Raw genomic sequence first — 57,671 nt, forward strand, 5'->3', positions numbered from 1 at the left:
TCTTGTGATCGGCAGGTGCGCTGGTGACGCGTGACTACCCTGCAGGCGGTATAACAGGGCTGAAACTATCGAAGGTCCCTGTAGGAGGAGCAAGCTTGCTCGCGATCGCGGACTGACATTCAGCATTGATGTGGACGGACACACCGTCATCGCGAGCAAGCTTGCTCCTACAGAGGAGCGGGGTGGTTTCGAGTCTTGTGATCGGCAGGTGCGCCGGTGACGCGTGACTACCCTGCAGGCGGTACAACAGGGCTGAAACTATCGAAGGTCCCTGTAGGAGCAAGCTTGCTCGCGATCGCGGACTTACATTCGGCGGGGATGTCGACTGATACACCGCTATCGCGAGCAAGCTTGCTCCTACGGAGAGACGGGGTGGTTTCGAGTTTTGGCGTCGGTGACGCGTGCCTACTCGTCCTGTCGACGGGTGTAATGCAGCAGCCGGTCGGTTTCGGTCTTGACCACCAGGTAGCACTCGCAGCTGAGCCGTTCCAGACGCGCCCTGTCCAGAACCGTGATCTGACCACGGCTGTACTCGATGACGCCTTGGCGTTGCAGTTTGCCGGCGGCTTCGGTGACGCCTTCGCGGCGTACGCCGAGCATGTTGGCGATCAGTTCCTGGATCATGGTCAGGTGATTGCCGTGCAGGCGATCCAGGGACAACAGCAGCCATCGACACAATTGTTGGTCGATCGAATGATGGCGGTTGCACAGGGCGGTCTGTGACATCTGTGTGATCAGCGCCTGGGTGTAACGCAGCATCAGCAAGAGCAAATCGCCATGGCGGTTGAACTCTTTCTTGAGTTTTTGCCCCGGCAGGCGAAAGGCACTGCCGGCACTCTGCACCACGGCCCGACTGGACGTGCTTTCGCCGCCCATGAACAACGCGATGCCGATCAAACCCTCGTTGCCCACCACGGCGATTTCTGCGGACGAGCCGTTCTCCGTGACATGCAGCAGGGAAACGATGGCGTCCGTCGGGAAGTAAACGTGGCGCAAGGTATCTCCCGGCTCGTACAGCACATCGCCCAGCCCCAGGCTGACCAGCTCCAGGTGCGGAACAAGGCGCTGAAGGTCGTTGGCCGGTAGCGCCGCAAGCAGATGATTGTGGTTTGGCACAGGTGTGGCATACATGGCAGAGCACCGAGGCGGAAGGGGGACTTGCCGACTCAGGGTACTCCCCTGCACGCCAGGGCTGGTGATCGATATCTATTTGTCGACGACGCGCTCGTACTCCAGCGCCTGAACACTGGCAGAGCGGGCGCGACAATCCACGCGAATCCAACGCTCTACGCCGTCATCCACCAGTGTCAGCCCAATGCCGCTCAATGGCTGCCCGTCAAGGATCATCGAGGTAGCGTTCGAACTGCCCTGATACACATCAAAGTGGTACAGGGTCCGTCCGAAGCGGTAGTGCAATTTGAAGCCCGGCCAGTCAACGGGTATCAGCGGTTCGATGCTGAGCGTGTGGCCTCTGCGTTGTACGCCCAAAAGAGACTCGACGATCAGCCGGTACATCCACCCCGCAGACCCGGTGTACCAGGTCCAGCCACCGCGCCCGGCATGGGGCGCGGCACCGTAGACATCGGCGGCCATGACATAGGGTTCGACCTTATAGGTGTCGATTCGAACGTTGTTGGCCGGGGCGGCGGGGTTGATCAGATTCAACACTTCCCAAGCTTTGCCGGCATCACCCAATTGCGCAAACGCCATGCCCGCCCACACGGCTGCGTGGGTGTACTGACCGCCGTTCTCGCGCACGCCAGGCACGTAGCCCTTGATGTAACCCGGGTCCAGGGCGCCCTTGTCGAACGGTGGATCAAGCAGCAGCACGGCGCGGATGTCACGTTTGATCAGATGTTCATTCAGCGATCGCATGGCCTGACTCTGGCGCACCGCCGAGCCGGCCCCTGACAACACCGACCAGCTCTGCGCAATGGAATCGATGCGACATTCTTCGTTGCTCGCCGAACCGAGCAGTTGCCCGTCATCGAACCAGGCCCGGCGATACCAGGCGCCGTCCCAGGCGCTTTGTTCAAGGTTGCGTTGCAGCGTCGCCGCGCTGTCGCTGCAGCGCTTGGCAACATCGTGATCACCGTGCAAGCGTGCGGTCACTGCAAATTGTTCCAGCACCTGATAGCTGAAGAAGCCCAGCCAGACACTTTCGCCGACACCCAGATGGCCGACGCGGTTCATGCCGTCGTTCCAGTCACCGGAGCCCATCAGTGGCAATCCGTGCTGACCGCGACGCAGGCTGTGTTCGATGGCACGCACGCAGTGTTGATACAGGGATTCGCGCAGGTTCGACGTGAGCGGAAGATCGTAGTAGGACTCTTCGCCAGCCGCCAGCAAACGTCCCTCCAGGTAGCCGACGGGCTCATCCAGCACACCCACGTCAGCAGTCATTTCGATATAGCGATTGGTCGCAGCCACCAGCCACAAAAAGTCATCGGAGCACGCGGTGCGAACTCCTCGATTCATCGGTGGGTGCCACCAGTGTTGCACGTCGCCTTCGGCATACTGATGGCCGGCGCACAGCAACAGATGCGCACGCACGGCCGCCGGATCGGCATGGATCATCGCCATGCTGTCCTGCAATTGATCGCGAAAACCAATGGCGCCACCGGACTGGTAGTAGCCGCTGCGGGCCTGGAAACGGCAGGCGATGACCTGATACATCAACCAACCGTTGACCATGACATCCACCGCCGGCGCGCCGCTTTCGATACGAATGGCGCCGAGCACCGAGCGCCAGTGATCCCGTACTTTCTCTAACTCCGCCGCCGCTGCGAGACTGCCCCGATAGCGTTGCACCAAGCGGGTGGCGGCGTTGGTTGAGGTTTCCGCCCCGAGTCGCAGGATCACTTCCTTGCTGTCGCCATCGGCGAGATCGACCGACACTTGCAGGGCGGCACACGGGTCCAGACCGCCGCCCATGCGCCCGGACAACCCGGCGTGCTGCATGGCTGCCGGGGCGGCCAGGGTGCCACTGCGACCCATAAATTCGGTGCGGTCAGCGCTGACACCGTGATCGATGGTGTCGGTGTCAAAGAACGCCACTCGCTCGGAAAACTCCACCGAGTAGGCATTGCGGGCGAAGAGGGCGCCGCTGACCGGGTCCGACTGGGTGGCCACGTGCATCGCCGACTTGCTGCGCAGATCGCCCAGGACCCATTCCACATACCCGGTGACTGACAGTGACCGACGGCGTCCCGAGCGGTTGCTTACCAGCAGTCGCGAGAATTTGATCGGCGCATCCAGCGCTACATAGATCCACAGCTCGCTGTAGATGCCGTCCTCTTCATGCTCGAACACGCTGTAGCCGAAACCGTGGCGCGTCTGGTACGGGCCTTTTCCGGGGCAGGGTTGAGGGGCCGCCGACCAGAAGTGCCCGGTCTCTTCATCACGCAGGTAAATGGCCTCGCCGCTGCGATCGGTGACCGGGTCGTTGTGCCACGGTGTCAGGCGAAATTCATGGGCGTTTTCCGCCCAGGTATAGGCGCTGCCGGCCTCCGAGAGCACTGTGCCGAGGTGGGCATTGGCGATCACGTTGACCCAGGGCGCCGGTGGCGGGTTGCTCGCCAGCCCGCTGATGATGTACTCGCTGCCATCGGCGCTGAAGCCGCCGTAGGCGTTGCTCAGCAGCAGTGCGCCAGGCGTGGGCCGTGCCAATGCCGGTCCGGCCTGATAATGCCGGGACGCCACGAATGGCGCGTGCTCCGGCGAGACCCGGCGCCGATGAATCTGTTCGGCAAGCGTGCCCAAACCTTCGCTCAGTACCAGCCTGGCTACCGCGAGGACCAAACCACGATCTTCGCTCGACATCTGTTGCACCGGCCGCACGAAAATTCCGCCCGGACGATCCAGCAGCGTCGCTTCACTGCCGGAGGTGATCAGGCCCATGATCGCGTCCTGCAATTGCTGGCGATAACCCGCCTCATCTTCGTTCCAGATCAACAGATCGACCACCAGGCCTTTTTGTCGCCAGTAGGCGTGGGCCTGAATCATCTGTTGCACGAGGACGATGTTGTCCAGGCTGTGGATTTGCAGCAACACGATGGGCAGGTCGCCGGAAATCGCCTGGCCCCAGAGCCCCGGCTGATTGCGTCGGTTGGCAATCAACACCGCGTTGTCGGCGCGCATCGAGGCGTTCGCATACAGCACGGACGAGGCCATTTGTTCGAACAGACGAGCGTCGGCCAGCGAGGCGTTGAGTTGACGCAGCAATACCTGGCTATGGGTCCAGGACAGGTCGAACACCCGGTCCGCGAGATGCCGGTCGCGGTATTTGTTGATCAGATAGAGGCAGTCATCACGGCTGTCGGCGACGCCGGTGACCAGGTCAATGGTGCCTTGCTGGCCGGGTTGCAGGGTAATCCGGCAACGAATCGCGACCACCGGATCGAGCACCGGGCCGGCATTGCCGGACAAGCGCTGGCAATCGGCATCGAGGGCAGCAGGCGACACAAGGTTGCGACCCCGGCCGATGAAGCGGGCACGATCGGTTTCGTAGGAGATCGCATCGATGTCCACCCCGTGCGCCGCCAGCAGATGGCACATCCACGGCGTTGGCTCATCGCTGGCCCGGGGCCGACGACTGCACACAATGGCTTGAAGATCGGGCAGCAATTCGGTCTGCACGAACAGCTTGCTGAAGGCCGGGTGCATCGCGTCGCTAGCCGTGGACGTCAGCACCACTTCAGCGTAGGTGGTGATCTCCAGTGTCTTGGCCGATGAAGCGCGATTGGTGACATGCAGACGCCGCAGTTCGATGTCGTCTTCGGGTGAGACGACAATCTCCAGGTGCGTGTCGAAATCCAGATTGCGTGCGCGAAATTCCGCACGGGAGTCACTGAAGATTGCCTCGTGGCTCTCGGGTTTTTGCAACGTCGGTTGGTGTGCAGCCGACCAGACCGTATTGCTCTGGACATCACGCAGGTAACAGAACATCCCCCAGTTGTCCTGTGAGATGTCTTCCTGCCAGCGGGTGACGGCCATGTCGTGGCGGCGGCTGTAACCACCGCCGCCGCTGGTGAGCATGACGTGGTAGCGACCGTTGGAAAGCAACTGCACCGCAGGGCGTTTGCTTCCCGGATCGGCGAACACCCGAAGTCCGGGCTCTTGGGACTGTCCCACATCGCCGTGCACGGGCGACTGTGCGGCTTGCAGGTACGGCGCGGCGGATTTGGGGACCCGTTCCTGCAACAACAGCAGCGCCGATTGCAGCGCCGGGTCAGCTTCGAACCGCCGTTGCATGGGTTGATCGAGCAGTCGGCTGGTCAAGGCCAGCAGACTCATGCCTTGGTGGTGCGCCATGAACGAGCGGACGATGGCGTAAGACTGGCCGCGTGGTAAGCGCGCCTCGGTGTAATCCACCGCTTCATACAGACCAAATCGCCCGGAGGAACCTTGCTGGGCAAGGCGTTGCAGGTTTTTGCAGGCCGCATCGGCATCGACCATCAATGCCAGGGCACTGGCATAGGGCGCAATCACCACGTCATCGCTCAGCCCGCGCTTGAGCCCCAGGCCCTGGACGCCGAAAGCGCGATATTGATAGTTGAGGTGCGCGTCGACGGTGTAATAGCCCGACTCCGAAACACCCCAGGGAATGCCCAGCATGTTGCCGTGTTCGATTTGCACCGCCACGGCGGCGCGGCAGGTCTGATCCAGCAGGCTGCCGTCATAGTTGGGCATCACCAGCATGGGCATCAGGTATTCGAACATCGAGCCCGACCAGGACAATAACGTCGGTACCCCGGCGTTTTCACTCAGCAGCCTGCCCAAGGTGAACCAGGCCCTTTGCGGGATCTGACCTTGCGCGATGACCACGTAATTGGTCAGCCGCACCTCGGACGCCAGCAGGTCGTAGTAACCACTGTCGAGCCGCAGTTCTTCGGCGTTGTAGCCGATGACGAACAGGTCACGCTGATTGTCGTAAAGCAGCGAGAAGTCCATTTGTGCCAGCGACGTCGCCAACAACGCCAGACGCTCCAGGGTCTCCAGGCGCTGGCCGGCGATACGGCGGACCTGCTCGATTTGTGGATGATGCTCGGTTGCCCAATCGGCGGGATTCAGGGCTGCCAGCTGACGCAAGGTACAGGGCGACTGAAAGGACTCCGGGGGATCAGGGAGTAGAAAGCGCTGCAGTTCTTCGGTCCAGTCGATGCATTGACGCAGAAACATTTCCCGCCAGTAGCGGCATTCCTCGTCGATGTCCACCGGTGCATCGGTGATCATCGTTCGAGCCGATTGCAAAAGGTTTGCGAGCGCTTCGGTGGTCGCCGCTGACGCGGCTTGTTCAAGGCCTTTCTTCAGTTGACTCAAGGCTTGCTCATCCACGCCCGCCGCGCGCTGGGAATCTGCAAGGATGTCCAGAGTGTCACGCAGGCCTTTGATCACGGCTGGGCCGAACATTGGCGCGTCTGCAAGTTGCCTTATGCCGGTGCTCAAAGTCAGCAACAGGCCCGCCAGGTTACCGCTGTCGACGGTGGAGACGTAATGCGGACGCAGCGGTTCGAGGGTCTGCGTGTCGTACCAGTTGTAGAAGTGCTGCCGATAACGCTCCAGTCCATCCATGCTGTCCAGCGACGCCGAAAGTCGGGTTAGCAGCCGTTCGGTGCTCAAGTAGCCGAAATCGTGAGCGGCGAGGTGGGCGACCAGGGACATGCCCATGTTGGTCGGTGAGGTGCGATGGGCGATGGCAGGCTTGGGTTCTTCCTGCACGTTGTCCGGTGGCAGCCAGTGATCCTCAGGCCCGACGTATTGATCGAAGAACGCCCAGGTCTTGCGCGCCAGTAACCGCAGGAAACGCAACTGCTCTGTCGACGGTGCGAACGTCGACTGCTTATGTGGCGAGCTGAGTCGCCAGGCGATCCAGGGACCCGCCAGCCACGCCAGGAGCAGCGGAGTGGCGATGGCCAGCGGTTGCGGATTGTCCGCCAGCAGGGCCAGTGAAATCAGGGCCGTCACCGGCTGAATCCACATCTGACGGTAGAGTCCGGTGAGCCGGTTTTCGGTGGTGCGCTCCACCTCCCGCGAGGGCTGCCATTGCAGAAGCAGGCGCCGGCTGAAGCCAATTCGCCAGAGCGAGCGCAGGATCGCATCGGCGCTGTAGTACATCTCGTAAGGCAACCAGGCGAGGGTGAGACAAACCCGCGCCAGGTCCTGTCCCAGATCACCCGCCAGCGCCCTGACATATTGACCATAAGGTACGTCGGCAGGGGGCTGCATCAGATCGGTCACTGCGCGCAGCAACGGTTGAATCACCAGCAACCCGATGACCGTGAGGGTCCAGTTCAGGGGCTGACTGCTGGCAAACCAACCCCAGGCCAACATCAGCAACAACGCCAGCGGCTCCAGGCTGCGCCGCAGATTGTCGAGAATCTTCCAGCGCGCCATCACACTCAGGCGGTTTCGTACCCGGTTGCCTTCGGCGTTGCGCGCCCAGGGCAGGAGCCATGGCAGCAGTTGCCAGTCACCGCGCACCCAGCGATGCCGGCGTTTGACATCGGCACCATAGCGCGAGGGGTATTGCTCGTAGACTTGCACATCGCTGAGCAGGCCGGAGCGTGCATAACAGCCTTCGATCAGGTCGTGGCTGAGAATCTGGTTGTCCGGCAAGCATCCTTCCAGGGCGCAGGTGAACGCATCCACGTCGTAGATGCCTTTGCCGATGAACGAGCCTTGCTGGAACAGGTCCTGGTAAACATCCGACACGGCCCGGGTGTAGGGATCGACCCCGGCATCGCTGCCGAATAACCGCGCGTAAATCGAGCGTGTGGCGCTGGTCAGGCTGATGCCCACCCGCGGTTGCAGCACCGCGTAGCCGGAAATGACCTGCTCGCCCGCGCTGTCGAACAACGGACGATTCAGCGGGTGCATCATCGCCTCCACGCATTGGCGAGCGACATCGCGCGGCAGCAGGGTGTCGGTATCCAGGGTGATCACGTAACGCACCCCGCGTAGCGGCGTGATGTCGCCGACGATGGTGTCGAAACGCTCCAGTCCGTTGCCGCGCAATAGCGAGTTGAGTTCAATCAACTTGCCGCGTTTGCGCTCGTGGCCCATCCACACGCGTTCGCTGGCGTTCCAGCGACGTGGCCGATGCAGCAGAAAAAAGCGGTCACCGAGGCCGTCCGCGTATTTCTGATTGAGCAGGGTGACTGCACGGGAGGCCTGGGCGACCAGCTCGGCGTCTTGCGGTTGTGACTCTTCAGCCGCGTCGAGAAAATCGCTGAGCAAGGCGAAATACAGATTGTTGTCGCGGTTGGCGAGAAAGCGCACTTCCAGGCCTTCCACCAGTTCGTCCACATCGATCGGGCTAGCGATCAGCGTCGGGATCACCACCAGGCTTCGCGCTACATCGGGAATACCGTGGGCGTAATCCATTTTCGGCAAAACCGTCGGCAACATACTGAACGTCACCAACCAGTTGATCAGGCTGATTGCCAGCCGGCTGGTCATGATCAGGCAGGGAATCGCCAACAGCAGAAGCGCCGCATTGGGCATTCCGTCGCGCTGCGCCGAGGCCAGCAGAGGCCAGGCGAAAATCAGCGTGAGAAAAGCCACCGGCGCCAGGTAAAACATCAGTGGCGACTGCTGCAACAAGCGTTTCCAGCGCACATGAAACGGCACCCGGGCGTTGAGTCGTTGCTCCAAAGTCGGCAGGCCTGCGCTGATCAGGTAATAGCCGACGTGACGAGCCAGTAATTCGCAGGAGACGGAATCGGCGGCGGTAGCGGCCGTGGCGAGATTGACCGCGACGCGCGCGACCTGGATTTCCGAGTGTTGGGGGCAACTGCGGGCCAGGCGTTCGATGACATGGCGGTAGCTATCACGGGTACTGAAATCCATCGCCCGATAAATCGCCGCCGGGTCTTCACTGAGAATCTGTTCGACATGACTCATCGACTCGACGAACTCGCGCCAGTCAGTGGCGGACAGCAGGCGCAAGCTGCCGATACTGTTGCCAATCGACACTTGATCCGCGGCCTGTTGTTGCGCATCGAGCTGCACCTGGCGCTCGATGCTTGATCCCGTCTCGCTGAGCATCTGCTCGATCCAGGTCAGCGGCAGAGCCAGGGCGGCGCTTTGGCCTTGCAGGCGGCGCGTCAGTTCGGCGACGAAGGCCGGGGTCATCGGCGGGGCGGAGCGGGCCATGTCGGCCACGGTCAACACCACGCTTTTGATATCGCGTTCCGAGGTTTCGATCAGGCGTTCGGCCCAGTCATCGGCCAGGTTGCGATCATCGGCGTTGGCCATGACCCGCGAGGCCACGCGCCGCAGGTTTTCGATCAGCGCCAGACGCAACATGATCGGGATCGCCCACAGCTCCCCGAGCGCCAGCGGCATCACGGTCTGATAGGCAAAAATGAAGCGGCTCAGGCTTTGCTCATCGACCCGGCCGTCGCCATGGGAAATGGTCTCCAGTGCGATGTCATAGACCCGCGGTAACCCGGCAGACGGGCCGTTGATCAGGCGCGGCAGTTCACGGCTGTAGCCCTTGGGCAGGTGCGTTCGGGCAGTACGAATGTGGTCTTCGACCAGAAAGTAATTGTCCAGCAGCCATTCCGCTGCCGGCGTCACCCGTCGGCTGGACATCTGCGCGTTGGACAGCGCCGTGCAGCTGCGTTTGAGCAGCGCCTCGTTATCATCCAGCCTGCGCAACATCGAATCCCGCGCGGACAGGGCGGTCAGGCGATGCTGTCCGGCCAGGGCGATACCGTGGCTGGCCATCTGATCGGCGCTGAAAAGCTCCGAGCGCAATATCGGTTCGTATTCGAACCGGGGAGGGGAAAACGAACCGGTTCGCCAAAAGCCGGACGAGCGGGAAAACACCTCTTGGATGCGTGTCCATATGCTGTTCATAAAGTCCTGAGCCTGAAATGCATGAATACGATTGCGAGCATTTTGAGCCGTGCGCCAAACCATGGCGCCAGCACCCGGCAGCGCTGGGTGTACGTCGCTTTTCAGCTTTGAGTGTGAGGACTTGGCGGGTTGCTCGTCTGTTCGCTGGCGCACATAGCGGGCGTTCTTTGGGACATTGAGACATGTCCGTTGTCGAACACAATGACGAGCAACGTTGCAGGTTTCAGGGTTTGTAACACCCTCGTCCCGCAATCCTATTCAGGTTGAGAGGTGCTATATGAACAACATCATTTACATCGTCGGACTGGTTGTGGTTGTCGTGGTAATCCTGTCGTTCCTAGGATTTGCATAGGTTCACAGGCGGTCATCATTCCGGGATCGCTGAGGTATGCGGTGACGCATACCTCTCAGCGCTATGCGTGTTCGTCAGACCAGAACATCGGCAGGCGCTCCAGCATCCAGTCAAGCAACTCTTGAGCTGGGGCGGCCAGTGGTCGACCGGTCTTGACCAGCAACTTCGCCTCGACGCCCAGAAAGATCGGGTGGTCAATGGCTACAGCGGCCAGGCTGCCCTTGGCGATTTCCCGATAGGCCGCGAATTCTCCCAGCAACGACGCGAAATCCCCGGCAGCGATCAGGCGCTTGAGTGCGGCCAGCGAGTTGCTGACCAGCGCCGGGCGAATCTCGATTTTCTCCGCGTATTCCAGCATTTTTATCGCGTGGCCGATCCCGAACGTGGTGGGCGTCAACACCAGTTGGCAAGCGAGGATGTCTTCGACGGTGGCGGCTCGACCCGACAATGCAAGCGGATGATCCGGACGAACCAGCAGCATGACGGGCTGCGCGGAGGTGGCGCGAAAATCGATGTGCGCATGCGGCGGGGGATTGTAGGCAAGGCCGATATGCGCGCGGTTCTCGGCGACTTCGTTCATCACATCATCGACGGGCAATATGTCCAGCGTGACGTCAAGCTTCGGGTATTGCTTGCAGAACGGTGCGAGCACATTGTCGACCAGGGCGTCGACATACCCCTCACTGATCACCACTCGCACATGACCTTGCTGCAAGCCTTTAATCGCCTGTAGCTGGTCTTCGAGTTTCTCCTGGTGCGATCGGTAACCTCGCCAGAATTCCAGCAAGTGCGCTGCAGCCTCCGTCGGCTGAACACCCCGCGCCTGCCGTTCAAAAAGCTTCGCTCCCAGTTCTTCTTCCAGCAGTTTGATTTGCCGCGTAATCACCGAAGGCGAGGTATTGATGCTGTCGGCCGCGCCACGAATCGAGCCGTGGACAAGCACCTCGTGAAAATATCTGAGCCGTTGTTGGTTGATCTCGCGCATATCGGACATCCCTCCGGAGATTTGCGTTGCCTATAGAGCAACGGTACGCGAACTTAGTTGCTCTTGCTGGTCTTTTGTCGTCGGGGCAACATCCTTCTCCACTACCACTGGCCAAACAAGAACAATTGGAGACTCCTATGTCAGCCTGTGAATCGACGGCAACAAGTGGCGCTCTTTCGGCCCTTTACCGCAAGCTCAATTGGCGGCTGCTGCCGCTGCTGTTCATTTGTTATGTATTCGCCTATCTGGACCGGATCAATGTCGGCTTCGCCAAACTGCAGATGCAAAGTGACCTCGGGCTGTCCGATGCGGCTTATGGCGCGGGCGCCGGGATCTTTTTTCTGGGGTACATATTGTTTGAATTGCCCAGCAACCTGATGCTGCCACGGGTGGGCGCACGCAAGACGTTCAGTCGCATTCTGGTGCTATGGGGCATCACCTCGGCCTGCATGCTGTTTGTCCGCGACGTGCCGACCTTTTACCTGATGCGTTTTCTGCTGGGTGTGTTCGAAGCCGGTTTTGCGCCGGGCATGATCTATTACCTGTCTTGCTGGTACGGCCCGACGCGCATGGCCCGCGCCATTGCCATCGTGTTTATCGCCGGCCCCATTGGCGGCATTGTCGGTGGTCCGCTTTCCGCCTGGCTGATTACCACGCTTTCAGGCATCGGCGGCTTGGCCGGGTGGCAATGGATGTTTCTGATTGAAGGGCTTCCCTGCGTCTTCCTCGGCATTCTTACCTACTTCGTACTTTCGAATCGGCCCTCTGAAGCCAGTTGGCTCAGTGCTGAAGAAAAGAAATTGCTGGAGGCAGAACTGAGTACTTCGTCGGGCCATGTCCATTCGTTCAAGGCCGTTTTGCGCGACCCGAAAACCTACGTCCTGGCATCGGCGTATTTCTGCATCATCTTCTCGATCTACGCCATGAGCTTCTGGCTTCCGGCGGTCCTCAAGGCCCAAGGCGTTAACGACACCATGCAGTTGGGTTGGTATGCGGCTATTCCTTATGTCGGGGCGGCTATCGGCATGTACCTGATAGGGCGCCGGTCCGACCGTGTCGGCGAAAGGCGCTACCACTGCGCAGTACCGGCGGGACTCGGGGCGATTATGCTGTTGATGTTTCCCTTTGCCGAAGAGCACTTGATGGTCTCGCTGGGCCTGCTGACCGTGGCGACCACCACGATTTTCATGGCGTACACCGTGTTCTGGGCCATGCCGTCCGAACACATCAAGGGCGAAGCCGCAGCCGGTGGTATCGCGTTCATCAACACCATCGGCTTGTGCGGCGGCTTCTGGGGACCAGCGGTGATCGGCTGGGCAAAAACCGCAACCGGAAGTATGAACCTGGGCATTGTTGTCGTGGGGTGTGCATCCCTTTGTGCGGCACTTGTCATCATTCTGAGCAGATCGTTATCGAGTGAACGCGCTGCGCCTGAATACAGCGCTGTGTGATCAGCTCAACTTAATCGTCATGTTCCGGAAGGAACGTTCCATTGGAGAAATCTCAAATGCTTCTACATCTGTCGACCTGGGCCGAAATCGGCGAATTCCTGAACCGTAGTCGTACCATCGTGATCCCGATTGGTTCGAACGAACAACACGGGCCAACCGGCCTTTTGGGGACCGATTGGATGTGCCCTGAAATCATCGCTCACGAAGCGCAGAAAACAGCGGACATCCTGATTGCGCCGACTTTCAACATTGGCATGGCCCAGCACCATCTCGGTTTTCCGGGGACCATTTCGCTGCGTCCCTCGACGTTTATCGCCGCGATTGGCGATTGGGTGCGCTCTTTGGCGGCGCACGGGTTTGAAAAAATCCTCTTTCTCAATGGCCACGGCGGCAACGTTGCTTCGATTGAAGCGGCATTCTCGGAGCTCTACGCCGAGGCGAGCTTCGCCAGGCGCCCGGCGGGGTTTGCGCTGAAGTTGTGCAACTGGTGGGATCTGGAAGGCGTGGAAAATCTGGCACGGGAGCAGTTCCCGACGGGGCATGGCGTGCATGCAACGCCTTCCGAGATTGCTGTTACGCAATGGGCCTACCCGGACTCCATCAAGTCGGCACAGTATTCGCCACAGATCGCCGCGTGGGGCCCGATCCGCGAAGCGCAAGACTTCCGCGCTCGTCATCCGGACGGGCGCATGGGTTCAGACCCGGCGCAGGCCACGGCGGAAAAAGGTCGGGCATTGGTGATGATGTCGGCGCAAGGCCTGGTACAGGCGGTGGACGCCTTCAGCCGGGAGTCGATGCCGGGCAACAACCGCTGAACCGCTGTCGTCTTAGGCCAGCCCATGGACACCCATGGCTGGCCAAGCGGCGGGGTTTTCGACGGGCTGAGGTTTGGCACTAAAGATTGCCGCGTGCGATCGGGCTAAAAAAGGGATAATGCCGCCCATTCTGTTTTCGTTATTCTGGTAATCCCGCATGGAAATCAAGGTCAATTTTCTCGACAACCTTCGTCTTGAAGCCAAGTTCGACGACTTCACGGTGGTGGCCGATCAGCCTATCCGCTACAAGGGCGATGGGTCCGCACCGGGTCCGTTCGACTATTTTCTGGCTTCGTCGGCCTTGTGTGCGGCTTACTTTGTGAAGTTGTACTGCGAAACCCGCAACATCCCCACCGATAACATTCGGCTGTCGCAGAACAACATTGTCGATCCGGAAAACCGCTACAACCAGATTTTCAAGATTCAGGTCGAATTGCCAGCGGACATCTCTGCCAAGGACCGCCAGGGCATTTTGCGTTCCATCGACCGTTGCACGGTAAAGAAGGTGGTGCAGACCGGGCCCGAGTTCGTGATTGAAGAGGTCGAGAACCTTGATGCCGATGCCCAGGCGTTGCTGATGCCAAATCTGGCCTCGGACGCGGGCACCTACATTGTCGGCAAGGATCTGCCGCTGGAACAAACCATCGCCAACATGTCGGAAATCCTCGCCGGCCTGGGCATGAAGATTGAAATCGCTTCGTGGCGCAATATCGTTCCCAATGTGTGGTCGCTGCATATCCGCGATGCGCACTCGCCAATGTGTTTCACCAATGGCAAAGGCGCGACCAAAGAAGGCGCGTTGGCCTCGGCGTTGGGCGAATTTATCGAGCGACTCAACTGCAATTTCTTCTACAACGATCAGTTCTGGGGAGAAGACATTGCCAACGCGGAGTTCGTGCATTACCCGGACGAGCGCTGGTTCAAGCCCGGCCCCAAAGACGCGTTGCCGGCTGAAATTCTCGACGAATACTGCCGTAAAATTTTCAACCCTGATGGTGAACTGCGTGGCTCGCATCTGTACGACACCAACTCCGGCAATGTCGAGCGTGGCATCTGTTCGCTGCCTTTCGTTCGCCAGTCGGACGGCGAGGTGGTGTATTTCCCGTCCAACCTGATCGAAAACCTGTATCTGAGCAACGGCATGAGCGCCGGTAATACGTTGGCCGAAGCGCAGGTGCAGTGCCTGTCGGAAATCTTCGAGCGCGCGGTGAAACGCGAAATTCTCGAAGGCGAACTCGCGCTGCCGGATGTGCCGCAGGAAGTGCTGGCGAAATACCCAGGCATTCTGGCCGGTATTCAAGGGCTGGAAGAGCAGGGCTTCCCGGTGCTGGTGAAGGATGCGTCGCTGGGCGGGGAGTTCCCGGTGATGTGCGTCACCTTGATGAACCCGCGCACCGGCGGCGTGTTTGCCTCGTTCGGCGCGCACCCGAGCTTCGAAGTGGCGCTGGAACGCAGCCTTACCGAACTGCTGCAAGGTCGCAGTTTTGAAGGTTTGAACGACCTGCCTCAGCCGACCTTTGAAGGTCACGCAGTCACTGAACCGAACAACTTTGTCGAGCACTTCATCGATTCCAGCGGCGTGGTGTCGTGGCGCTTCTTCAGTGCCAAGTCGGATTTCGAGTTTGTCGAGTGGGACTTCTCCGGCCACGGTGAAAACTCCAATACCGATGAAGCCGCGACCTTGTTCGGCATCCTCGAAGACATGGGCAAAGAAGTGTACATGGCGGTGTATGAGCACATCGGCGCCAAGGCTTGCCGCATTCTGGTGCCGGACTATTCGGAAATTTATCCGATAGAAGATTTGATTTGGGATAACACCAACAAGGCGCTGTCGTTCCGTTCCGATATCCTGAACCTGCACAGCCTGACCAACGTCGGTTTGAGAGCACTGGTCAAGCGTCTGGAAAACAGTGAGCTGGACGATTACACCGACATCACCACATTGATCGGCATCGAGTTTGACGACAATACGGCCTGGGGTCAGTTGACGATCCTGGAGTTGAAGCTACTGATCTACGTCGCCTTGAAGAAATACGACGAGGCAAAAGAGCTGGTTGAAGCCTTCTTGCAGTACAACGACAACACGGTCGAGCGCGGGTTGTTTTACCAGGCCTTGAATGTGGTGCTGGAAGTGCAATTGGACGACGACCTGGAACTCGACGATTACCAGGTCAACTTCCGCCGCATGTTTGGCAACGAGCGCATGGACGCCGTGATTGGTTCCGTGGAAGGCAGCGTGCGTTTCTACGGCTTGACGCCGACGAGCATGAAACTGGAAGGACTTGATCGACACCTGCGGCTGATCGACAGCTATAAAAAGCTGCACACGGCGCGGGCCAATGTGACGGCCTTGACTCGCTGATAGCACACACCAAAAAAGCACCCTGAGGTGCTTTTTTGGTTTTAGGCGGTCACTGCAAACGTGCTTAGAAGCGGTATTTCGCCGAAGCGGTAATGCTGCGCGGCGCACCGTACGTCAGGGCACCATAGGCATCGAAGATGTCGAAGTACTTCTGGTCGGTGACGTTGTCGGCGTTCACTTGGGCCGAGAGGTTTTCGGTGATCTCGTAGCGCGCCATCAGGTTGACCAGCGCATAGGCATCCTGCTGGATCTTCTCGGAGTTGCCCGCCGGGTTGACGGTGTAGGTGTAGATCGAGTCCTGCCAGTTGACCCCGCCGCCAATGGTCAGTTTGTTGAAAGCACCTGGCAGACGGTAGGTGGTAAAGGTGCGCAGCAATTTGGTCGGGTACAGCGTGTTGACGTCGTCGCCGTGGGCATCTTCAGCCTTGAACTGGGTGTAACCCAGCGAGGCATTCCAGTCCGTCGCGAGTTCGCCGGACACTTCCAGCTCGAAACCCTTGCTGGTTGCGCCTTCGCTGGCCTCGTAGGCGAAACCGCCGACCGGGTTCGAAGGATCGATCAGCACGCCGGTGCTCTGGCCCAGATTGTCCTGCTTGATCTGGAAAATCGCAGCGGAGGCGTTCAAGCGGCCACCGAAGTATTCGCCCTTCAGACCGAGTTCGGTGCTCTCGCCAACGATTGGTTCCAATGTCTGGCCACTGCTGTCGCGGACCGACTGCGGCAGGAAAATTTCCGTGTAGCTGGCATAGGCCGAGAGGTTGTCGGTGAGGTCGTAGACGACGCCGGCATAGGGGGTCAGCTCATGATCGACATCGACCTTGCTCACTTCCGAGTAGATGTCATCACTGGTTTTTTCGTACCAGCTCTCACGCGCGCCGAGAATCACTTTCAAATCGTCGGTCACGTTCAGGCGAGTGGCTGCGTACAGGCCTTTCTGGCGAGTCTCGCTGTATCCGTAGTCGGTTCGCGGGCCCCAGATCGGCTCGGGGAAATGGCCGTTGTAGGCATCGAAATCGGCCACGCCGTCAAAGCCGGATTGCGCGTCGAGGGAGTCGGCGTCGAACTTCTGCTTGCTGTCCACATAACCGAATGCCAATTCGTGCTCACGACCCAGGAACGAGAACGGGCCATTGAAGCGGATGCCGTAGTCGTCCTGGGTGGTCTCGGTCTTGTAGGTCGCCGGGAACGAAGACATGCCGGAGCTACCGTTTCTGCCTGGATTGCCGGACAGGTACAGCAGGGAAGAGTCGCTGGTGCGCTCGCCGCGGTTGTAGCTGAGGTTGACCTGCCAGTCGTTGGCAAAGCGGTGATCGAGATTGACGAAGTAGGTCTCGTAGGTGGTGTCCCATTTGCTCCAGTCAGCGGAGGTGGTCTTCGAACGGCTCCAGTTGGTGCGGCCGCCGTCGGCGTACCAGACGGGCAGACCGCCCCACATTGGCGACTCGGCATTGCTTTCTTGCCGGCTCAAGCCGAACCAGAGCGTGGTGTCGGGCGTCAGGTCGATATCCATGGTGCCGTAGAGGGTCTGGCGTTTGTTCGAGTTCATGTCGATCCAGGTGTCGCCTTCGTTGGTCTCCCCGACCAAACGCGCGCGGATCGTGCCTTCCTCGTTCAGCGCTGTTGACACATCGGCCTCCATGCCATAGGTGTCCCACGTGCCGGCGCTCAACTCCACCGAGCCCTTCAAATCCCTGCTGTTGGCGCGCTTGCGCACCATGTTGAGGGAGGCGGAAGGATCACCGGCACCGGTCATCAAACCGTTGGCACCGCGCACCACTTCAACGCGGTCATACATGGCCAGGCTGCTGAAAATCTCCCCCGAACTCCATGGCTGCTCATAAATGGTGGGTACGCCATCGATCATCAGCGAGTTGAGCTCAAAGCCCCGGGCGTTGAACTGGGCGCGACTTGTCTCGTAGCGATTGACCGACACACCAGTGGCATTGTTGACCACGTCGAGGATGGTTTTCAGATCCTGGTCCTGGATGCGCTGCTGGGTGATAACGCTGACCGATTGCGGCGTTTCGCGCAGCGACATGTTCAACGGCGTGGCCGTGCGTGCGGAGTCAGTGGTGTAGGAGTTGGTGTCTTCGGTGACGCCGCTGCGTTCGGCAGTGGCTGTTTCGGTGATCGCGATCGGCGCCAGGGTCACGGCGCTTCCCGTCTCGGCCTGCTCAGTCTGTTCCGCCGCTTGCACGGCGGGCGCAGTCATGGCGATACCGGCTGCAAGCATGTGCACTGCGAGAGCCAGGGGGCGCAGTGCCGTAGGCGAGCGCGGCGTAACGGAGTTTTGTGGACACAGGGGAGATGAGGCGTACATGCGAACTCACATATGAATTGATATTATTTGATAATCAATATCATACGCAAATGCGATGAATTACTAAACACTGCTTTATAAAACTATTTTCTTTATAAAAAACAGTTGGTTAGAAATCCGTGGGCTCTTCGCTTCTGGTCGATTGCTGCCGATTGATGTGACAGCAATCGACCAAAAAGCTGAAAAGGCGCCTCTAGCGCTTGATCAGAGAAATTTTCGTGCCTTCGATGCTGACCCCGGCCATTAAACCTTGCTGGTCAACGATGAACGCGTAGGCGTCGTCTTTCATTGTCGAGCTGGACAGGTTTTTCGCCATCCCTTCATCCACCACAACAACGGTTGGCCCTACGCCGATTTCCCAACCTTTGGTATCAGTGATGTATTTCACCGCTTTGTCAGTCATCAGAAAAACCACATAACCATACGACTGGGCGCCTGCTTGCAGCCCCCACGAACCGCCGACGGAGTTGTAATAGTTCACGACGTCTTTGCCCTTCATTAATACGCCTTCACCATAGCTACCGCCGAATACCAGGCCCGCCTTGATGATTTTCGGGAAGACAAGTACAGCCTTGGCCTGGTGGGAAATTTTTTCGGCCGATGGCGTGGTCTTGTTGAGAAGCTGCAACGTTTGCCGAGAGTCGGCATTCAGGTCTTCGGCGGTGGCCGCTGCTGCGGTGTTCAGCAGACCGGTCGAGACTAATGAGGCAGCCGCGAGGAAAAGCGACAGGAAGAAGCGGGTTGATTGAGTCATTTGCGTACTCCGAAAAGGGAGCATTGGATGGTTGCAGCTGTCGGCATCTAACAGGAACCGAACCCGCTGAAAGTTATCCGGCGCACCCTGAATTGTGTGATTTGCAAGCTTCGCTCCTGTGTTCAGTTGCGAGGCCATCAATGGTTGTGACCACTGGCTAACGGCCAGGTTCGTTGTCTACCTGTGCTTTTGGCCAATAGTTGTCGATAGGGAAGGGCAGCTATTTGTTTTTTGCGCGTTATGACAGGCGCGATTCGCCCGTTGCGCGGCTCAAGTCACTCGGTCACACCGATGCGCGAGAACACCTGACATGACGGCGATGCGCCGAATCCAGTTCCCTTTTTGCCGCACTCGATCACGCTAAAGTGCATCCGCACCATACCCACGTATGGTAGCTGCCGCGTTGTCCCACGATGCAGACTCACTCTCGGGCGATCCGTCGCTTTCGTGCCGAGAGAGGGGCTTTCGGCCCGAGATTATTGACCCAGGCAATCGGAGAACGACCATGACAACGCATCTGAACCACCCCACCCAAAAGGCTGCATCACTCAACACTTCACGTTCCAATGGAGTTGGCTTCGAGGAGTTGGTGCCGTCGCGCTATGCGCTGCGGGTCGGCGAGATTGACGTGCTGGTGATCAGCGATGGCGTGCTGCCGCTGCCGACCTCGACCATGTCCACCAATGCTGATCCTGCTGCCCGTGCGGCCTGGTTCAAGGACATGTTCCTGGGGCCGGACGCGTTCGATTGGGCGTTGAACGTGCTGGTGATTCGAAGCGGTAGTCAGACCATTCTCGTCGACGCTGGCCTGGGAGGGCAGTTCCCTGGGTTTCCCCGGGCCGGGCAATTTCCCAAGCGCCTGGAGGCGGCCGGTATCGATCTCGGTTCCGTGACCGACGTGGTGATTACCCATATGCACATGGACCACATTGGCGGGCTGCTGGTCGATGAGGTGAAGCACAAGTTGCGACCAGACGTGCGCATCCACGTGGCGGCGACCGAGGTCGCGTTCTGGGAGTCGCCGGATTTCACCCACACCGAAATGCCTTCGCCGGTGCCGGACGTCTTGCGGGCAACCGCCAATCAGTTCATCAACGATTACCGCAGCAACGTGCGGACCTTCGAAGACGAGTACGAGGTGGCACCGGGCGTGGTCGCCAAACTCACCGGTGGCCACACCCCGGGGCACAGCGTGGTCTACGTGACGTCCGGCGGCCAGCGCCTGACCTTCGCCGGCGACGCCTTGTTTCCGGTGGCATTCGAACACCCGGACTGGCACAACGGCTTTGAACATGACCCTGAAGAGTCGGTTCGCGTTCGGGTCCGCCTCATGCAAGAAGCCGCGGCGAGCGGTGAGCTGTTTGTCGCCACGCACCTGCCGTTTCCCTCCGTTGGCCGAGTGGCCGTCGACGGTGATGCCTTTCGCTGGGTAGCGGCTTTCTGGGATTACTGAGCACTTGAACCCACAACCCATTGCAGTTTCTCAGGCTGCGTAAAAGTTCCGCCAGAAACGGTCGATGACCAGGGCCCGCTTCAGGAGGGTATGCGAGTGATCGGTACCGGTCGGACCATGGCTCTGGTCGCAAAAATTTGAAATACACGCCGTAGCTCGCCAGAATCACGCCCCGATCCGGACACAGGCGCCGGACAGTCGTGGTGAAAAGGAACTGCAGTTGAACGAACAGACATTGTCCATGCGCCTGGAGCGGGTGGCGACGCATGTGCCTGCCGATGCGCGCCTGGCCGATATCGGCTCGGATCACGGTTATCTGCCGGTGGCCTTGATGCACCGTGGCGCCATCGCGGCGGCGGTGGCCGGCGAGGTTGCAATGACGCCGTTCCACGCGGCGCAACGCACTGTGCGCGAGAACGACCTGGACCAGCGGATCACCGTGCGTCTGGCCAATGGTCTGGCAGCGATCGAGCCGGGCGACGGGATCACCGCCATCAGCATCTGTGGCATGGGCGGCGAGACGATTCGCGACATCCTCGACAGCGGCAAGGCACACCTGAGTGGCCAGGAGCGGCTGATTCTGCAACCCAACGGCGGCGAGCAGCCACTGCGCCAATGGTTGATGGAAAACGGCTACGGCATCCTTAGCGAGGAATTGCTGCGGGAAAACCGTTTCTACTACGAAATCATCGTCGCCGAGCGCATCGGGCCGGTGATGTATTCCGCCGAGGAACTGTACTTCGGCCCGCTGCAAATGCAGGCACGCACTCCAGCATTCCTGGCCAAGTGGCAGCGCATGCTGCGCGAAAAGCAGAAGACCCTGATCCAGTTCGAGCGGGCGCGGCAGGCGGTGCCCGAGGAGAAGGTGCAAGACCTCATGCAACAAGCCCGGTGGATCACCGAACTATTGGCTTGATCATCTTCAAGCGTTTATACGACCACTCACCGAAACGTGGCGAGGGAGCTTGCTCCCGCTGGACTGCGAAGCAGTCCCTTTTTTTGGTGGGGCGCGTCATGCTGGAGCCTCAGCCCGGCCCAGCGGGAGCAAGCTCCCTCGCCACAGGTTAGTGGTCGATGCCCAGCGGCCCCAAACAGAGCCGCTGTATTAACCGCCGCTACTCCGGCGGGTCAATCTGATCCAGCATGCGGTTCGCCGTGATTTCCGCCACCATGATGCTGTTGGAAATCCCCAACAGGGCATAGCGCGACGCACCCTCCAAGTGATCCACCAACTGGTGGACCATCACATCGACCGAGGCCAATGTCTCGACCAGATAAACCGCCAGGGTTTCGGTATCGGCTTCAGGGTCGACGGTGAACAGCGAACTGGGTGTGCGGGGCGTGGCTTTGATGTCGGCGATTGAGGCGAAGTGGAAGTCGAGGGCGTTTTCGGCAGCCTCGTTGAGTTTCTTCGAACCGGGTTCGTACGGGGACACCGGATCGGTGTCTGGCGGGTTGGGGGTGACTTTGAACATGGCTACTCTCCGTCTACAAGTTGTAGCTGCTCCTTTCGGTTCCAAGCGAAGGGTGGCAGCTGTACGCAGGTTGGAACCCGGGGTAAACGGAACCCGGCAGACCCTAAAGTCTCCCACGCACAGCCGCCATAACGGAGCACACACTTAGCAGCGTGCAAGCAAATGTTATGAGGGGCGTTATGCGCCGTTTATTCGCCAGGGTTCCAAGCCTGGTCGCTGAATTGGCAGCGACACGGAAACGATAGAACCAAGGCCAACGGCGCACAAGCCGGCGGATTCTGGCGTAAGCGTAGGCAACGGCGCAAGGTATTGTGGCTTTCAGGAAGTAACCCTGACGGCCGTTAAACAAGCCATGTATCTCTATGGCAATGAACTCTGCATTAGGGCTTAGGCATGCGCTAGATTGTCTACCCACAGGTTCAATACCCTACGAACTCAACAATCATTCTAACGCCAGGATATTCGTGGCGAGGGAGCTTGCTCCCGCTGGACTGCGAAGCGGTCCCATTTTTTTTCGGGGTATTGCGCGCAGGAGCGCCAGCCCTGCACAGCGGGAGCGAGCTCCCTCACCACAGGTTAGTGGTCGATGCCCAGCGATTGTCCGGCGAGCCGGACTGTCGCAATATCCCGGCTATCCGCATCAGAGCGACCCGCGTCGCGGTTAAATCGAACCGGCGATGCAAAATCAAACAGGAGTCGAAATGCCTTACCGAACAGGAAGGGAAGCGTTCATGCAAGGTGTCAGGGCGCTTCTTCCGTTGATTCCCGGTGTCATTCCATTCGGCCTGCTCACGGGGGTCATGGCGATCAATATGGGTATGTCGCCGGGCACGACCATGGGCATGACGCTGCTGTTCTACTCAGGTTCCGCGCAAATGGTCGCCTTACAGTTGCTGCATACGGGTGTTGTGCCGCTGGCGATTGTGGTCACGGCGCTGGTGATCAACTTGCGCTTCATCATGTACAGCGCATCGCTGGCCCCGCATCTGCACCATTTACCCCGGCGCTGGACGTGGCCGTTGTCCTACATGCTTTCTGACCAGTCTTATGCATTGAGCACGCTCAAGCTTTCCTCTGGCGAGCTGGGGCCATTCGCGCACTATTACTATGCCGGCACAGCGTTTTCGATGTGGCTGTCGTGGCAATTGTCGGTATTGGCGGGCATTTATCTGGGCGCAAGCATTCCCGAGACCTGGTCTTTGAGCTTTGCCATTCCACTTTCTTTCCTGGCACTTCTGGTGCCCGGCATACGTAGCAAGCCGAGTCTGGCTGCCGCCGTGGTCGGCGGGCTGCTGGCCGTGTTTGCAGTCGATATGCCCTATAACCTTGGACTGGTCACCGCTTCCATTGGCGGCGTCATCGCGGGGGTGGTGACCGAGAGTCTTCGCAAAAGACCTTTGGCCGATGCAATGATCCATGACGTCGAGAGGGAGACACCATGAGTGATCTAGCCTTGTGGGGGCTGTTCCTGGCGGTCGGTCTGGGCACGTTCGCCATGCGACTTTCCTTTGTCGAACTGTATGGCCGCTTGCGCATCCCGGCGCTACTCAGTCGGGCGTTGCTTTACGTACCGGCGAGTGTGCTGGCTGCCTTGGTACTTCCTGCCGTGGTGTACCCGAACGGGCAGGGTGAGTTCGTGTTAAGTAACCCGCAGATACCCGCCGCCATCCTGGCTGCCTGGGTGGCCTGGCAGACTCGAAACACTGTCCTGACGCTGGCGGTCGGGATGGGGGCGTTGTGGCTGTTCAGGTTTTTCGGTTTGTAATGTGTTCATTCCCGAAAAAACAGTTTTTGGGTAGGCATATAGCCGCGCCAGGCGCGGGAACTTCAGGGTGGCGGCCAAGTCAATAAGGCCCCTGTGTCGGCGACACCGACCAGCGCTGGTGGCCTGTTTTACGGCAGTGCCGTCCGAGATCAGCCGAGTCTGCCCCCTGATGCCAACCAAACGTTTCCTGCCGGGTTTCCTCCTGGCGTTCTGCGCTGTCGCGTCGCTTTGCTCGGTCGCTGCCGAGCGAAGAGCGCCTGCACAAAGCAACAGCGCATCAACCACCTTGATCGAAACTGCTTCGCGCCAGTATGAAACTGGCCAGGTGGATCAAGCCGCAGCCACGCTGGAGCGTGCCCTGCATATCCAGCCGAACAATCCAGCGACGCTGCATTATCTGGGTGTGTTGCGCCTTCAGCAGGGGCAGTACGAACAGGCTGAAACGTTGGCGGCGCGCTCGAACATGCGGGTTGGTCGCAACGTCGAGTTACGTAACCGCAACTTCCAATTGATCCAGGCGGCGCAGCAGGCCAAGGCTTCGAGTTCCCCACCGAACGCCCAAGAGGACCGGATCGCAGTGCAGAAGGGGCTCGAAGAAGAGGCCCAAAGGCGCCGCGAAGCAGAACTAGCCATTGCTGAACAATCCAACCAGGACATTGGGCGCAACGCCGGCAATCTCGTTCGCGCAAACGCTGAAGGTGTATCGAACTCTCCAGCGGCAGGCACGCCAAGGTCTGGAGGCCAACCGCAAGTGGCTTCGGTGGCGCCAGAGCCCGCGAACGACGAGGTGGCGATTCCCCGCGGCCATTGGCCGCCTCCGGGCAAATGCCGAATCTGGTTTCCCGATCGTCCGCCGGGGCAGCAGCCCGCACCCGGCAAGTGCAAGAAACTGCGAAAGCGTGTTCCGTCAGGCGCCTATCTGGTCCACGGTTGAACGTCAGTCGACCATCGGCAATTCGAAACCAGGAATCTCCCACTTTGCACTGGATGAGCCGTTCATCTTCTCGGATAAACTGAAACTTTGGGTTTTGCCGTTCGATCTGGAGCAGGGCAGGTTGTCAGGTGGCGGGTTAGCGAATCTGCCATTGATAGAACGATGCGCGGGAGCTGCCTGATGGAGGCAGCTTTTTTGCCGGGCTGAGTTGTCTGGTTGGCTATCCCGGATAAGGAGTACAGCCGTTGCAGTCCTTATCCACCATACAACGTCAGTGCTCGCTGAAGCGTGTCGTGCACATGGGCTCGGAGATTGGCCGGTTTTTTTACCTCGATGTCAGCTGCGTTGCTTAGCAGAAATAGCCGCAAACCCTGGGAGTCCTGAATGCGGCAGGTGAGCTTCCACCAGCCATCACTCTCCTGCTGCAGTTTCTGCTCTTCGGTTAATGGATTTTCCCAGAGCCTGTTGTACAAGTTGGCACTCAAACGCAAAACCAGATCGACCGGGTCCTTATCATGAATCGTCATGAGATGTTGTTGGGCTTCGAACGAATGAATGTCGTAGCCTTGCGGGTCCTCAATGGAGCGTTTGCCCGGTTCGATCTTCACGATCCGGTGCAGCATGAGTGCGCACATCGAATTCGGTCCGTTGCTACTGTACTTACCACGTGGTTTTTCCGGATCGGGTACGTAGCCATCAGCCCATTCCTCTTCCAGGACGTAGGCGGAAAGGTAGGTATTGGAATCTTGATGCGATAGCCCCAGGGGTTTGAGCTGGTATACGCACTGGACCCCGTCGGCATCTCTGGGCAGGTAGGTGACTTCAAGCGGCTCGTCGTAGCAAATAGCCTGCTGCAGTCTTTTGAGATGGCCGAGATCGGCTTTGCCAGGCGCAAGTACCAGAAAACGGGTCCCGGTGGTAATGCGTTTCTCTATCTCGATTTTGCGTTTTTCAACCCGGTTCATAACTCTGTTGGCGTAGGTTTTCAAGCCCTTGAGTTGATCGGTATGGGTGTGAAGGCCGAACCGATTGGCATGGTCAAAGATGGCCGCAAGGGTCATGGCTTCGGTCGGGAGCAACGTCAGGGCGTGGCGGTATTTTTCCAGACGCCACAAGCGTGCCAGGCCGTTACCTTTGTCTTCGTAGAGGGCGTAGCCTTCATCGAACAGATACTCGAGATCGCGCTTGGTTGTTTTCAGTGAGCCGACCGGTTCGCTGCTGGAACTTTTAAGCAGCTCATGCAGCGCGCTTGCTGAAAGCCATTGCGATTGACGGCTTAAAACGTCCAGCAAGCGCTCACGGCGATAATTAAGTAGTGACATTTAGTTCAACCTGGACAAAATCTGGGTAGGGTATCTGGTTTCATGCTTCTGCTGGTGAGCGATCCTGCCAATCCAGCCCACAGGAGCAAAAATATCCCATGAAGCGTCATTCCTATCTCTGCGTTGCGCACGTTGCTGGCTTCGTCACCTGGCTGGCCACCGAGCTCGAGTCGAGCACTCTTTTTCAGCACGCTTACACCAATCGCCGCAGCAACGCACAGTGGGCTTGCACCAGCCTCTACGACGCCTTCCAGCGCTATAGCTGGAATCATCCGGGCAACATACGCCTGGGTTACAACGCGGGCGCCTGCACCACAAGCAACGCAATTGCGCTGGATGCGCTTCGTCGGGATCTGACGACCGCTGGCGGCAATGATGCCCTCTGTCTGCAGGCGTCGGCGGATGTGATGGCTTGGGGAGGCGTTACCGCGCGCAACACTGATTGGCTGAAGGACAATGAGCGTGGTTTGGCAAGCATGCTGCAAAGCGTGAAAATGGCGATCGATGCGCAAGATTCCGAGTTGCCTGTGTTGCGTGCTGCAGGCCTGCGCTTCAACTCGGGAATGACCAAAATCTATTCTTTGATCTGCGACAACTTCGTGATCTACGACAGCCGCGTCGCCGCAGCCATGGGCTGGCTGGTCGCAAAATACTGTCAGGCCAAGGGCTTGAGCCAGGTGCCCAAAGAACTGTGCTTCCCATGGTCGGCAGCCAAGGAAGGTGAAACCACATTGGTTCCCAAGCGCCGCAACCCCGCAGTTGGCAATCTCTACTTCAAACGACTTCGTGCCGGGCGTCATCACGCGCTATGGAATCTGCGTGCCAGCTGGGTATTGAGCGCCGCACTGGATCACCCGGCGGCGCAGGCGAGTCGCTTCAACACGCATGTTGCTGCCCCGACCAATGCGCTTCGCGCGCTGGAAGCCGCCTTGTTCATGATCGGCTACGACCTGGCCTGACCCTCTCAGGTTTGTACGTGGCAATCCATTCCCACTCGGCGGACACGAGTGGGAAATCCTGAACGACACTAAGGCCCCTGGCGATGGAAATGCACTCACTTCGTATATTGATCATTCACCTCTGTTCCTCGGGATTGAGTCTCGCCGACCTGCGCGAGTCGGTGGGCCGAGAGTGCCCGCAGGTCGATGAAATCCAGCTCCAGGCCGCAGTGCGTGAGCTTCAGCATGAAGGTCTGTTAGTCGGTCACGAAATCGCAGGTAAGTGGACGCTCACTGCTGTAGCGAATGACGTGGAGAACCGCGAATGGCCGGAATACAGTCAGGAGTTCGCCAATCGCATTCTTGCAATCGAGCAGGAGGAGTTTGTGGAGATCGATGTTGATGATCTGATCGCCCAACTCGACGCCATGATTCAAAAGGCTCGAGCAAGAAAATCGCGAATCCGCCAACGTGTCAGCCGCACGGTGAAGGAGGGTGGGCGATCCGATCAGTCGTGAAGCGAGGTAAGCCAAGGGTCGCATCGCGGCCCTGGTCTCAGTTTGTTCAGGGCGCGATTTTCGCCTGCTCCGTCAGCACCGCCGCTTCACGCCGGTTTGCGCTGTTCTCCATGGCGGCCACCAGATCCTTGGCGCCCGAGCCCCATTTGGAGATGACTTTGAAGGCGTCGGTGAAGGAAACGTCCAGGGGATGCACGCGGTTCCCGTCGAGAATGTAGACAGCACCGGCCAATGGCGTGGGCACCGACGGGACGAAAATCGTGTAGCGGCCGTCCTCGAACACTTCGATGATGAAGGCCGGGACGAGGGCGTCTTCGATTTCGACCAGGGCAGGCTTCCAGACGGTTTGGCGGCTGTCACCCGCGACCTGTTGCGTCAGGCTGCGGAACAACCCGTAGCCGGGGATTCGTTCGAAGAACCTCTTTTCCACTCGATCACGGGCCCGCTGTCCCAGACGGGTGCGCAAGGCAGAGCCGATCAGGAAGCAAATCAACAACACCAGAATGAGTGATAACAACTGCTCGGCGGGAAGCCAGTCTGGAAGGATTTGAGTGAAAGGCCGCACCAGTTGCCCAAGCGATTTCATGCCCTTGAGCAGCAACAGGATGGCAAGGTAGATCGGGATGATGACCAGCAGTCCAGCAATCACCCGTTTGGTGAAGTACCCAAGTGCCTGTTTCATATGCACTGCCTTTGGTTCTGGATGAGCGGGAAGGGCCGCACCCTTGATCTCCCTGGGCAGTGTTAGTGCGCGGCACATTCGCGTGAAAACGCCGCGCAGCTACCCCCGATCCCCGAACAGATCGACCGTTTCAGACCCGGCAGCCACAGGGAGCCGGGTTCGGTTGACGATTAGTATTTGATGTCTCGAGCCGTGTCGCGGTTGTCTTGCTTGGTGTCGCGCTTGTCCTGACGACAATCGTTACGGCTTTTTTCATCGCCTTCTTTGCATTCCTCTTTGACTTCCCTGGCGGCATCTCGCCCTTCTTGCTTGGTGTCGCGCGATTCTTGCCGTTGGTCAGCCTGGTCGGTTGCGTAGGCCGGCACCGAAACCCCGTACACGCCAGCAACGAGGGCCAGTGTCGCCAGTGCAGTCAGGTAAGGCTTGCGAATCATGATGATCTTCCTCCTGAACAAGGGTACTCAATCACTTGATTTCCCCGGTCATAAGCCGGATCTGCTCTACCGCTCGCACTCAAAAAGTTGCTTTTGAGTGTGAGCTTTAACGATAGACGATATGGGCAGCCCTACAAGTTGGCGCGGCCATGCAAAACCTTGAAGGCCCCGGGGGGGGCATCTAGAGCATTTTCTCCAGGCCGATTGTGTCGCTGAGCCAAGCTTTGAAGCTGCGCCATTTACCGCCGGGCTCCTTGCGCAGGGTGTACAGGCGGCCGTCGTCTTCGGCGATCCAGACGATTTCGCCGTTTTCCAGGCGGGCCTGGTAACTGACGGCTGGCGCCATGCCCTCATGCGCCAGCTTGCGCAGGTAGCCGGCCAACTCAGGGCTGTCGACCAGCACCCCGACTTCGGTGTTCCAGAACACCGAGCGCGGGTCGAAATTGAAGGAGCCGATGAACACCTTCTGCTTGTCGAGGATCATGGCTTTGGTGTGCAAGCTGGAGTCCGAACCACCACTGAAACCAAAGGACGAACCACCACCGGGGTCGTCCGGCTGGCGCCGCAGTTCATAGAGTTTCACGCCATGTTCGAGCAGGGTTTTGCGGTAGGGCGCATAGCCGCCGTGCACCGCCGGCACATCGGTGGCTTCCAGTGAGTTAGTCAGCAGGCGCACATCGACGCCGGCATCGGCACGCCCGAGCAGGTAACGCATGCCTGGTTGCTGCGGGACGAAATAGGCCGAAATCAGGATCAGCTCCTTGTTGACGCTGTCGAGTTCGGGCCGCAGTTGCGTCGACATCACCAGCGCGAGGGCCGGTTCGCCGTCGGCCAGTACTTTGCTCGGCGCGTCCCACATCGCTTTGCTATGCGCCCAGATAAGCTGCTGGCGCCAGGTCGCGAGTTGCGGTTGGGTCCGGTAGGTCATGAGGTGGTCGAACAGGGCCTTGTTTTCGATCCGCGTGCTTTGCAGCGATTGCTCCAGGCGTTGGCGGCTCTTGGCCAAGTCCTCGGCTGTTGGCTTGTTGAGCAGGAAGTCACTGATCGGCTGGCTCAGGGCGCTGTTCCAGTACTGATCGAAGCTGTGGCCCAACTGCTCGGCAACCGGGCCGAAGCACAGCAGGTCCATGTCGGTGAAATTGAGATCCGGCTTGGCGTCGAAGTATTCATCGCCCAGGTTGCGTCCGCCGACGATCGCCGCGCTGTTGTCGGCCAGCCATAATTTGTTGTGCATGCGCCGGTGCTGTTGGGAAAGATCGAGCAGGCGGCCCATGGTTCGGGTAACCAGGGTGCTGCGCCCGAGATGCAGAGGGTTGAAGACACGGATGTAAATATTCGGGTGCACGGCGAGGGTCGCGATGACTTCTTCCTGGCCGTCGGTGGCGGTGTCATCGAGCAGTATGCGAATGCGTACGCCGCGATCGGCGGCCAGCAGAATTTCACGGACCAATGCCCGGGTGCTGAGCCCGTTATGCACGATGTAGTACTGCACATCGATGCTTTTCTGCGCATTGCGGATCAACTCGGCACGCGCGCGGAACGCTTCACTGCTGTTAGGCAACAGGCGAAAGCCCGAACGGCCCTCATGCGGGGCAGCCTGGGACTGGATTGAACGCCCGAACGCCGAATCGCTGGCAGGTATGGCCTCGCTGAACTCATGGGGCAAACGCGTGGTGGCGCAGCCGGCGAGCAGCAGTGCGAGCAGCATGGCGGGGATGAACCGGGACATGCGCAAATGGCTCGTCCTCACCCTCGACGGGTGTTGTATTGACCTCGGGCGCCCGCCAATGGTTGCGACTTAGTTGTCCGGTTCATTCGCAGGCAGTTACGGTGCTTGCTCGATGCCGGGAGCATGCAGCCCACGGCCATCTGCGCACCTTCTTCCAGTAAAGCCCGGTTCCGGCGCAGCGTGCCGAAATTTTCCGGTCGTCGCGCCCGGAATACCAGACCGTCAGGTTGTCAGAGCAAACTCCACGACACCCCGGCATACACCCCGAAACCTTCACCCGGTGTGGAGCGTGCCGCATCCAGCCCTTTGTCGTCATAGCCCGGCGTGACGGTGGCGGCGTAGTGCTTGTCGGTCAGGTTGCGCAGGTCCAGCCAGGTCTGCCAGTCGCCCTTGGGCGAGTTGTAACCGAGCGTGGCGCCGAACAGCGCGTACGGATCGGCGTAGTAGCTGTTGGCGTAATCCACCGCAACCTTGGACACGAGCTGCGTGTTGAGCGCAGCGAAGAAGCCCATTGGCCAGTCGTAGCGCAGTTCGCCCTGGTAGTAGTGCATCGGCAGGCCAGGCAAGCGGTTGTCGCCGAAACGGTCGTCGTCACGGTAGTGGAAGTCACTGAAGGTATAGCTCTGACGCAGGTTCAATTGGCCACCGTCGGCCCGCGACCACAGGTTGCTTTCGAGGCTGGCTTCCACGCCTTGGTGCACGGTCGGGCTGGCGTTGAGCTCATAGGGCGTGGTGGCGTTGGCATCCGGCAACACCGAAAGCAACTCGTGCTGCACTTGCGCGTAATACCAGGCCAGGCTCCATTGGCCCATTGCGCTGTCACCACGACCACCGATTTCCAGGGTGGTCGCCGTCTGGTTTTGCAACTCGATCGGGTCGCTTTGGGTGCCTGTGGCGGGGCCGTTGCCGGCCGGGAATCGAATGTTGGAACTGTAGATCAGTGACCACGGATGTGGCGCCTCGACCGAGCGACTGAGGTTGCCGAACAGTTGCAGGTCAGGTGTCAGTTGATAGCGCAGGCCCACGCGTGGCGCGTAGTCCCAATCGTTGAGGCTGGTCTTGCCGCCCGATTGCGGGTACGTGACTTCACTTTCGCGGCGGGTGTAGATCGCGGCAAGGCCGGTGGTCAGCCACAGGTCGTCGGCGATCTCCAGGTCATTGCCAACATGCAGGACCGTGTCCGAGCCCTGATAGGTGAAGTTGCGCATGTGCGTGCCCGGTGCGTAGCCGGCGGTGTTGCCGGTGGGGATGCGCACCAACTCGCTGGCGCCGGCATTGGGCAGGTGTTTGGTCACGCGCAAACCCAGTGTGCTATTGCTTTCCAGACCCCAGAGCGTGTCGCGACGCTTGTAGTCGAACGTACCGCTGACATCCGTGTACGCCACCTTCAGGCGGTTGGGACCCTCACGCAGATCCATGGGATAGTCGTGGTAGACAAGACCGGTCTGGATGCTTGAATCGTCATCGATGTAGTAGGTGATCTTGTTGCCGAAAAAGGTGCTGCCCGGCTGCTTGCGGCTGTCGTCCCGCGATACATAAGCGGGGTTGGCCGCCCGTGGGTCGTGTTCGATGGAGTGCTTGGTCACGCGCCCGGCGAGGTCGTTGTCGGTCTCGCGATAGCGCAGGTAGAAGCGCGTTTCCAGGTTTGGGTTGAAGCGATAACCGACGTTGAAGATTGCGCCCTGGCTCTCGCTGGCCGTGTGGTCCTGATAGCCATCGGAACTGGCGTCGGTCATCGCCACGTAGTAGTCGAAATCGCCCAGCACCTGCCCGGAACTGACCTGGCGCTGAACATAGCCGTGGCTGCCCATCGCGTAGCGCACCTGCAACCGTGGTGCGTTGTAGCCGGTGTGGCTGACGTAATCGATGGCGCCGCCCAAGGCGAGGGCGCCCCGGTCGAAACCGTTGGCGCCACGCAACACTTCCACGTGATCGAGCCACAGCGGTTCCAGCAGTTCATAGGGTGTGCCGCCCGGGCCGGTGAGAGGCAGGCCGTCGAGCATGGTGTACAAACCCGAGGCGTGGGCACCCGGCGCGCGGTTGATCCCCGAGCCACGGATCGAGATCTTCACCCCTTCGTTGCCGGCAGACTGGGCATATATGCCTGGCTGATAGGCCAACACATCCTGGTTGCTCGCCACGCGGCCCTGCAGAGGACGGCGCATGTCGACCACGTTGCTGCCGCCGGGCACCTGGGCTAGCCGGGCCTTGGCGTCCTCGATCGACAAGTCTTCGCTGCTGCGGTCCTCAGCCCCGATCAGCACTTGTCCCAGTTCCATGCCTTGGGCTGCGACCATGGTCGGACACGCAAGGGCCAGGCCCAGCAGTGCAGTGGGCAGGGATTTGGGCGAGGGCATTGAGAAAACTCCAGACAAACAGAACGGGCAGTGAAGAACTGCGACGTATCAAGGAACGAGGGAAACACATGGCAATTTTGATTTTTTGTGACGGTCGTCGACAGAAACGCGGGGGGCGAAACAGCTGCTCTGGTTTTACCCTGATCCGTTGGCAGCTTGGGACTCTATCTAACCTTCATATTCCTGCAATGGATCGAAGATGATTTATACGGCACGCGAAGGTTTTTTCGAACGTGTGATTGGATGAAAGCGCTGCCGCCTCATCAATAAGCGAGGCGAGCCTCACTCGATCGTGATCGAGTTCGACAATGGCTTCGGCGATTTCCTCCGGCTTGCCCATGGGGCTGGCCAGACCGCCGCCACCAAGAGCCAGCACGCCAGTAAACGCATCATTGTTATAGCCGACAATCGGAACCCCGCATCCCATCGTCTCCAAGTACGTACAAGAGGGGTCGGCTTGAGTATGGGCGCACAAAAATATGTCTACGCCCGACTTGAGATTCGGTACAAGTTCCTCGGCGAATGGGACCGGCCCTGCCAGTGTTATAAGGTCTTCCATTCCGGAGCTTTGAATGCTGCTCCTGATTGATTCAGAAAGCGGGCCGTGTCCATAGATATCAAGGGTAAATTTAACGCCTCGATTTGCAAGCGCCAGAGCGATCGGCACAAGATGATCCGCTCCTTTCATTGCAATCAATCGCCCGGAGAAAGCCAGCCGAAGAGGAGCGCCACGGAGCACCGAAGCTTTCTTCTCGGAAATTTCATTTAGGGAAACGGCGTCAGTCTCGGTAATTCTGCTATCGAAATATAAAAGTGAAGATTTTGTAGAGGGCCCATATAAGTTATGAGCAGGCGTACCATTGGCCTGTAATCCGGCAGCATGGCGAAACGCGCGTCGTCGTATGAACTCCGTTTTTAAATTCCAGACGGCGGACTTCAGTTTTTTAAATGTTCCAGTAGTTTCGAGATCAATTATTTTGAGTCTTGTATTCAAGTCGTACTCAATGACGAACACTACTGGTGTTTTTGTTGTTTTATATATGGGGAGGTCATGAAAGTTGTCGCCGGACGCTAGGATAACTGCGCTTTTGTCCAGCAGTTGCTTGGATTTTGAGATGTCATCATGAATTTCATGAACTTCGAAGGGGAGTTCACTTGGGTGATAGAGCTTTCCATAGCCGATTGAGCTTGTCGGTCCGGACCTTAAAAGGCATCGTACCAAGCCAGGCCACAACTTGGCGTATAAACGCAGTCCTTCAACTGCTTTTATGTCAAGAAATAGAAGATCGCCTTGCCGAGAAAAGCGCACGCTAGGGATAACGATTAGCACATTCGAACTAGCGATCGCTTTCAGCGCAGCTGACATCAGAACCCCTCATCATTTTTCGGACAAGCAATCCGTTAGAGTAGCTAAAATACGCGCCGATCCCAACAAAATTATTAACGCATGGTGCCTGTTTTAAAGTGTTGTTCTTAAAATGACGTCAGGAAAACGTCGACAACCTTCGAGAAGTTTGTCGACGCTATAAGATGCATGTCAGGAAGTATGTGTCCGCTGGTTTTAATCGTCTCGTTCAGGCTGCCGCATTCACGCCTACGCCTTTTTCCTGCGTCGAAACATCATGCAGGGAAATCCTCGAGGTCTCCGGCAATGCCAGTCCACCCGCCAGCGCGAGCAATGCAATCGCGATCAGATAGAACGCCGGCGACAAGTTGCTGCCGGTGGTGCTGATCAGCCACGTAGCCACCAGCGGCGCGGTACCGCCGAAAATCGTATAAGCCATGTTGTAGGTGATAGCCGAAGCGGTGTATCGCGTGCGGGTAGGGAACGTTTCCGAGAGCAACGCCGCCGTCACCACGCCGCACAACACCGCGCCAACCGCCAACAACATAACGCCGACGACGGATGCTGCGAACGAGCCAGAGCTGGCCATCAGGAACGATGGATACACGGCCACAATCAACAGCGCGCACGCGGTCATCACCGTCATTCGACGTCCGACCCGATCCGAATAAAGCCCGGCCAAAGGACAGATCGCCGCAGCGAACAGCAATGCGATCAGTGAAACCAGCAATGCAGTTGCGCGACTCAAGCCGCCGGCAACTTGCAGGTAAGTAGCGAAGTAAGTGGTGAACATATAAAACGAGAGTGCCGTGAGTGACACAAAAGCGCCCAGGCAGCAGATCGCCGCACCATGGTTGCGCAACGTTTCCTTCAGTGGCGAATGGGCCACAGCATGTTCCTTGGTCACCGCCTGGAATGCCGGTGTCTCATCGAGTTTCCAGCGCAAGTAAAGGCCCACCAGGCCCAGCGGCGCTGCGATCAGAAACGGCAGGCGCCAGCCCCAACTGCCCATTGCTTCTGCCGATAACGACGCTTCGAGTGCATAAGCCACCACGGCTGCCGCGGCGAAGGCAGAAAATGTCGACACTGGAATGAAGCTGCCGTACCAGGCGCGTTTATCACTGGGCGCATGCTCCATCAGGTAGGCACACGCACCTGCGTATTCTCCCCCGGCGGAAAAGCCTTGGGCGCAACGGATCAATGAAAGAAGAATCGGCGCCATGACCCCGATCGCGGCGTAAGTGGGAAGCAGACCGATCAAGGTTGTTGCTCCGGCCATCAGCAAAATCGTCATGGCAAGGGTGCGCTTGCGACCGATCCTGTCGCCCAGCATGCCGAAGAAAATCCCGCCGAGGGGTCGAAACGCAAACGCCACGGCGAATACTGCAAAGGTCTTGAGTAGCGCGGCACTGGCATCGCCGCTGGGGAAAAATTGCTGGGCGATGGTTGTGGCCAGGAAGCCATAAACGGCGAAGTCGAACCATTCGACGAAATTGCCGATCCCTGCGGCCACGATCACTTTTCTCAGTGTTTTCGGGCTGACTTGCTCTGTAGTTGCGTTCGTCATGCTTGACCTCGACAGTCCATCAGTAAGCTTCCGATTATCCGGGGCGGGGTTCAGGTGGCTCACTTCAAAAGTGTCATCCACATAGTCAGTACCGACTTCATGCAGTTGAGGTAGGCATGAATCGAGCCAGAGTGGTGGGGCATTGATTGCAACGGATCTCGGTCGCGGACGGGATAATAAAGTTCAGTGTAGAGACCGATGGGATACGCTGAAGTGATGCGGGTCTTCGTTCAGTTCCACGCTGCTGCCGTTCATGGAGCGCTCCATGCAGTCCATCATCACGCGCCTGATGGCGCTGTTTGTCCTTTGCCTGACGCTTGAAGCCCCAGCCCAGACCGACGCCTGCCCGGCTGGCGAAAAACAAGTCTGCCTGGATGGCTGCATCTGCCTGCCCGACCTGGGCCCGCTGCTCGGTCCCTTGCCTGACGACATCTACCAGATCGCGGCACCTGCCCTGGCGATGTGGCTGACCCAAGCCCGCGCTGAAGCAGCCATCACCGACGTTCAACCCATTCCAGCGCCTATCCGCGAGCAATTGCTGCGCTGGTACGCCCCCAGCGTTCTTGATGCCGCGCGCTACAAAGTCAGCGACAACGGCCAGTTCAGTGCGGCCACCGCCATGCTGCAAAACCCCGATGTCGGTGCCGTGACGCTGATCGACATCATCCTTTTCCGCGACGCTCAAAGCGCAGAACAGAACGTTGCGCTCTGGGCTCACGAACTCAAGCATGTGCAGCAGTACCAGGAATGGGGAGTAGAGGGTTTTGCCCAGCGCTATACACAGGATTTCAATGCGGTGGAGGCACCGGCCTACGCCATACAGGCTGAGGTCAGGCGGGCAGTGCGGGAAGGGAGTAATTGAAGGAAAATCACATTTGGTCAGCTCAATGGGTTTGTCAGCGTGATCGCCATGTGTTGCTCATATCACCTCCTGTGATCTTGCGTTCCGGCAAGCGTAGACGGCTGGTTGCAGGACCAGCGGAAATGGGCCACTTGCGCCTGGGCCCGCTCGCCAGCGGGCCCAGTCGATTCAGTACCCCATTCGCAGCTTCTTCGTCAGCGGTTATTGCGCCAGATGGAAAAATTCAACGCGGCGGCGACACAAAGCCATGCAAGGTAGGGAAGCAGGATCAAGCCTGTAATCACATCCAGCCGCATCGCCATCACCACCATGGCGGCGACCACAAGCCAAAGCACCGTCAGGATCACCATCGCGGCGAACAGGCGGTGCGCGCCGAAGAACACCGGTGTCCACAACGTATTAAGCGCAATCTGCGCCGCCCATAAAGCCAGTACCACCTGACTTCCAGGTATCAGCGTCAACCGGTACCCGGCCCAAGCGAGCAGCAGATAGATAGTCGACCAAGCTACCGGAAACGCCCACTTGGGCGGTGTGAAGCCGGGTTTGGCGAGAGATTCGTACCACTGGCCCGGTTGGAGCATGAGGCCTGTGGTTGCCGCAGCACCGCAGGCTAGAAGAAAAACAAAAAAGGTCATATCCATTCCCTTAGTTGAGGCCAGTTGCCTGGCGTTGCAAAACCATGTCAGCAGCATTAAAGAAGAGGACGCTCAGTGAAGCGAAAAGTTTTAATTGAACGGTGGCATTTTTCTGCTCGACGTTGGTGGTGACTCATGGGTGCTGGCCGTGAACGAAAAGTTCGCCAGTGTCGAGATCAGGCACGGAGGAGGCGTGATCAGGTAACCGATTTGTCGGACAAGCCGGGTAAGGTGACGCGTCTTTTCGCCGTGGTGCCCGCATCGCGATCACCGATTTGACAAGCACAGTAGCGTTGAGGAGTGCCGCTTTCAGGAGGGGCAGCAGGAAGCAACGATGATCGCCTGACCCTCAGTCAGTACGCTTGAATGTCGATCACCGGAGAATAAAACCAATGATTAGCCCGAGCTCCAAGGATTCGAATGGCCAATTGGCGCAGGGCTTCAAGCCTCGTCACGTCACAATGCTTTCCATCGCCGGCATCATCGGCGCCGGATTGTTCGTCGGGTCGGGGCATGCCATCGCGGCGGCTGGCCCGGCCGTCTTGCTGGCCTATCTGTTCTCCGGCCTGTTGGTCGTCCTGGTCATGCGCATGTTGGGAGAAATGGCGGTGGCCAACCCCGATACCGGGTCTTTCTCTACCTATGCCGACCAGGCCATCGGGCGCTGGGCCGGCTTTACCATCGGTTGGCTCTACTGGTGGTTCTGGGTCCTGGTGATTCCCATCGAGGCGCTGGCTGCCGGCCATGTGCTGAACCAGTGGTTTCCCCAGATCGATGCGTGGCTGTTCGCCTTGGCATCGATCATTGCTTTGGTCGTGACCAACCTGTTCAGCGTGTCCAAATACGGCGAGTTCGAATTCTGGTTCGCCATGGCCAAGGTTGTGGCGATCATCGGTTTTATCGCCTTGGGTTTCGCGGTATTGATGGGCTGGATTCCCGAACGTGAAGCCAGCGGCCTCAGTCGGCTGATGGAAGAACATGGTGGCTTCGCCCCCAACGGTTTGTCTGCTGTGGTGGGCGCTTTCATCACCATCATGTTCAGCTTCATCGGCACCGAAGCGGTCACTATCGCCGCCGCCGAATCCAGTAACCCCGCGCAAAATATTGCCAAGGCTACGCGTTCGGTGATCTGGCGCATCGGGGTGTTCTACCTGTTGTCCATTTTCGTGGTGATTTCCGTGGTTCCCTGGAACGATCCACTGCTGGCTTCGGTGGGTTCCTACCAACGCGCACTGGAGCTCATGAACATTCCCCACGCCAAGTTCATGGTGGATGTGGTGGTGTTGATTGCCGTGGCCAGTTGCATGAACTCCTCGATCTACATTTCTTCGCGGATGCTGTACTCGCTGGGACGTCGTGGCGATGCGCCAAAGTCGTTGAAGGTGACATCGTCGGCAGGCGTGCCGAGGGCGGCGGTAATTGCCAGCACAGTGTTGGGCGCGGGTATCACCGTGTTCAGTTACTTCATGCCCGCCGGCCTGTTCGAGTTCCTGCTCGCCAGTTCAGGTGCGATTGCCTTGCTGGTGTACCTGGCGATTGCCGTCTCGCAGTTGCGCATGCGGCGCAGGCTGCGTCGGCAGAAGGTCGAGCTGACCTTTCGCATGTGGTTGTTCCCGTGGCTCACCTGGCTGGTCATTCTGTTCATCTGCGCGGCGCTGGCAGTGATGATGATCACGCCCGAACACCGTACTGAAGTGAGCACAACCATCGGCCTGGCTCTGGCGATCTCCTTTATCGGACTGGTGACATCCCGTGAGTCTGTGCAGGCTGCAAGAGCGACTTCGGTGGGATAGGTGATGGGAGATGCATCGGTGCCTGCGATCTTTTTAGCCTGTTTTTAAAGGTCAAAAGATCGCAGCCTCGTTTCACTCGACAGCTCCTACAGGTCCATGGCGCAAGCGGATTGGCTGAAGTCCTGTTACAACGCTGACATTTACTTCGATGGGCTGAGTCATCTCCAGGGCTGGTACGATCGGGTGCGCCAGCGTCCTGCGGTTCAGAAGGCACTGCGGGTAGAAGGGTTGATGTGATTTTTGGCGACTACGACAAGGAGTCCGTTTATGAAGATGAACCCATTGGTTCCAGAGATGATTGTCTCTGATTTGCAACGAAGCCTGGTGTTCTACTGCCAGGTGCTGGGCTTTCAGGTTGAATACGAAAGGCCTGAACACAAATTCGCTTTCCTTTCTTTTCAAGGCAGTCAATTGATGCTGGAAGAGGATGATCAGCAAGCGTCTGCGTGGCGGGTTGGTCCTCTGGAATCACCCTATGGCCGAGGGATGAATCTTTCGATCCGGTGCGCTGATATCAACGCGTTGGCCAAGGCCATCGAAAACGCCGGCATGGAGTTACGCAGACCTATTGAAGAGTGCTGGTACCGGGACAACGAGCGCGAGCACGGAGAGCTTAATTTCCTGGTGCTGGATCCGGATGGCTATCTTTTGAGATTCAATCAAAGTCTGGGTGACAGGGCTCTCGAGCATTAATGCCGTTCACTCAAGAAATGGATGGCGGAGCTGGCCTTGCGGCATTCTCGCCCCCTCAAACAACCGAGTTCCCATGTAGGAGCTGCCGCAAGCTGCGATCTTTTGACCTTGCTTCTAAAAAGATCGCAGCCTTGTTGCAGCTCCTACAGGGAAATGACTCATCTCAAGGTGTTCACTGAGTCAAGCCGTGGCGCTGGATCGCGCGTGAGCACATCATCAATGACTTCCCTGCGATACAAACGTAATCTTGCCCGTTCGTGTTCCAACACAAGTACAAAAAATCAGGAGTCATCGATGCAACCGATCCGTCTCGGTCTGGTGGGCTACGGCAAGATTGCCCAGGATCAACACGTTCCAGCTATCCACGCCAACCCCGCGTTCCAACTGGTGTCTGTCGCAACGCAAGGGCAGCCGTGCGCCGGGGTGGAGAACTTTCAGTCCTTGAGCGAGTTGCTCGAAAACGATCCGCAGGTCGATGCGATTGCGTTTTGCACGCCGCCGCAAGGACGGTTCGCCCTGGTGCAACAAGCGCTGGCCGCTGGCAAGCATGTGTTGGTCGAGAAACCGCCGTGCGCCACGCTGGGCGAAGCGATGGCGTTGGTCACTCAAGCCGGGGAGCGAGGCGTCAGCGGTTTGTTCGCCTGGCATTCACGCTACGCGCCCGGCATTGAAGCCGCCCGAGACTGGCTGGCCAGCCGCACCCTGCAAAGCGTGCAGATCGACTGGAAAGAAGACGTGCGCAAGTGGCACCCCGGCCAGGCCTGGATCTGGCAACCCGGCGGCTTGGGCGTCTTCGATCCGGGCATCAATGCCTTGTCGATTGCCACCCATTTGTTGGCGCTGCCATTGTTTGTTGAATCCGCCGAACTGCGCGTTCCCAGTAACTGCCAGTCGCCGATTGCCGCTTCCATCAAAATGTCTGACGCAAATCACCTTGATGTGCGCGCGGAATTTGATTTCGACCACGGTCATGAGGAACTCTGGAGCATCGAGATTCGCTGCTCTGAAGGCGTCCTGCGACTGGACAACGGTGGCGCCCTGTTGAGTATCGACGGCGTGCGCCAAGCTGTATCGGAGGAGGGTGAATACGCGGCGGTGTATCGACATTTTCAACAGTTGATCGCAGGCAAAACCAGTGACATGGACCTTCAGCCCTTGCGACTGGTTGCCGACAGCTTTTTTGTCGGCAGTCGTGCGTTGGTTGAGCCGTTTTACGACTAACGGAATGCGCTTTCCTGCAGGAGTCGGCTTGCTGGCGATGGTCGTTAACGATGACGCGTGAGAACAGGTTGAACGCGTCATAGTTGAGTCCGTCGCCAGCCAGGCAACTCCTGCAGGTTTCGCGTTATGTGGTTGCGGGATCACGTGAAGAACGTTTTTCAGGCGCTACACGCTGCTCAATGCAATGCCCATCCACTCAACAATCCTGCGCCCAACGCGACTAGCGCGGTATTAAGACAAACCAGTGCGAAGCCAAACCGTACCAGTTCGCCTTCTTCCCTGACTTGGGTTTTGGCGAGTCCCAGAATCAGCATGACGATCGACAGGGAGCCCAACGCTGCATGACCTGCCGAGCTGTTCTGGACTGCTGCCAGCAATAGCCGAGAAGGCTCGGGTAGCATCGCGATGGCCGGCATGAAAATCGCGTTGCCGCCCACATTCGACCCGGTCATGTAGCCTGACAGTGCGCCAAGCATGGCAACCAGCGACGTCGCAGCGGTGGGTGACAGGCCTTCGAGCAATTGCATCAAACCCGCCAAAAAGCCAGCCTTCACCATCATTTGCGACATCGCGAGAAAGAAGAAAATGGTCAACAACGGTCGCTTCACCCGTGCCGCCAACGCGGCAGGCAGGTTGATGTCAGGCCCTGTCGGGCGCTGTGAATTGCGGGTGTTAACCCCTAGTCCAATCAGCACCAGGATCAGCGCCACACCCGGTGATGCCAGTGGCTTCCAGGAAACCTGGGCGCCCTGTACGACCCAGCTGTCTTGCCAGGCGGTGAACGTCCACACCGTCTTCAACGCCAGAATGAGGACAATCAGCAACAGGTACGGCCATGCCTGACGCGGCCATTGCACTGAACCGCGCTTGCTGTCGCTGCGGCGCAGGCGCCATAGCCCGACAGAGAGTACAACGGCCGCCGTCAACAGGCCTGCGGCAACGCCGGCCACTTCCGGTCCCAACCATCGACTGGCACTGTAAAGCACGCCCACAAACAGCAGCCAGAAAGCGCCCAGCGCCCTCCATTCTCGCGATTCGCGAACGCCTGCCAGATACAGCGCCATCGCACTGAGGCCCAAAAAAACCGGTGCGCTGGTCAGCGCCGAGGTCGAAGCCAGCGCGGGGGCGTCCAGGTGAGCCAGCGAGGCGCCGATGACCGACGCCAGGCCCAGCGTTCCCCACGGCATGATCGCCATGCCGGTCAGGGCTATTCGCAGTGCGACCCGGCGCTCGAAGAGGCTGAGCAACAGTGGCACCGTGGCAATCAAAGACACGCCGAAGCCGGTCATCGCTTCCAGCAACGGAGCCAGTCCGAGGACGATGAATACGACCTGATCGCCGCGTCCCAGACCCAGTGAACGCACCCATTGGCTGAGCGCAAGATTGACGCCCATGCGTTCGATAAAAATCACGAAGGCCAGACCCGGCACAATCACGAATGCGGTACTGGCGAACAGCACGGCCGTGTCTTGAGCAGCGGCCACCATGCTGTCCGGGCGCCATGCGTCGGCCGCGCCGGCAAACCAGAGCACCACGACGAGAAGGGTGCCTGCGATGGCGGCGTGAACCGGCGGTCGGCGCAACACGACGAGCATGGTCGTTACCAACAGGACAGGGGAAAGATGAAACAGTGCGAGCATGCCAATACCATCCTTGTGTGAGTCTCCCGCCAGGCTGCAAATGCAGTCGGCGAGCAAGATAATATTTATCGCGGCTAGATAAAGGGACGCTGTTTTCTGGTAGTTTTCGAGAAAATTTCTCGCGAGCCAACCATGGCAAAACACCACGTTGCAGCTGAACCGCTGGACAAGTTCGACCGTGCCATCCTCGACCTCGTCCAGCGCGACAACACCACACCACTGCGGCTGATGGCCGAGCAGGTCAATCTCTCTACGGCGGCCGTTCAACGGCGTATCAAGCGAATGGAAGAACGGGGCGTAATCACGGGCAACGTCGCCATCGTCGACCCTACTGCCGTAGGACGGCCGATTACGATCATTGTGGAGGTGATGGCCGAGCGCACCAGTATCGAGGCACTGGAGGCGATGAAGATGCACTTTGCGGTGCCGGAAGTGCAGCAGTGCTACTACGTCACCGGCGAAGTGGATTTCGTCCTGGTGCTGACTGTCGCCAGCATGCAGGAATATCAGGCCTTGTCGCGGCGATTGTTCGCTGAGAATCCCAACGTCACCTGGTTCAAGACCATCGTGGCGCTGGATCGGGTAAAAGTAGGGCTTGATGTACCGAGCGTGCCTGGGTAACGGCGGGCTGCACTCTCCGCAAGAAAGCGACGGTGACGGACATTGATCGTGAAGCGCAGAGTTCACTCGTCCCGGTCAGGTAGCAAAAATGCTGGCTAAGCACTCTGCTACCTGCCACGGGCAAGCCGTTACTTGCGCACGTTCTGGTACAGCATCAACCGTGAGGTTTCATGCATGGCACGGGTCAACGTTGAGAGTCGTTTGAACTCTTCGGGGTTTTGCGCGGCAACGTTGTCCAGCGGTGTCGGTGAAGCCAGATCATGGAGAGTTGGCGAGCTGCCGTCGTGTTCCATCTGCACCATGTAGTGCTGAGTCACGCCGGCAATCAACGGGAACGTGCCTTCACGCAATACCAAGGGCACCACGCGTTCCCCTTCGGGTGCGGGCTGCTGGATGTCACGGCCCATGCCGCTGTTGCGAAACTCGATGCCGGCCATACCGGCCACGGTTGGCAGCAAGTCCACCAGGCCAACGGCTTCCTCTACCTTGCGCGTCCCGATCATGCCGGGCGCGTGGATGAGCATCGGCACCGCGTTGCTTTCCAGGCCCAATTGCTCGTAGGCCGGGGCCAGGAAAGGGATCTGGGCGATCCGGGTGTTGTGGTCGCCAAACATCACGAAAATGGTGTTTTCGTACCAGCCGCCGGCCTTGGCGATTTCCATCAAGCGTCCGATATTGAAGTCCAGCAGGCGCACGGCGTTGTATTGGTCGACACTGCGCGAACCTGCGGCCTGGACTTCCTCCAGGGTAGGGTGCTTGACCTCGAATCCGTCGTTGCTCTTTGGAATGGTGAAGGGACGGTGGTTACCGGCGGTTTGCACATAGGCGAAGAACGGTTTGTCCTTGGGCAGCGCTTGCAGGATCTGGTCGGTTTCCTTAAACAGGTCCAGATCCGAAATGCCCCAGACGTCCACCACCGGTGACTTCCAGTCGCGCTCATCGAACAGGCGAACGCCGTCGATACTTTGCCTGATCAGGGCGTTCATGTTGGCCCAACCGGAGTTGCCGCCAATGGTGTAAATCTTCTCGTAACCGTTAAAGGCATTGATCAGCGTGTTTTGCTTGGTGATCAGGGGATTGCGCGTCGCGGTTTCATGTCGCGTCACGTCCGGCACCCCACTGATGCTGGCCCAGACAGTTTTTGCAGTGCCCGTCACCGGTACATAGAAGTGTTTGAAGAACCAGCTCTGCGTGGCCAGGCGATCGATGTTGGGCGTTGGATTAATCGGGTTGCCATAGGCCCCGACGGCGCTGGTGCCCAGCGACTCCAGCATGATGAACATCACGTTAGGTGGCCGCGAACCGGGTACTTTGTAGGGTTGCGGTGCTTGGTGGCGGACGAAGTTCAGGGTCTGCGGATCGGGTTGGTCGACGCCCAGGTAGCTGGCCATGACCGCGTAATGTTCACGCACCTGCGCTTCGTCGTAACGCGACTGGCCGACCTTCACAGTGTCGTAGAGGAAAATCACCGGGTTCAGGCCCAGTGCGGCGATCTGGTTATTGCCCGAGAAGAACGCATCGCTCCAGCGCAGCGGCACCGGGTTTTCAAGGTTCAAGTGTTCGACACGACCCAGAATACCCAGCAGCACCAGCACCACCATCACTGCACCACCCCACGTCGCGGAGAGCGGGTGAATGGCTGTGCGGGGGCGATCCAGCGTGACGCGTTCCAGACGTATTATGGCCAGTGTCACGAAGGCGACGGTGGCCAGCCAGCCCAGTGAAATCCAGATAACAGGGTAAGTTTGCCAGACCATGTCGCGGGATATTTGCGCATCTTCGATGAAGCGCAACACGGTCGCGTTGATCCTGACGCCAAGGTACGCGTAATGACCGAAATCGATGATGTAGATCAGCAGCACAGCGCTGAGGACCACCACCAAATACAGGCGTGCGATGAGTCGAAGAAAGCGGCTGCCGATAAGGTTCCAGCGAGGTAACCAGGCCAGTAACGCCAACGGCAGCATCACCAGAATGGCCAGGCGCAAGTCGAAACGAAAGCCGATGCCCAAGGTTGTCAGTACGTTCTCGTCGCTCAGGGCGTTGGCGTCGAAACCGGAAAAACCGATAAAGAACATCACACGCAGCAGTGCAAACAGCACAAACGCGATCGCTGTTGCGCCCAGCCAATAATGCAGACGTCTCGATTTGAGCCAAGCCATGCCTGTTTCCCTATTAAAAAATTCGTTGATTCAAATGGATCCGTTGCGCATTGAGCCGCGCAGCGTGGTAAGTCGGCGATAAACCCGGCGCGCCGCGAGCATCAGTAGTGCCAGGCAGCAATACAGGCCCAGCAGCGGATCGACCAGGTAATCCCAATAGTTGTGCGAAGGTTTGGTGCCGAGGACGAAGGCCAGGGTCGCGCCAGCCAGCATCACGACGGCCAGGTAATTGCGCAGGTAAAACAGACCAAACGTCAGCAGCGCGACGAAAATCAGCAAGGGACGCGGACTGTAGCCCAATCGGTAAGGGTCCAGATCACTCAGGCCCATGGTCGCCGGATAGAGCACCAGGGCCATCGCGGCGAAAAGAATCAACACGCGGGTTTGCCCATGCTGCGCAGGCGGCAACATCCCCAGTCGACGCAAGCACCCCCAGCCCATGAACACCAAGGAGGTGATCGCAAGGTCATCGATATGACTGCGCAGGTAAACGGCCAGCGATAGTCCGCCCAGCGGTAAGAAGCTGATGGCCAGTAATGCAAGCAGCAGCGCGATGCGCCAGCCCCTGTTCAGTCCAAACGACGGCAGTATCAGGAAGATGATCATCGCGAAGCTTGCATGGGCTTGCCACAGACTAATCATTTGAGACGCTCGGACAGCCAGGCATCGTTAAAGGTGACGTGTTTGATGAAAGTGTTGTTCCAGGAATAAACCAAGTGATACATCCCGTCGGGACTGCGAATGAAGTACGGGTATTCATATTCAAACTCACACCCTCGGTTTTTGCAGACACGGTTGTCGAGGTTGGCGAGAAATTGCGCCTCCAGCGGTTCTCGGAGTTTGCCGCTGGATCCTCGGAACTCTATCTTGATGATTTCCTTGTAGGCGAGGGGTGAAAACGGATCACCCTCTGGATCCGGTGATTTGTCCAGATCGTGCAACAAGCGCCAATCGGTCATCTTCGCATCGGTGACATACAGGCTCAGCTTGAAGCGTCCCTCTTGCAGGTCATTGAGAGCAACCAGCAATCTTTGGTCGGGAGTTGCCACAGCCGCCAGCGAGGAGTTGGGGTTCGAAGGAACGAGCGGAAAAGGTTCGCTCCAGGTTTGCCCGGCATCTTCAGTGCGGCTCGCCAGGACTCGGTGGTGGGTCGTGCCGGCATAGCGCAAGAAGGCGATACCGCGCTGGCCATCCAGCGCAACGATCGCCGGTTGCAATGAGTTTTTGCCGTGGCTGATGCGGAATTTATCGATCACCTCACCGTCTGCGCTCAAGTACAGGTATTCGGCAAACTTGCCGAGAAACTCGTGGTAAACCGGCAAGCCAATGGAGCCATCGACATGAAACACCGGCGCCGAGCGGACCAGGGTGCTGATGTTCAGAAAGGGTGAAGTGATCAATTGGCGCGGCGCCGACCAATGCTCACCGAAGTCGTCTGACACCATCACATTGACCGCGCTGCCGGCCCAGCCACCCATGGACACGGAGACGTAGAACAGCCACAGGCGATTGTCTGGCGCGAGTGCGATCACCGGGTTGCCCAGTTTTCGGATGTATTTGCGAGTGCTTTGCTGGGTCGACTCCCGGGTCGCCATCACCTGTTCCTGTCCCCATTCGCCGGTGCTCACGTCGAAACGTGCGGAGCGCACCTGCACATCGGCTGCGCCTTCGCGAGAGCCGGCAAACCAGACCGCCATCAGGCTCCCGTCAGGCAAGGCAGTGACCGCCGAGGAGTGCACGAAGTCCACCAACCCGGAGGAGGCGAAACGGCTGGTATAGATGGGCTTGACCACTGTATCCGGCACAGCCGATACCGGAGTTATCCGGGCAAAGGAAGAATGGCCGGGGGCAGGGTGGGTGAGCCATGCGCCCGCAAAAAGGCAAGCAAGGGCGAGGTAAACACCGAGGGCAGGGAGGCTGGGGAATTTTATGCGCATGATTAAGCCTTTGGCATTTCACAGCCCAATAAAGCGCTCAAGCTAAGACTCTAGTACAAGATCGCAATACTATGAATTTCTAATATTCAGGCAGATTTGTGGCGTCGCCATGACGGCAACTGAATGGATGAATCGACACCACAGTGAAATATTTTAGTTGTTTTTTAGCCGCGATCCGAGGGCAAAAGCCGTTCACCCTTGTGCTGGCGACTCAGATTAGCCGCAGCACTATCCTTGACATGATGAGTTAGCGCAACCCGGCGCAGACTCTAATTGATGACCTGGCGCTTCAGGATGATGAGCCAGGCTTCAGCGACCATTCAACTATTTCGCGGTGATCACCGAGAGCTTGGTAATCCCCGCGCGTTCAATGGACGCCATGGCCCTGGCGACTTCGCCGTAATTCACACCATTGTCCGCTTGCAGTTGCACGCGGACTTCGGCGTCTTTGGTCTTGGCTGCCTTGAGGTTGGGTTCCAGTAAATCCGGCTGGATTTCATCCTTGTTGATGAACACCTTGCCCTTGTCGTCGATGCTCACCACCAGCGGATCCTTTTGCTCCACCGGTGCAACCGACTCGGTTTTTGGCAAGTTGATCGGAATCGAATTGGTCAGCAGTGGCGCGGTGACGATGAACACCACCAGTAACACCAACATGACGTCCACCAAAGGCGTGACGTTGATCTCGCTGAGGACTTCATCGCTGTCTTGAGTAGAGAAGGCCATTTCAGGACGCCTCCTTGACTTTCTGCCCGGCGACGGTGGTGCCGGATTTGCCTGCTATCGGTTGCAGCCGTACGCGGAAGGCATGCTTTTGCGCCAGGCTATAGAAGTCGTGGGCGAAGTCATCCAGATCCGCTGCCGTCAGTTTCAGTCGACGCAAAAAGTAGTTGTAGACCAGCACTGCCGGTACCGCGACGGCAATCCCCACACCCGTGGCGACGAGCGCGGCGCCAATGGGGCCGGCCACGGTTTCCAGACTCGCCGAGCCCGCCGCACTGATGCCTTTCAATGCCGACATGATCCCCCAAACCGTGCCGAACAGACCGATAAAGGGTGACGTGCTGCCAATGCTGGCGAGGATCGCCAGGCCGGTTTCCAGAGAGCGCCGCTCACGCACAATCTGCTGGCGCAGGGCACGTTCGAGGCGATCCTGATGATTGATCGACTGGCTGAGGTCGGTGGCGTGGCTGTCACTGGTCTGAATGGCTGCATAACCGGCCAGCGCCACGCGAGCGGCGGCGCCCGGCAGACTGTTGGCGGATTCGGCAGCAGACTCAAGGCTCGAAGCGGCCCAGAATTGCCGGTGGAATTTTCGATCCTGCGCCTTGAGGCGGACGAACTGCAAACCTTTAAGCAAGGCCAGGCCCCAGGTCGCAATGGAGAAGAGGATCAACAGCCAGATGACGGCGTGTTCGATGGATTCGAAAGGGGAAGCGAGAAGATTCATGGTCTGTGTTCTCTGATATTGGGTGCTGAGTGGCGGTGCTCCTTTTGTGGGGTGGCCCGCTGTCGCCAGGTGTCTGGGTTGCTGATTGCTACTTGATCTTGAAATCGATGGGCACGCTGACCCAGCCGTCCTGGGCGACGTTGCCCTGTTTGGCCGGGACGAAACTCCAGCGCTTGACCGCTGCCAGTGCGGCGTCATCGAGTTGCTCACGGCCGCTGCTTTTCTGGATCTGAATCTCACCGGGCTTGCCGCTTGCAAGTACATGAACGCGCAACAACACAGTGCCTTGCCAGCCGCGACGCATCGCCAGCGATGGGTATTCCGGTGCCGGGTTGTTCAGGTAGCCGGCGTTGGCCGATGCCGGGGTGACTGGTTGCGGGGCGGGAGGCGCCGCAGGCGCTGGTGCGGCGACCGGTTGGGCCGGCGCGGGCGTTGCTGGCGGCTGCTCCACCGGTTTGGTCACTGGTTTCGGCGCAGGTTTTGGCACCGGTTTGACCACAGGCTTGGGCTTGGGAATCGGCTTGGGTGGCGGCGGCTTCACGGCCAACTCATCCTCCACCGGTGGTGGCGGTTCGACCACTGGCTGTGGAATCGGCTCGGGCGGTGGCGGCTCCACCACCGGTGGCGCCGGTTGCGAGAACTCGATGGTCATCGGCGGAATCTCCGGCGGCACCACGGGCAGTGGCGGCGTCGATGTCTGGCTGACCCAGACAATCACCGCGCCATGCAGCACCAGCGCGAAGATCCCCAGCAGGACGACTTCGCGGCGACTCAATACTCCCTTGGGCGTGCTGTGCAGTCGCGACAGCGCCAGGGGTTCCCGGAAGACCCGGCCAAGGTTGAGCAGCTCTCCCGGCCCTGGACTCTGGAATACCCGCGGCAGCGTTGCGGGGCTCTGGACATTGCCCATTTACGTACTCCTGTGATGCTTCGGTTTTTTTACGCTTGGACGGATTGCTTCGGGGTTCAATGGCCCACCAGTTCCTCTAGCAGTTGTTCCTTGTAGCCTTGCAATACCGATGAAGAACGGTCCCGAGGGTGTGGCAGGTCGACCTTGATTTCGTGCTTGATCCGTCCCGGATGGGCGTCCATGACAATCACCCGGTCCCCCAGGTACAGCGCTTCTTCAATATCGTGGGTGACCATGATCACCGTGCAGCGCTGCTGGACCCAGATGCGCTGCAACTCGTGTTGCAGTCGTACCCGGGTCAGCGCATCGAGAGCGCCCAAGGGTTCGTCGAGCAACAACACTTTCGGTTTATTGATCAACGCGCGGGCGATGGCTGCTCGTTGCGCCATGCCGCCGGACAATTGGTGCGGATAGGCGTTTTCAAAGCCTTCAAGGTTGACCAGGGCAATGTGCTCAGCCACCAACCGGTGTTTTTCCGCTGGAGACAACGGGTGATTCTTCAAGGCCAGGGCGATGTTCTGGCTCAGGGTCATCCACGGAAACAAGCGATGGTCCTGAAACACGATCCCGCGTTCCAGGCTGGTGGCGACGATCCGTTTACCATCCAGCAAAATGTCGCCTTCGTAATCGGCCTCCAGCCCGACGATGAGCCGCAGCAGGGTTGATTTTCCGCAGCCGCTGGCACCGACGATGCTGACGAACTCGCCAGGGCGGACGTCGAGGTTGATGTTGTGCAGCACCGGCAGAGGATTGCCCTCGATCCGATAAGCCTTGCTAAGGCCGCGAATGTGCAGAGCACCCGACTGCAATGGAGTGCTGTGTAGCGGGGTATGTTGGGCAATTGCGTTCATGGAATGGCCTTTCAACGAGTGTTGCGCCAGCGCAGCAAATGGCGGCTAAGAAGGGTGAATAGCAGGGTCATCAGGTAGCCACAGAGGCCGATGCACAGCACGCTGAGGACGATGACCTCCATGCGTGAGCCGGCTTCGGCGTTCATCATCAGGTTGCCCAGGCCGGCGCCTGACGACAGAAACAACTCGCTGCCCACGGCGGTGACCCAGGCAAACGCCAGTGCGTGCAACACGCCGGTGGCAATGCTCGGCAGCGCCGCCGGCAGCAGCACATGACGGAACCGTTGCCAGCGGCTCAGGACCAAAACCTGACCGACTTCACGGTAGCGCTGCTCGACATGGCTGAAGCCTTGCCAGGTGTTGAGGACCATCGGATAAAACGCCGCGAGGCTGACGATCAGCACCTTGGAGAACTCGCCATTGCCGAACCACATGGCGATCAGCGGAATCCAGCCGAGCATCGGCACCTGGCGGATCGAATGGAACAGCGGCCCGATCAACCGATTGGCCACGGCTGACAGCGCCATCAGCACCCCCAGCAGTACGCCGAAGAAAATGCCCAGGGCCAGACCAGTGCTGGTGCGGGCCAGGCTGGCCAACAGGTTCACCAGCAGCTCGCCATTGGCCAGCAGTTCGATCAACGCCGAGCCAATCGCCGACAACGGCACAAAGGCGTAAGCCCCGGCGGCGCCCTGGCGTGACAGGTACTCCCAGGTGCCGATCAACAACAGTGGCAGCAGCAGGCCACGGGATTTGGCAAATAGTCGAGACATCGGCGGCTCCTAGCGGGTCTGCCAGCGGAACATCCGCTGTTCGAGTTGGCGAAAACTGAAGTCGAGTACAAAGCCGATAACGCCGGTGACGACCACGCCAACCATCACCACATCGATGCGCAGCATTTGCCGGCTCATTTCAATCATCTGCCCCAGGCCACTGTCGGCGGCCAGCAACTCGGTGGCCACCAGCACCACCCAGGCGCGGGTCAGGCTGATGCGAAACCCGGTAATGATCGGTGGCGCCGCAGCAGGCAGGGCAATCTCGCGGACGAACGTCGGCCAGCGCAGTCGATACACGTCAGCCACTTCGAAGTAACTGCGCGGAATGGCCTTGACGCCTTCGCTGGCGGCCAACGCGACCGGAAAGAACGCGGTTTTGGCGACGATGATGATCTTGAAAGTTTCATCGATACCGAATAGCAGCACGAACATCGGGATCAACGCGATGCTCGGAATCTGGCGCAAGGTGTGGAACAGCGGCGAGCAATAGTTCTCGACGGTTTTCGACAAGGCCATGAGCACGCCGAACGCCAGGCCCGACAAAGAGCCGATGGCGAAGCCCAGCCCAAGGCGCGACAAACTGTTGAGCAGGTGTTCGAGCAACTCACCACTGGCCGACAGCTCTTCGAAGGTTCGCCACACCTGCGCCGGAGGGACCAACAGGTTGCGCGGGAAAATTCCGGCCTCGGCCACCACTGCCCAGAGCAACAGCAGGGCAACAGGGGAGATGAGCCAGGTCAGGGGAGACAACAGTCGTTGGATACGCATGGCAGGTCTTATTTCGGCGAAGTACCGAAGGGGTATCGCAAGAGCTGTGCCAGTGCCGAACGGTTTGTCGAACCTGATGACGCCATCGCCAGCAAGCCGGCTCCTACAGGTCACGCGCCACCCTGTAGGAGCCGGCTTGCTGGCGATGGCGTCGCAATGAACAACACCGAATGGTGCTTCATCAACACTGGCTGCTGCCCCAGCAACACCCCTCCAGCAGTCGCATCAGAACTCGTAACTGACGCTGGTGTAATAGAACGCGCCCTGGGCACCCTCAGGGCTGGTGATCGAGTACTTCGGTACGCCGTACAACTGCGTACCTTCAGCCTTGTCCGGGTGGGTATCGAACAGGTTGATCGCACCCAGCGAAACCTTCAGGGTTTTGTCGAAGGTGTAGGACAGGTCCAGGTCGGTCACCCATTGCGGGCTGTAGGTCTGGTCCAGGTTCGGGTTGGTGGCGTTGAGGCTTTTCCATTCGCCATAACGGCGCTGGGCCACGGTGACGCCCCAACCTTCATACAGCCAGTTGGCACTCAAGACCAGCTTGGTTTCGGGGGTGCCATCTTCGATCAGGCCTTGGGTGGTGCGGCCGATGATTTGCGAGCCTTTGATGTTGCCGACATCCCCCAAGGCAGTGATTTTGGTGTTGTTCTGGCTCACGCCGGCGTTGAGGTTGAGTTGCCCCCATTGCTGCAGGTCCAGTTGATAGTTGCTGGCCAGTTCGACACCGTCGGTGCGGGTGTCGGCGACGTTGGTGTAGAAGGCCGCACTTTGAATATTCGCGTAGGGCGTACCGGCAAAAATCGGCGACACCACCGACGCGGGCAATTGGTCGGAAAGCGTGATGCGGTTATCGATATCGATGCGGTAGGCGTCCAGCGTCACCGACGCGTTGGGCAGTGGTCGCCAGACCAGGCCCAGGGAATAGCTGGTCGACTCCTCCGGTTTCAGCGACTTGCCTCCCAGCAGTGCCGCTTCCGGGCTGTTGGCGCGCAGTGTTCGTTGCTGCACTTCGACAAAGTTGCCACTGCCCGGCGGTTGCTCCACCACCTGCACGCTGAATGACGACAAGCCACTCTGCACCAGGGAAGGCGCGCGATAGCCGGTGCTGGCGGTGGCCCTGGCGGCGATCTGCGGGGTGAAGTCATAACGCAAGGACAGCTTGCCGTTGGTGGTGTCTCCGAAGTCCGAGTAGTGCTCGGTGCGTACCGCGACGCCGGCCTGAAATTTCTCGGTGATCTGGCCTTCGACATCGACGTAGGCGCCGAATACGTTGCGATCCAGCGAGGCCGAATCGACTTGGGTAATACCCGAGTAGTAACCCGGTATGCGCCGCTGCGTAATCGGGTCGACGGTGTTGAAGAGCGGGCCGTTATGCCATCCAGCGGCTTCCCCTTCGCTCAGCTCATAGTTCTCCTGACGCCAGGCCAGGCCGGCGGAGAGGGTCAGCGGCTTGAACAACAGGTCGGTCGGGAAGTCCCGCACCCAGTCCAGGGTCACGTTGGTCTGGTCGGCCTCACGTTTGCCGGTGTAGATGTTTTCCGGGCTGTTGGCGCCCCAGCTGGGGTTGATCGCGTTGTGGTCGGTGGAATCCAGGGTGTTGTCGCCATGGTTCACCGCGAAGTCGAATTTGCCAAGCTGTGCGTCTTCGTAACGCAGTCCGCCGGTCAGCGCATAGTCTTCCAGCGAGTAGCGGGTGACGGGCAGGCGTCCGTCCGGGAAGCGTTGCAAAGCGGTGCTGCTGTAGTTGTTGCGCAAGGTGGTGGGCGGATCGAAGAAGCCTTCGGCGTCGGTGTTTTTGTGGGAGTAGGTGGCAAAGCCATAGGCGGTCAGACCTTCACCAATGCCGACTTCGCTGTTCAAGGCAAAGTTGTACTGGTCCGACACATTGCCCGAGCCCCAGCGCCAGGTGCGGTAACGATTGTTCTGTTCACGGGGCGTGTTGATGCTGGTGGAGCCGGGGTAAAAGATCCGGTTGTCCGGGTTGGTGTCGCTGGCCGGGTCCTGGCTGCCGGCGTCGAAACTCAAGGTCAGGAAACCGTCGTTGGGCAGGGCGAGGCCTTTCCAGCCACTGAATTTGCGCTGGATGCCATCGCCCTTGTCGTAACCGCCGAAGCGGTATCCGAGGTTGCCGCCTTCGTCCTTTTCCTTGAGCACGATATTGATCACGCCGGCAATGGCGTCCGAGCCGTATTGGGCTGCCGCACCGTCGCGCAGGATTTCCACGCGCTGGATCGAGCTCAGAGGGATCAGGCTTAAATCGACCGCCGCTGCGCCGCGTCCGTTAACCAGGCTCTGGCGAGTAACGTTGGCGCTGGTGTGGCGGCGCTTGCCGTTGACCAGCACCAGCACCTGGTCTGATGCCAGGCCCCGCAACGACGCACCTTGGGCGATGGAGCCGGCAAAGGCGCCTTGGGGTGATTGCGGGTAGGTGAACGACGGTGACAGGGCGGCGAGGGCACCGGACAGGTCGCTGGAGCCACTCTGCTCCAGCTGCTCGCCAGACAGCACGTCAATCGGTGCGGCGCTTTCCAGTGCGGTGAGATCGCTTCGACGGGTGCCGAGTACGACCACGGTGTCCAGGTGGTCGCCGGTTGCGCCGGGTTGGGTTTCGGCAGCAACGACAGGTATGGCAAGGCTGCCAATGACCAGCGCGATAGCGCCGGCCAACGGGGTGCGATGAAACATGGGTAAATTCCTTTCAGGCGTCGCAGGAGCAGGCTTGCCAACGATGGCGGTCGTCAAGGCGATGCAAGGCTTGCTGGCCCCATCGCCGGCAAGCCGGCTCCCACAGGGTTTTGTGTAGTTCCGGACATCGCAGACGTTCTGTAGGAGCTGGCTTGCCAGCGATGGCGGTCGTCAGGGTGATGCAAGGCTTGCGGGCCCCATCGCCGGCAAGCCGGCTCCCACAGGGTTTTGTGTAGTTCCGGACATCGAAGACGTTCTGTAGGAGCTGGCTTGCCAGCGATGGCGGCCTTCAGGGCGATGCGCGCCTCAAGGGCCTCATCGCCAGCAAGCCGGCTCCTACAAGGGGTTGCGTGGTGCCACAGGAATCAGAAGCGACTGGTCACGCTCAGGCCGACAGTGCGTGGGTCGCCGTAGGTGATGACGTATTGGCCCAGGGTGCCGTTCGGGCGGCCGTGAACCTGGTACCGACGGTCAGTGACGTTGTTCACAAACCCCGTGACGCTCAGTTTTTCATCCGGGCTGAACCAGGTCAGGCGAGTGTTGGCCAGGGTGTAGTGCGCCTGGCTGAGGGTCTTGTCGGCACTGCTCTGGCGGTCGGCGAGGAAGTATTCCTTGTCACGGAAACTCACGTCGCCACCGGCGACCAACTTGCCGCCGATTTCCAGCGGGAAGGTGTAGTCGGCACCCAGCGCTACTACGTTGCGCGGCGAGCGTACGAAGCTGTTGCCGCTGTAGTCCCCGGTGACGACACCGGTGTTGGGGTTGGTGTTTTTGAAATCGGTGTATTCGGTGTCGAGGAACGATACCGCCGCACGCAAGTGCAGGTAGTCGGTCGGCTGGGCTTCGAGTTCCAGCTCGGCGCCCTTCACCTTACCTTTGGCGCCGTTGGTCAAAGCCGTGGTGAGCACGCCGTTGTTGACCGTCAGCAGGTTCACCTGAATGTCCGAATAGTCGTAATAGAAGATGTTGGCGTTGGCCGTCAGGCGATGGTCGAACCATTCAGACTTGAGGCCGATTTCGTAGGCGTCGAGTTGTTCCGGATCCACCGTAGTCAGCTGAGAAAGGCTGGTGGACAGGCCGGTGTTGAAACCACCGGAGCGGAAGCCGTGGGCATAGCGAAAGAACACGCGCAGGTTGTCGTTGATCCGGTATTCCGGCGTCAGGTCATAGGTCCAGTCTTCCCAGGTATTGTTTTCCTGGCGATTGCCATTGGTGCCGACTCCGGCCAGCGGCACCAATGGGCCGTTAGCGGTGATGCGGGTCAGTTGGGTCAGGTCGAGGTCGATGTCTTTCTTTTCCTGGGTCCAGCGCAGGCCGCCGGTCACGGAGAACTTATCGGTAAAGTCGTAGGTCAGGTTGCCGAACAACGCGTAACTGTCCGTGGTGTGGTCGTAGCTCAGGTCACGAAAGGCGGTGGCGCCGCCCGTCTGGTTGGAGCCAGTGCCGTTAGGCGTCGGGCCGGGTGTGATGATGCGTTGTGCGGAGCTGTCGAGGTCTTCGTGGAAGTAATGCGCACCCAGCAACCAGCGCAAGGTTTCCTGCTGCGGCGAGGCCAGGCGCAGTTCCTGGGAATACTGCGAGTATTTGTTATCGGCAATCGCCGCGCCGTTGACCTCATAGGGGGTGTAGTCGGCGTCGCTGGTGGACTGCCCGCGAATGTAGTCATAGGCGCTGATAGAGGTCAGGGTGTAATCACCCAGATGCCAGTTCAGGGTCAGCGAAGTGCCGTCGTGATTGAGCTTGGAATCTTCATTCACGTTGAGGGCGATATCGCGTCCGCTGGGTCTTTCGTAGCCGACGTTGTAGTAGCGTCCGACGGATAGCGAGCCGTTGCTGCCATCGCCTTTGTATTCGCGACTGTGGACCTTCAGCAGCGCCTCAAGATCATCATTTATCTGCGCGAGAAACTGCAGGCGAACGGCTTTCTTGTTGACGTCGCCGTAGGTGTTGTCGTCCACCAGGTTGTCCTGGAAGCCGTCACGCTCTTCGGAGTACAACGCGATTCGCGCCGCGAGTTTCTCATCCACCAGTGCTCCCCCCAGGGCACCGCTGACGATACGTTCGTTCTTCGTGCCAAAGCCGATCGTGCCGAAACCGTCCGTGTCGAAGGTCGGTTTTTTCGAGATGACGTTCACCGCACCGGCGGTGGTGTTTTTGCCGTACAGCGTGCCTTGCGGCCCCCGCAGAATTTCGATGCGCTCCAGGTCGAACAACGGCCCGCCGCCGGCAATGGGTGCGTTCAGATAGACGTCATCGGCGTAGATCCCCACCGGGAAAACCGTTGCAGCACCGGTATCCCCGGTGCCGAGACCACGGATGTACCAACGTGGCCGGCCATCGCCGTCCGGGTTTTTTGCTGAGGTGTTGGGCACGAATGTCGTGATGTCACCCATGTTGCGCACGCCGTCGGCTACCAGGCTGGTGCCTTGTATCGCTGACACCGCCACCGGAATCTCTTGCAGGGTTTCTTCACGGTGCTGAGCGGTCACGGTGACGGTCTTGAGTGAAGGCTCGGTGGCGGTTTTGCTGCTGTCGGTTTCTGTGGTTTCTGCTGCCAGCAATCCTTCGCTGACGCCGCCCCCGGCCAGTAATAAGGTCAGCCAGATACTCTTGGTGATTGGATTAAGTTTATGCATTTAAGTCTCCCCCAATAATGTTTCACTAGTGGGGGTAGAGCAGAGATCGTGCCAAGTGATTTTTTGGATAGGTTAGTTTTGTTAAGTGATTGGTTTTAAAGGGTATTAAATTTTTCGAAAGTTGTGATGTTTGAGGGTTTGCAAGGTTTTGTTAGTTGGATCCACTCCACGCTAAAAGAGTCTGCCGAAGATTCAACATAAGTTGCTTGGCGGGTGTTGCTGGAGCAGCAAGCGTTGAGTGAAGGAGTGTTGCCAGGCCAACAATTCACTGACCTTGAAGACGCCATCGCCAGCAAGCCGGCTCCTACAAGGTTTGCACATGACCTGTAGGAGCCGGCTTGCTGGCGATAGCGGTATTGCTGGCGACGAAGAACTCAAACCGCCAGGCGTGAAGTAGAGCCAATGACGTTTTCCAGCACGCTGAAATCGATCCAATCCCGAACATCGAATCGCCGCGGGATGAAGTCCCAGCGATGCAGGAAATCGGTGAAATCCTGCAGCGCCTCAATGGAACGGGTATCGAGGGTCGTGCGCAAACGCCGGTGGGCATCTTCACCATAGGCGGCAGCAACCCAGTACTCGCTGGTGTTCAATTCACGGGCCAGA

42 protein-coding genes (1 of these 42 running past the window's edge) are annotated in these 57,671 nt (G+C 59.0%); 15 read left to right on the forward strand and 27 right to left on the reverse strand.

The genetic code is table 11. The features are described from left to right. Positions 1-405: 405 nt before the first annotated feature. From NL64_RS28495 to NL64_RS28505, 3 genes are all read right to left on the reverse strand, one after another. On the reverse strand, positions 406-1,131 hold the full coding sequence (locus NL64_RS28495; protein ID WP_034151401.1) for a Crp/Fnr family transcriptional regulator: 726 nt from the start codon (positions 1,129-1,131) through the stop codon (positions 406-408). 75 nt (positions 1,132-1,206) lie between these two features. Further along, complete coding sequence (locus NL64_RS28500) at positions 1,207-9,864, reverse strand: GH36-type glycosyl hydrolase domain-containing protein (RefSeq protein WP_034151402.1); 8,658 nt, start codon at positions 9,862-9,864, stop codon at positions 1,207-1,209. 413 nt (positions 9,865-10,277) lie between these two features. Then, on the reverse strand, positions 10,278-11,201 hold the full coding sequence (locus tag NL64_RS28505; protein WP_034151403.1) for a LysR family transcriptional regulator: 924 nt from the start codon (positions 11,199-11,201) through the stop codon (positions 10,278-10,280). A gap of 137 nt (positions 11,202-11,338) precedes the next feature. Between NL64_RS28505 and NL64_RS28510 the strand changes: the two genes are divergently transcribed. The 3 genes from NL64_RS28510 to NL64_RS28520 all read left to right on the forward strand — a co-directional run bounded on the left by NL64_RS28510 (position 11,339) and on the right by NL64_RS28520 (position 15,829). Further along, on the forward strand, positions 11,339-12,652 hold the full coding sequence (locus NL64_RS28510; RefSeq protein ID WP_034151404.1) for an MFS transporter: 1,314 nt from the start codon (positions 11,339-11,341) through the stop codon (positions 12,650-12,652). 56 nt (positions 12,653-12,708) lie between these two features. Further along, a complete protein-coding gene (locus tag NL64_RS28515; RefSeq protein ID WP_034151405.1) occupies positions 12,709-13,467 on the forward strand; it encodes a creatininase family protein in 759 nt (252 codons plus the stop codon). Positions 13,468-13,624: 157 nt separating this feature from the next. Further along, entirely contained in the window at positions 13,625-15,829 is a 2,205-nt protein-coding gene (locus NL64_RS28520; RefSeq protein WP_034151406.1) for an OsmC domain/YcaO domain-containing protein, read from the forward strand. A 64-nt stretch (positions 15,830-15,893) separates the two neighbouring features. On the opposite strand, the gene NL64_RS28525 is transcribed toward NL64_RS28520, so the two are convergent. After that, a complete protein-coding gene (locus tag NL64_RS28525) occupies positions 15,894-18,041 on the reverse strand; it encodes a TonB-dependent siderophore receptor (protein ID WP_253277134.1) in 2,148 nt (715 codons plus the stop codon). Between the two features lie 301 nt (positions 18,042-18,342). Then, positions 18,343-18,903 (reverse strand): YSC84-related protein, encoded by a 561-nt coding sequence (locus NL64_RS28530; protein WP_034151408.1) that lies wholly within the window; start codon positions 18,901-18,903, stop codon positions 18,343-18,345. A 505-nt stretch (positions 18,904-19,408) separates the two neighbouring features. Between NL64_RS28530 and NL64_RS28535 the strand changes: the two genes are divergently transcribed. Both NL64_RS28535 and NL64_RS28540 read left to right on the forward strand, forming a co-directional pair. Next, positions 19,409-20,356 carry an MBL fold metallo-hydrolase gene (locus NL64_RS28535; RefSeq protein WP_034151409.1) on the forward strand — a complete coding sequence of 316 codons (948 nt, stop codon included), beginning with the start codon at positions 19,409-19,411 and terminating at the stop codon, positions 20,354-20,356. 220 nt (positions 20,357-20,576) lie between these two features. Then, on the forward strand, positions 20,577-21,272 hold the full coding sequence (locus tag NL64_RS28540) for a tRNA (adenine(22)-N(1))-methyltransferase (protein ID WP_034151410.1): 696 nt from the start codon (positions 20,577-20,579) through the stop codon (positions 21,270-21,272). A gap of 199 nt (positions 21,273-21,471) precedes the next feature. Here NL64_RS28540 and NL64_RS28545 read toward each other — a convergent pair whose 3' ends face one another. Next, on the reverse strand, positions 21,472-21,831 hold the full coding sequence (locus NL64_RS28545; protein WP_034151411.1) for a DUF6124 family protein: 360 nt from the start codon (positions 21,829-21,831) through the stop codon (positions 21,472-21,474). Positions 21,832-22,532: 701 nt separating this feature from the next. On the opposite strand from NL64_RS28545, the gene NL64_RS28550 reads away from it, so the two are divergent. The 3 genes from NL64_RS28550 (at position 22,533) to NL64_RS28560 (ending at position 24,530) form a co-directional block, all read left to right on the forward strand. Further along, entirely contained in the window at positions 22,533-23,273 is a 741-nt protein-coding gene (locus NL64_RS28550; RefSeq protein ID WP_034151412.1) for an AzlC family ABC transporter permease, read from the forward strand. Further along, positions 23,270-23,596 (forward strand): AzlD domain-containing protein, encoded by a 327-nt coding sequence (locus NL64_RS28555; protein ID WP_034151413.1) that lies wholly within the window; start codon positions 23,270-23,272, stop codon positions 23,594-23,596. Before NL64_RS28550 ends, NL64_RS28555 begins: the two co-directional genes overlap by 4 nt. 169 nt (positions 23,597-23,765) lie before the next feature. Beyond that, positions 23,766-24,530: a tetratricopeptide repeat protein gene (locus NL64_RS28560; protein ID WP_034151414.1), complete on the forward strand. Its 765-nt coding sequence runs from the start codon at positions 23,766-23,768 to the stop codon at positions 24,528-24,530. A 254-nt stretch (positions 24,531-24,784) separates the two neighbouring features. Here NL64_RS28560 and NL64_RS28565 read toward each other — a convergent pair whose 3' ends face one another. Then, positions 24,785-25,852, reverse strand: coding sequence for a helix-turn-helix transcriptional regulator (locus NL64_RS28565; protein WP_034151415.1), 1,068 nt, complete (start codon positions 25,850-25,852; stop codon positions 24,785-24,787). 98 nt (positions 25,853-25,950) lie between these two features. Between NL64_RS28565 and NL64_RS28570 the strand changes: the two genes are divergently transcribed. After that, positions 25,951-26,811: a hypothetical protein gene (locus NL64_RS28570; RefSeq protein WP_034151416.1), complete on the forward strand. Its 861-nt coding sequence runs from the start codon at positions 25,951-25,953 to the stop codon at positions 26,809-26,811. Between the two features lie 83 nt (positions 26,812-26,894). Further along, positions 26,895-27,308 (forward strand): hypothetical protein, encoded by a 414-nt coding sequence (locus NL64_RS28575; RefSeq protein ID WP_052321332.1) that lies wholly within the window; start codon positions 26,895-26,897, stop codon positions 27,306-27,308. A gap of 46 nt (positions 27,309-27,354) precedes the next feature. On the opposite strand, the gene NL64_RS28580 is transcribed toward NL64_RS28575, so the two are convergent. The 6 genes from NL64_RS28580 to NL64_RS28605 form a co-directional block, all read right to left on the reverse strand. Continuing rightward, positions 27,355-27,990 (reverse strand): DUF502 domain-containing protein, encoded by a 636-nt coding sequence (locus NL64_RS28580; RefSeq protein WP_052321333.1) that lies wholly within the window; start codon positions 27,988-27,990, stop codon positions 27,355-27,357. 170 nt (positions 27,991-28,160) lie between these two features. After that, the gene (locus tag NL64_RS28585) at positions 28,161-28,424 is read right to left on the reverse strand and encodes a hypothetical protein (RefSeq protein ID WP_052321334.1); all 264 of its coding nucleotides are present in this window, start codon (positions 28,422-28,424) and stop codon (positions 28,161-28,163) included. Between the two features lie 181 nt (positions 28,425-28,605). Further along, complete coding sequence (locus tag NL64_RS28590) at positions 28,606-30,153, reverse strand: phospholipase D family protein (protein WP_034151417.1); 1,548 nt, start codon at positions 30,151-30,153, stop codon at positions 28,606-28,608. A gap of 230 nt (positions 30,154-30,383) precedes the next feature. Further along, positions 30,384-32,510, reverse strand: a complete 2,127-nt coding sequence (locus NL64_RS28595) for a TonB-dependent receptor family protein (RefSeq protein WP_034151418.1) — start codon at positions 32,508-32,510, stop codon at positions 30,384-30,386. Positions 32,511-32,685: 175 nt separating this feature from the next. Further along, complete coding sequence (locus NL64_RS28600; protein WP_034151419.1) at positions 32,686-33,876, reverse strand: glycosyltransferase; 1,191 nt, start codon at positions 33,874-33,876, stop codon at positions 32,686-32,688. Positions 33,877-34,084: 208 nt separating this feature from the next. Next, on the reverse strand, positions 34,085-35,422 hold the full coding sequence (locus NL64_RS28605; RefSeq protein ID WP_034151420.1) for an MFS transporter: 1,338 nt from the start codon (positions 35,420-35,422) through the stop codon (positions 34,085-34,087). A gap of 265 nt (positions 35,423-35,687) precedes the next feature. On the opposite strand from NL64_RS28605, the gene NL64_RS28610 reads away from it, so the two are divergent. Next, positions 35,688-36,284, forward strand: a complete 597-nt coding sequence (locus NL64_RS28610) for an eCIS core domain-containing protein (RefSeq protein WP_034151421.1) — start codon at positions 35,688-35,690, stop codon at positions 36,282-36,284. Between the two features lie 194 nt (positions 36,285-36,478). Here NL64_RS28610 and tspO read toward each other — a convergent pair whose 3' ends face one another. Continuing rightward, entirely contained in the window at positions 36,479-36,919 is a 441-nt protein-coding gene (tspO, locus tag NL64_RS28615; protein WP_034151446.1) for a tryptophan-rich sensory protein TspO, read from the reverse strand. A gap of 392 nt (positions 36,920-37,311) precedes the next feature. On the opposite strand from tspO, the gene gabP reads away from it, so the two are divergent. The 3 genes from gabP (at position 37,312) to NL64_RS28630 (ending at position 40,626) form a co-directional block, all read left to right on the forward strand. Next, positions 37,312-38,712, forward strand: a complete 1,401-nt coding sequence (gene gabP, locus NL64_RS28620) for a GABA permease (RefSeq protein WP_034151422.1) — start codon at positions 37,312-37,314, stop codon at positions 38,710-38,712. Between the two features lie 267 nt (positions 38,713-38,979). Continuing rightward, positions 38,980-39,405: a bleomycin resistance protein gene (locus NL64_RS28625; RefSeq protein ID WP_034151423.1), complete on the forward strand. Its 426-nt coding sequence runs from the start codon at positions 38,980-38,982 to the stop codon at positions 39,403-39,405. A gap of 294 nt (positions 39,406-39,699) precedes the next feature. After that, positions 39,700-40,626 (forward strand): Gfo/Idh/MocA family protein, encoded by a 927-nt coding sequence (locus NL64_RS28630; RefSeq protein WP_034151424.1) that lies wholly within the window; start codon positions 39,700-39,702, stop codon positions 40,624-40,626. A gap of 176 nt (positions 40,627-40,802) precedes the next feature. On the opposite strand, the gene NL64_RS28635 is transcribed toward NL64_RS28630, so the two are convergent. Further along, positions 40,803-42,266: an L-lactate permease gene (locus NL64_RS28635; protein WP_034151425.1), complete on the reverse strand. Its 1,464-nt coding sequence runs from the start codon at positions 42,264-42,266 to the stop codon at positions 40,803-40,805. A 132-nt stretch (positions 42,267-42,398) separates the two neighbouring features. Here NL64_RS28635 and NL64_RS28640 point away from each other — a divergent pair, with 132 nt between their 5' ends. Next, complete coding sequence (locus tag NL64_RS28640) at positions 42,399-42,887, forward strand: Lrp/AsnC family transcriptional regulator (RefSeq protein WP_034151426.1); 489 nt, start codon at positions 42,399-42,401, stop codon at positions 42,885-42,887. A gap of 128 nt (positions 42,888-43,015) precedes the next feature. Here the strand turns inward: NL64_RS28640 and NL64_RS28645 are convergent, their stop codons facing one another. The 12 genes from NL64_RS28645 to NL64_RS28700 form a co-directional block, all read right to left on the reverse strand. After that, a complete protein-coding gene (locus NL64_RS28645) occupies positions 43,016-45,049 on the reverse strand; it encodes an LTA synthase family protein (RefSeq protein ID WP_034151427.1) in 2,034 nt (677 codons plus the stop codon). Positions 45,050-45,079: 30 nt separating this feature from the next. Further along, entirely contained in the window at positions 45,080-45,691 is a 612-nt protein-coding gene (locus NL64_RS28650; RefSeq protein WP_034151428.1) for a hypothetical protein, read from the reverse strand. Continuing rightward, positions 45,688-46,986 carry a sialidase family protein gene (locus tag NL64_RS28655; protein WP_034151429.1) on the reverse strand — a complete coding sequence of 433 codons (1,299 nt, stop codon included), beginning with the start codon at positions 46,984-46,986 and terminating at the stop codon, positions 45,688-45,690. The genes NL64_RS28650 and NL64_RS28655 overlap by 4 nt, the downstream gene beginning before the upstream one ends. Before the next feature lie 324 nt (positions 46,987-47,310). Then, positions 47,311-47,712 carry an ExbD/TolR family protein gene (locus NL64_RS28660; protein WP_034151430.1) on the reverse strand — a complete coding sequence of 134 codons (402 nt, stop codon included), beginning with the start codon at positions 47,710-47,712 and terminating at the stop codon, positions 47,311-47,313. 1 nt (position 47,713) lies between these two features. Then, positions 47,714-48,436: a MotA/TolQ/ExbB proton channel family protein gene (locus NL64_RS28665; RefSeq protein ID WP_034151431.1), complete on the reverse strand. Its 723-nt coding sequence runs from the start codon at positions 48,434-48,436 to the stop codon at positions 47,714-47,716. Between the two features lie 88 nt (positions 48,437-48,524). Next, positions 48,525-49,346, reverse strand: a complete 822-nt coding sequence (locus NL64_RS28670) for an energy transducer TonB (RefSeq protein WP_034151432.1) — start codon at positions 49,344-49,346, stop codon at positions 48,525-48,527. Positions 49,347-49,402: 56 nt separating this feature from the next. Then, on the reverse strand, positions 49,403-50,197 hold the full coding sequence (locus NL64_RS28675; protein WP_034151433.1) for an ABC transporter ATP-binding protein: 795 nt from the start codon (positions 50,195-50,197) through the stop codon (positions 49,403-49,405). 11 nt (positions 50,198-50,208) lie between these two features. Continuing rightward, positions 50,209-50,970 carry an ABC transporter permease gene (locus tag NL64_RS28680; RefSeq protein ID WP_034151434.1) on the reverse strand — a complete coding sequence of 254 codons (762 nt, stop codon included), beginning with the start codon at positions 50,968-50,970 and terminating at the stop codon, positions 50,209-50,211. A 9-nt stretch (positions 50,971-50,979) separates the two neighbouring features. After that, positions 50,980-51,741: an ABC transporter permease gene (locus NL64_RS28685; RefSeq protein WP_034151435.1), complete on the reverse strand. Its 762-nt coding sequence runs from the start codon at positions 51,739-51,741 to the stop codon at positions 50,980-50,982. A 225-nt stretch (positions 51,742-51,966) separates the two neighbouring features. Further along, a complete protein-coding gene (locus tag NL64_RS28690) occupies positions 51,967-54,429 on the reverse strand; it encodes a TonB-dependent receptor plug domain-containing protein (protein WP_034151436.1) in 2,463 nt (820 codons plus the stop codon). A 365-nt stretch (positions 54,430-54,794) separates the two neighbouring features. Then, positions 54,795-57,065 carry a TonB-dependent receptor gene (locus NL64_RS28695; protein ID WP_034151437.1) on the reverse strand — a complete coding sequence of 757 codons (2,271 nt, stop codon included), beginning with the start codon at positions 57,063-57,065 and terminating at the stop codon, positions 54,795-54,797. A 374-nt stretch (positions 57,066-57,439) separates the two neighbouring features. Next, on the reverse strand, positions 57,440-57,671 hold the final stretch of the coding sequence (locus NL64_RS28700) for an ABC transporter substrate-binding protein (protein ID WP_034151438.1). Its footprint extends 827 nt past the window's final position; the window shows 232 of its 1,059 coding nt (coding positions 828-1,059); its start codon lies off the right edge, out of view; its stop codon occupies positions 57,440-57,442.

The organism is Pseudomonas fluorescens, assembly GCF_000802965.1.
In the GTDB taxonomy this organism is placed as follows: Bacteria; Pseudomonadota; Gammaproteobacteria; order Pseudomonadales; family Pseudomonadaceae; genus Aquipseudomonas; species Aquipseudomonas fluorescens_A.

Coding starts and splice junctions, on each gene's coding strand:
- NL64_RS28495 (WP_034151401.1), bottom strand. CDS start 1,131: ATGTATGCCACACCTGTGCCAAACCACAATCATCTGCTTGCGGCGCTA.
- NL64_RS28500 (WP_034151402.1), bottom strand. CDS start 9,864: ATGAACAGCATATGGACACGCATCCAAGAGGTGTTTTCCCGCTCGTCC.
- NL64_RS28505 (WP_034151403.1), bottom strand. CDS start 11,201: ATGCGCGAGATCAACCAACAACGGCTCAGATATTTTCACGAGGTGCTT.
- NL64_RS28510 (WP_034151404.1), top strand. CDS start 11,339: ATGTCAGCCTGTGAATCGACGGCAACAAGTGGCGCTCTTTCGGCCCTT.
- NL64_RS28515 (WP_034151405.1), top strand. CDS start 12,709: ATGCTTCTACATCTGTCGACCTGGGCCGAAATCGGCGAATTCCTGAAC.
- NL64_RS28520 (WP_034151406.1), top strand. CDS start 13,625: ATGGAAATCAAGGTCAATTTTCTCGACAACCTTCGTCTTGAAGCCAAG.
- NL64_RS28525 (WP_253277134.1), bottom strand. CDS start 18,041: ATGACTGCGCCCGCCGTGCAAGCGGCGGAACAGACTGAGCAGGCCGAG.
- NL64_RS28530 (WP_034151408.1), bottom strand. CDS start 18,903: ATGACTCAATCAACCCGCTTCTTCCTGTCGCTTTTCCTCGCGGCTGCC.
- NL64_RS28535 (WP_034151409.1), top strand. CDS start 19,409: ATGACAACGCATCTGAACCACCCCACCCAAAAGGCTGCATCACTCAAC.
- NL64_RS28545 (WP_034151411.1), bottom strand. CDS start 21,831: ATGTTCAAAGTCACCCCCAACCCGCCAGACACCGATCCGGTGTCCCCG.
- NL64_RS28550 (WP_034151412.1), top strand. CDS start 22,533: ATGCCTTACCGAACAGGAAGGGAAGCGTTCATGCAAGGTGTCAGGGCG.
- NL64_RS28555 (WP_034151413.1), top strand. CDS start 23,270: ATGAGTGATCTAGCCTTGTGGGGGCTGTTCCTGGCGGTCGGTCTGGGC.
- NL64_RS28560 (WP_034151414.1), top strand. CDS start 23,766: ATGCCAACCAAACGTTTCCTGCCGGGTTTCCTCCTGGCGTTCTGCGCT.
- NL64_RS28565 (WP_034151415.1), bottom strand. CDS start 25,852: ATGTCACTACTTAATTATCGCCGTGAGCGCTTGCTGGACGTTTTAAGC.
- NL64_RS28570 (WP_034151416.1), top strand. CDS start 25,951: ATGAAGCGTCATTCCTATCTCTGCGTTGCGCACGTTGCTGGCTTCGTC.
- NL64_RS28575 (WP_052321332.1), top strand. CDS start 26,895: ATGGAAATGCACTCACTTCGTATATTGATCATTCACCTCTGTTCCTCG.
- NL64_RS28580 (WP_052321333.1), bottom strand. CDS start 27,990: ATGAAACAGGCACTTGGGTACTTCACCAAACGGGTGATTGCTGGACTG.
- NL64_RS28585 (WP_052321334.1), bottom strand. CDS start 28,424: ATGATTCGCAAGCCTTACCTGACTGCACTGGCGACACTGGCCCTCGTT.
- NL64_RS28590 (WP_034151417.1), bottom strand. CDS start 30,153: ATGTCCCGGTTCATCCCCGCCATGCTGCTCGCACTGCTGCTCGCCGGC.
- NL64_RS28595 (WP_034151418.1), bottom strand. CDS start 32,510: ATGCCCTCGCCCAAATCCCTGCCCACTGCACTGCTGGGCCTGGCCCTT.
- NL64_RS28600 (WP_034151419.1), bottom strand. CDS start 33,876: ATGTCAGCTGCGCTGAAAGCGATCGCTAGTTCGAATGTGCTAATCGTT.
- NL64_RS28605 (WP_034151420.1), bottom strand. CDS start 35,422: ATGACGAACGCAACTACAGAGCAAGTCAGCCCGAAAACACTGAGAAAA.
- NL64_RS28610 (WP_034151421.1), top strand. CDS start 35,688: ATGCAGTCCATCATCACGCGCCTGATGGCGCTGTTTGTCCTTTGCCTG.
- tspO (WP_034151446.1), bottom strand. CDS start 36,919: ATGACCTTTTTTGTTTTTCTTCTAGCCTGCGGTGCTGCGGCAACCACA.
- gabP (WP_034151422.1), top strand. CDS start 37,312: ATGATTAGCCCGAGCTCCAAGGATTCGAATGGCCAATTGGCGCAGGGC.
- NL64_RS28625 (WP_034151423.1), top strand. CDS start 38,980: ATGAAGATGAACCCATTGGTTCCAGAGATGATTGTCTCTGATTTGCAA.
- NL64_RS28630 (WP_034151424.1), top strand. CDS start 39,700: ATGCAACCGATCCGTCTCGGTCTGGTGGGCTACGGCAAGATTGCCCAG.
- NL64_RS28635 (WP_034151425.1), bottom strand. CDS start 42,266: ATGCTCGCACTGTTTCATCTTTCCCCTGTCCTGTTGGTAACGACCATG.
- NL64_RS28640 (WP_034151426.1), top strand. CDS start 42,399: ATGGCAAAACACCACGTTGCAGCTGAACCGCTGGACAAGTTCGACCGT.
- NL64_RS28645 (WP_034151427.1), bottom strand. CDS start 45,049: ATGGCTTGGCTCAAATCGAGACGTCTGCATTATTGGCTGGGCGCAACA.
- NL64_RS28650 (WP_034151428.1), bottom strand. CDS start 45,691: ATGATTAGTCTGTGGCAAGCCCATGCAAGCTTCGCGATGATCATCTTC.
- NL64_RS28655 (WP_034151429.1), bottom strand. CDS start 46,986: ATGCGCATAAAATTCCCCAGCCTCCCTGCCCTCGGTGTTTACCTCGCC.
- NL64_RS28660 (WP_034151430.1), bottom strand. CDS start 47,712: ATGGCCTTCTCTACTCAAGACAGCGATGAAGTCCTCAGCGAGATCAAC.
- NL64_RS28665 (WP_034151431.1), bottom strand. CDS start 48,436: ATGAATCTTCTCGCTTCCCCTTTCGAATCCATCGAACACGCCGTCATC.
- NL64_RS28670 (WP_034151432.1), bottom strand. CDS start 49,346: ATGGGCAATGTCCAGAGCCCCGCAACGCTGCCGCGGGTATTCCAGAGT.
- NL64_RS28675 (WP_034151433.1), bottom strand. CDS start 50,197: ATGAACGCAATTGCCCAACATACCCCGCTACACAGCACTCCATTGCAG.
- NL64_RS28680 (WP_034151434.1), bottom strand. CDS start 50,970: ATGTCTCGACTATTTGCCAAATCCCGTGGCCTGCTGCTGCCACTGTTG.
- NL64_RS28685 (WP_034151435.1), bottom strand. CDS start 51,741: ATGCGTATCCAACGACTGTTGTCTCCCCTGACCTGGCTCATCTCCCCT.
- NL64_RS28690 (WP_034151436.1), bottom strand. CDS start 54,429: ATGTTTCATCGCACCCCGTTGGCCGGCGCTATCGCGCTGGTCATTGGC.
- NL64_RS28695 (WP_034151437.1), bottom strand. CDS start 57,065: ATGCATAAACTTAATCCAATCACCAAGAGTATCTGGCTGACCTTATTA.